Source organism: Mesorhizobium sp. LjNodule214, from assembly GCF_964252735.1.
GTDB lineage: Bacteria > Pseudomonadota > Alphaproteobacteria > Rhizobiales > Rhizobiaceae > Mesorhizobium.
Genome location: NZ_CAXUPE020000002.1, coordinates 2075091 through 2132761, shown reverse-complemented (window position 1 = coordinate 2132761; position 57671 = coordinate 2075091). Strand labels below are relative to the sequence as shown.

General features: G+C 58.8%; 52 protein-coding genes and 3 pseudogenes (1 of these 55 only partly in view). 18 read left to right on the top strand and 37 right to left on the bottom strand.

The window, feature by feature from the left end; all coding sequences use genetic code 11:
• Both ACSQ3Z_RS24050 and ACSQ3Z_RS24045 read right to left on the bottom strand, forming a co-directional pair.
• A protein-coding gene (locus tag ACSQ3Z_RS24050) for a family 16 glycosylhydrolase (protein WP_436173738.1) crosses the window boundary here: on the bottom strand, positions 1-1675 show its 5' portion. 374 nt of this gene lie to the left of the window's left edge; only the first 1675 of its 2049 coding nucleotides appear in the window; its start codon is at positions 1673-1675; the stop codon falls past the left edge of the window.
• A 159-nt stretch (positions 1676-1834) separates the two neighbouring features.
• The gene (locus ACSQ3Z_RS24045) at positions 1835-1987 is read right to left on the bottom strand and encodes a hypothetical protein (protein ID WP_436173737.1); all 153 of its coding nucleotides are present in this window, start codon (positions 1985-1987) and stop codon (positions 1835-1837) included.
• 339 nt (positions 1988-2326) lie between these two features.
• On the opposite strand from ACSQ3Z_RS24045, the gene ACSQ3Z_RS24040 reads away from it, so the two are divergent.
• Entirely contained in the window at positions 2327-2572 is a 246-nt protein-coding gene (locus ACSQ3Z_RS24040) for a hypothetical protein (RefSeq protein ID WP_436173736.1), read from the top strand.
• A 359-nt stretch (positions 2573-2931) separates the two neighbouring features.
• Here ACSQ3Z_RS24040 and ACSQ3Z_RS24035 read toward each other — a convergent pair whose 3' ends face one another.
• On the bottom strand, positions 2932-3072 hold the full coding sequence (locus ACSQ3Z_RS24035) for a hypothetical protein (RefSeq protein WP_436173735.1): 141 nt from the start codon (positions 3070-3072) through the stop codon (positions 2932-2934).
• Between the two features lie 415 nt (positions 3073-3487).
• Here ACSQ3Z_RS24035 and ACSQ3Z_RS24030 point away from each other — a divergent pair, with 415 nt between their 5' ends.
• Positions 3488-4363 (top strand): aldo/keto reductase, encoded by an 876-nt coding sequence (locus ACSQ3Z_RS24030; RefSeq protein WP_436173734.1) that lies wholly within the window; start codon positions 3488-3490, stop codon positions 4361-4363.
• A gap of 7 nt (positions 4364-4370) precedes the next feature.
• Positions 4371-4964 (top strand): NADPH-dependent FMN reductase, encoded by a 594-nt coding sequence (locus ACSQ3Z_RS24025; RefSeq protein WP_436173733.1) that lies wholly within the window; start codon positions 4371-4373, stop codon positions 4962-4964.
• A 13-nt stretch (positions 4965-4977) separates the two neighbouring features.
• Here the strand turns inward: ACSQ3Z_RS24025 and ACSQ3Z_RS24020 are convergent, their stop codons facing one another.
• Positions 4978-5280 carry a hypothetical protein gene (locus ACSQ3Z_RS24020; RefSeq protein ID WP_436173991.1) on the bottom strand — a complete coding sequence of 101 codons (303 nt, stop codon included), beginning with the start codon at positions 5278-5280 and terminating at the stop codon, positions 4978-4980.
• Here ACSQ3Z_RS24020 and ACSQ3Z_RS24015 point away from each other — a divergent pair.
• The 3 genes and pseudogenes from ACSQ3Z_RS24015 to ACSQ3Z_RS24005 all read left to right on the top strand — a co-directional run.
• Positions 5188-5569 (top strand): annotated as a pseudogene (locus ACSQ3Z_RS24015) (NAD(P)-dependent oxidoreductase); the annotation flags it as partial. The gene ACSQ3Z_RS24020 and the pseudogene ACSQ3Z_RS24015 overlap by 93 nt on opposite strands.
• Before the next feature lie 21 nt (positions 5570-5590).
• Positions 5591-6043 (top strand): NAD-binding protein, encoded by a 453-nt coding sequence (locus tag ACSQ3Z_RS24010; RefSeq protein WP_436173976.1) that lies wholly within the window; start codon positions 5591-5593, stop codon positions 6041-6043.
• 331 nt (positions 6044-6374) lie between these two features.
• A complete protein-coding gene (locus tag ACSQ3Z_RS24005; protein ID WP_436173732.1) occupies positions 6375-6917 on the top strand; it encodes a cytochrome b in 543 nt (180 codons plus the stop codon).
• Positions 6918-7121: 204 nt separating this feature from the next.
• On the opposite strand, the gene ACSQ3Z_RS24000 is transcribed toward ACSQ3Z_RS24005, so the two are convergent.
• A complete protein-coding gene (locus tag ACSQ3Z_RS24000; RefSeq protein ID WP_436173731.1) occupies positions 7122-7814 on the bottom strand; it encodes a hypothetical protein in 693 nt (230 codons plus the stop codon).
• A 425-nt stretch (positions 7815-8239) separates the two neighbouring features.
• Between ACSQ3Z_RS24000 and ACSQ3Z_RS23995 the strand changes: the two genes are divergently transcribed.
• The 3 genes from ACSQ3Z_RS23995 to ACSQ3Z_RS23985 are packed head-to-tail and all read left to right on the top strand — an operon-like array spanning position 8240 to position 11377.
• Positions 8240-9085, top strand: coding sequence for an ABC transporter permease (locus ACSQ3Z_RS23995; RefSeq protein WP_436173730.1), 846 nt, complete (start codon positions 8240-8242; stop codon positions 9083-9085).
• 3 nt (positions 9086-9088) lie between these two features.
• Complete coding sequence (locus ACSQ3Z_RS23990; RefSeq protein ID WP_436173729.1) at positions 9089-10321, top strand: ABC transporter ATP-binding protein; 1233 nt, start codon at positions 9089-9091, stop codon at positions 10319-10321.
• Between the two features lie 12 nt (positions 10322-10333).
• A complete protein-coding gene (locus ACSQ3Z_RS23985; protein ID WP_436173728.1) occupies positions 10334-11377 on the top strand; it encodes a polysaccharide pyruvyl transferase family protein in 1044 nt (347 codons plus the stop codon).
• Between the two features lie 42 nt (positions 11378-11419).
• Here ACSQ3Z_RS23985 and ACSQ3Z_RS23980 read toward each other — a convergent pair whose 3' ends face one another.
• From ACSQ3Z_RS23980 to ACSQ3Z_RS23930, 11 genes are all read right to left on the bottom strand, one after another.
• Complete coding sequence (locus ACSQ3Z_RS23980) at positions 11420-12385, bottom strand: glycosyltransferase family 2 protein (protein ID WP_436173727.1); 966 nt, start codon at positions 12383-12385, stop codon at positions 11420-11422.
• Positions 12382-13260, bottom strand: a complete 879-nt coding sequence (locus ACSQ3Z_RS23975; protein WP_436173726.1) for a glycosyltransferase family 2 protein — start codon at positions 13258-13260, stop codon at positions 12382-12384. The genes ACSQ3Z_RS23980 and ACSQ3Z_RS23975 overlap by 4 nt, the downstream gene beginning before the upstream one ends.
• A complete protein-coding gene (locus tag ACSQ3Z_RS23970) occupies positions 13253-14254 on the bottom strand; it encodes a polysaccharide deacetylase family protein (protein ID WP_436173725.1) in 1002 nt (333 codons plus the stop codon). Before ACSQ3Z_RS23970 ends, ACSQ3Z_RS23975 begins: the two co-directional genes overlap by 8 nt.
• Positions 14251-15813, bottom strand: a complete 1563-nt coding sequence (locus ACSQ3Z_RS23965; RefSeq protein WP_436173724.1) for a glycosyltransferase — start codon at positions 15811-15813, stop codon at positions 14251-14253. Before ACSQ3Z_RS23965 ends, ACSQ3Z_RS23970 begins: the two co-directional genes overlap by 4 nt.
• Entirely contained in the window at positions 15810-16907 is a 1098-nt protein-coding gene (locus ACSQ3Z_RS23960) for an NAD-dependent epimerase/dehydratase family protein (RefSeq protein ID WP_436173723.1), read from the bottom strand. The genes ACSQ3Z_RS23965 and ACSQ3Z_RS23960 overlap by 4 nt, the downstream gene beginning before the upstream one ends.
• Positions 16904-18004: a Gfo/Idh/MocA family protein gene (locus tag ACSQ3Z_RS23955; protein WP_436173722.1), complete on the bottom strand. Its 1101-nt coding sequence runs from the start codon at positions 18002-18004 to the stop codon at positions 16904-16906. Before ACSQ3Z_RS23955 ends, ACSQ3Z_RS23960 begins: the two co-directional genes overlap by 4 nt.
• Positions 17988-18980: a glycosyltransferase family 2 protein gene (locus ACSQ3Z_RS23950; protein ID WP_436173721.1), complete on the bottom strand. Its 993-nt coding sequence runs from the start codon at positions 18978-18980 to the stop codon at positions 17988-17990. The genes ACSQ3Z_RS23955 and ACSQ3Z_RS23950 overlap by 17 nt, the downstream gene beginning before the upstream one ends.
• A complete protein-coding gene (locus ACSQ3Z_RS23945; RefSeq protein WP_436173720.1) occupies positions 18977-19909 on the bottom strand; it encodes a glycosyltransferase family 2 protein in 933 nt (310 codons plus the stop codon). Before ACSQ3Z_RS23945 ends, ACSQ3Z_RS23950 begins: the two co-directional genes overlap by 4 nt.
• Before the next feature lie 49 nt (positions 19910-19958).
• Positions 19959-20930 (bottom strand): NAD-dependent epimerase/dehydratase family protein, encoded by a 972-nt coding sequence (locus tag ACSQ3Z_RS23940; protein WP_436173719.1) that lies wholly within the window; start codon positions 20928-20930, stop codon positions 19959-19961.
• 1 nt (position 20931) lies between these two features.
• Entirely contained in the window at positions 20932-22122 is a 1191-nt protein-coding gene (locus ACSQ3Z_RS23935) for a glycosyltransferase family 2 protein (protein WP_436173718.1), read from the bottom strand.
• 446 nt (positions 22123-22568) lie between these two features.
• Positions 22569-23867 carry a polysaccharide biosynthesis/export family protein gene (locus ACSQ3Z_RS23930; RefSeq protein WP_436173717.1) on the bottom strand — a complete coding sequence of 433 codons (1299 nt, stop codon included), beginning with the start codon at positions 23865-23867 and terminating at the stop codon, positions 22569-22571.
• Between the two features lie 588 nt (positions 23868-24455).
• Here ACSQ3Z_RS23930 and ACSQ3Z_RS23925 point away from each other — a divergent pair.
• Positions 24456-25568 carry a glycosyltransferase gene (locus tag ACSQ3Z_RS23925; protein WP_436173716.1) on the top strand — a complete coding sequence of 371 codons (1113 nt, stop codon included), beginning with the start codon at positions 24456-24458 and terminating at the stop codon, positions 25566-25568.
• A 324-nt stretch (positions 25569-25892) separates the two neighbouring features.
• On the opposite strand, the gene ACSQ3Z_RS23920 is transcribed toward ACSQ3Z_RS23925, so the two are convergent.
• From ACSQ3Z_RS23920 to ACSQ3Z_RS23875, 10 genes are all read right to left on the bottom strand, one after another.
• Positions 25893-27767 carry a Wzz/FepE/Etk N-terminal domain-containing protein gene (locus ACSQ3Z_RS23920; protein WP_436173715.1) on the bottom strand — a complete coding sequence of 625 codons (1875 nt, stop codon included), beginning with the start codon at positions 27765-27767 and terminating at the stop codon, positions 25893-25895.
• Positions 27768-28229: 462 nt separating this feature from the next.
• Complete coding sequence (locus ACSQ3Z_RS23915) at positions 28230-28529, bottom strand: exopolysaccharide production repressor protein (RefSeq protein WP_436173714.1); 300 nt, start codon at positions 28527-28529, stop codon at positions 28230-28232.
• Between the two features lie 127 nt (positions 28530-28656).
• The gene (locus ACSQ3Z_RS23910) at positions 28657-29601 is read right to left on the bottom strand and encodes a glycosyltransferase family 2 protein (protein ID WP_436173713.1); all 945 of its coding nucleotides are present in this window, start codon (positions 29599-29601) and stop codon (positions 28657-28659) included.
• A complete protein-coding gene (locus ACSQ3Z_RS23905) occupies positions 29598-30881 on the bottom strand; it encodes an O-antigen ligase family protein (protein ID WP_436173712.1) in 1284 nt (427 codons plus the stop codon). Before ACSQ3Z_RS23905 ends, ACSQ3Z_RS23910 begins: the two co-directional genes overlap by 4 nt.
• Positions 30882-31142: 261 nt before the next feature.
• Entirely contained in the window at positions 31143-33272 is a 2130-nt protein-coding gene (locus ACSQ3Z_RS23900) for a hypothetical protein (RefSeq protein ID WP_436173711.1), read from the bottom strand.
• 54 nt (positions 33273-33326) lie between these two features.
• Positions 33327-34823, bottom strand: a complete 1497-nt coding sequence (locus ACSQ3Z_RS23895) for a lipopolysaccharide biosynthesis protein (protein WP_436173710.1) — start codon at positions 34821-34823, stop codon at positions 33327-33329.
• Complete coding sequence (locus ACSQ3Z_RS23890; protein WP_436173709.1) at positions 34807-36021, bottom strand: glycosyltransferase; 1215 nt, start codon at positions 36019-36021, stop codon at positions 34807-34809. The genes ACSQ3Z_RS23895 and ACSQ3Z_RS23890 overlap by 17 nt, the downstream gene beginning before the upstream one ends.
• Before the next feature lie 35 nt (positions 36022-36056).
• Positions 36057-37199, bottom strand: coding sequence for a hypothetical protein (locus ACSQ3Z_RS23885; protein ID WP_436173708.1), 1143 nt, complete (start codon positions 37197-37199; stop codon positions 36057-36059).
• Positions 37196-38353 carry a glycosyltransferase gene (locus ACSQ3Z_RS23880; protein ID WP_436173975.1) on the bottom strand — a complete coding sequence of 386 codons (1158 nt, stop codon included), beginning with the start codon at positions 38351-38353 and terminating at the stop codon, positions 37196-37198. Before ACSQ3Z_RS23880 ends, ACSQ3Z_RS23885 begins: the two co-directional genes overlap by 4 nt.
• Before the next feature lie 142 nt (positions 38354-38495).
• Positions 38496-39848 (bottom strand): glycosyltransferase family 4 protein, encoded by a 1353-nt coding sequence (locus tag ACSQ3Z_RS23875; protein ID WP_436173707.1) that lies wholly within the window; start codon positions 39846-39848, stop codon positions 38496-38498.
• Positions 39849-40146: 298 nt separating this feature from the next.
• Between ACSQ3Z_RS23875 and ACSQ3Z_RS23870 the strand changes: the two genes are divergently transcribed.
• Together ACSQ3Z_RS23870 and ACSQ3Z_RS23865 are read left to right on the top strand one after the other, a co-directional pair.
• Positions 40147-41694 carry a GMC oxidoreductase gene (locus ACSQ3Z_RS23870; RefSeq protein ID WP_436173706.1) on the top strand — a complete coding sequence of 516 codons (1548 nt, stop codon included), beginning with the start codon at positions 40147-40149 and terminating at the stop codon, positions 41692-41694.
• Positions 41695-41708: 14 nt separating this feature from the next.
• Positions 41709-42875 (top strand): glycosyltransferase, encoded by a 1167-nt coding sequence (locus ACSQ3Z_RS23865; RefSeq protein WP_436173705.1) that lies wholly within the window; start codon positions 41709-41711, stop codon positions 42873-42875.
• Positions 42876-42889: 14 nt separating this feature from the next.
• Here ACSQ3Z_RS23865 and ACSQ3Z_RS23860 read toward each other — a convergent pair whose 3' ends face one another.
• Together ACSQ3Z_RS23860 and ACSQ3Z_RS23855 are read right to left on the bottom strand one after the other, a co-directional pair.
• Positions 42890-43639: a class I SAM-dependent methyltransferase gene (locus ACSQ3Z_RS23860; RefSeq protein WP_436173704.1), complete on the bottom strand. Its 750-nt coding sequence runs from the start codon at positions 43637-43639 to the stop codon at positions 42890-42892.
• A 157-nt stretch (positions 43640-43796) separates the two neighbouring features.
• Positions 43797-45248 (bottom strand): exopolysaccharide biosynthesis polyprenyl glycosylphosphotransferase, encoded by a 1452-nt coding sequence (locus tag ACSQ3Z_RS23855; protein ID WP_436173703.1) that lies wholly within the window; start codon positions 45246-45248, stop codon positions 43797-43799.
• 263 nt (positions 45249-45511) lie between these two features.
• On the opposite strand from ACSQ3Z_RS23855, the gene ACSQ3Z_RS23850 reads away from it, so the two are divergent.
• From ACSQ3Z_RS23850 to ACSQ3Z_RS23835, 4 genes are all read left to right on the top strand, one after another.
• Positions 45512-46312 (top strand): Crp/Fnr family transcriptional regulator, encoded by an 801-nt coding sequence (locus tag ACSQ3Z_RS23850; RefSeq protein WP_436173702.1) that lies wholly within the window; start codon positions 45512-45514, stop codon positions 46310-46312.
• Between the two features lie 1006 nt (positions 46313-47318).
• Positions 47319-47573, top strand: a complete 255-nt coding sequence (locus ACSQ3Z_RS23845) for a DUF982 domain-containing protein (RefSeq protein ID WP_436173701.1) — start codon at positions 47319-47321, stop codon at positions 47571-47573.
• Between the two features lie 537 nt (positions 47574-48110).
• Positions 48111-48398, top strand: a complete 288-nt coding sequence (locus ACSQ3Z_RS23840) for a hypothetical protein (RefSeq protein WP_436173700.1) — start codon at positions 48111-48113, stop codon at positions 48396-48398.
• A gap of 108 nt (positions 48399-48506) precedes the next feature.
• Positions 48507-48788 carry a hypothetical protein gene (locus tag ACSQ3Z_RS23835; RefSeq protein WP_436173699.1) on the top strand — a complete coding sequence of 94 codons (282 nt, stop codon included), beginning with the start codon at positions 48507-48509 and terminating at the stop codon, positions 48786-48788.
• A gap of 119 nt (positions 48789-48907) precedes the next feature.
• Here ACSQ3Z_RS23835 and ACSQ3Z_RS23830 read toward each other — a convergent pair whose 3' ends face one another.
• From ACSQ3Z_RS23830 to ACSQ3Z_RS23790, 9 genes and pseudogenes are all read right to left on the bottom strand, one after another.
• On the bottom strand, positions 48908-49867 hold the full coding sequence (locus ACSQ3Z_RS23830; RefSeq protein ID WP_436173698.1) for a LysR substrate-binding domain-containing protein: 960 nt from the start codon (positions 49865-49867) through the stop codon (positions 48908-48910).
• Positions 49868-50095: 228 nt separating this feature from the next.
• Positions 50096-50209: pseudogene (locus tag ACSQ3Z_RS23825) on the bottom strand (thiazole synthase); the annotation flags it as partial.
• 51 nt (positions 50210-50260) lie between these two features.
• Positions 50261-50836, bottom strand: a complete 576-nt coding sequence (locus ACSQ3Z_RS23820) for a dihydrofolate reductase family protein (RefSeq protein WP_436173697.1) — start codon at positions 50834-50836, stop codon at positions 50261-50263.
• Positions 50837-51046: 210 nt separating this feature from the next.
• The gene (locus ACSQ3Z_RS23815) at positions 51047-51580 is read right to left on the bottom strand and encodes an SRPBCC family protein (RefSeq protein WP_436173696.1); all 534 of its coding nucleotides are present in this window, start codon (positions 51578-51580) and stop codon (positions 51047-51049) included.
• On the bottom strand, positions 51577-51942 hold the full coding sequence (locus ACSQ3Z_RS23810) for an ArsR/SmtB family transcription factor (RefSeq protein WP_436173974.1): 366 nt from the start codon (positions 51940-51942) through the stop codon (positions 51577-51579). Before ACSQ3Z_RS23810 ends, ACSQ3Z_RS23815 begins: the two co-directional genes overlap by 4 nt.
• A 32-nt stretch (positions 51943-51974) precedes the next feature.
• A complete protein-coding gene (locus ACSQ3Z_RS23805) occupies positions 51975-52193 on the bottom strand; it encodes an enolase C-terminal domain-like protein (RefSeq protein ID WP_436173695.1) in 219 nt (72 codons plus the stop codon).
• Positions 52142-52309: a hypothetical protein gene (locus tag ACSQ3Z_RS23800; protein WP_436173973.1), complete on the bottom strand. Its 168-nt coding sequence runs from the start codon at positions 52307-52309 to the stop codon at positions 52142-52144. Before ACSQ3Z_RS23800 ends, ACSQ3Z_RS23805 begins: the two co-directional genes overlap by 52 nt.
• Positions 52310-52375: 66 nt before the next feature.
• Positions 52376-52978 (bottom strand): hypothetical protein, encoded by a 603-nt coding sequence (locus ACSQ3Z_RS23795; protein WP_436173694.1) that lies wholly within the window; start codon positions 52976-52978, stop codon positions 52376-52378.
• A gap of 601 nt (positions 52979-53579) precedes the next feature.
• Entirely contained in the window at positions 53580-55418 is a 1839-nt protein-coding gene (locus ACSQ3Z_RS23790) for a TPR end-of-group domain-containing protein (protein WP_436173693.1), read from the bottom strand.
• A gap of 659 nt (positions 55419-56077) precedes the next feature.
• Here ACSQ3Z_RS23790 and ACSQ3Z_RS23785 point away from each other — a divergent pair.
• Together ACSQ3Z_RS23785 and ACSQ3Z_RS23780 are read left to right on the top strand one after the other, a co-directional pair.
• Positions 56078-56568, top strand: a pseudogene (locus tag ACSQ3Z_RS23785) (IS110 family transposase); the annotation flags it as partial.
• Positions 56569-57315: 747 nt separating this feature from the next.
• A complete protein-coding gene (locus tag ACSQ3Z_RS23780) occupies positions 57316-57549 on the top strand; it encodes a diguanylate cyclase domain-containing protein (RefSeq protein ID WP_436173692.1) in 234 nt (77 codons plus the stop codon).
• Positions 57550-57671 lie beyond the last annotated feature (122 nt).

Genomic DNA, 57671 nt, shown 5'->3' with positions numbered 1-57671 from the left:
CCCGCCCAAGCACGGAATCATTGCCTCGGCCGCCGTCCAGTTTATTGTCGCTGTCGTTGCCGTCGAGCACGTTGTCGAGGGAATTTCCCGTGGCTCCGACGTTGGCGTTTCCGGTCAGACGCAGATTTTCTACCAGCCGGCCATCGGCCGCCAGTGAGTACGTGACCAAGCTGAAAATCTGGTCGAGGCCCGCTTCGTCGATGACGTTGTCCAGCACATTGTCCACATAATAGGTATCGTTGCCGGCACCGCCATTCAACAGGTCGGCCCCGGTCCCGCCATCGAGCCGGTCCGCGCCATCATAGCTATATAACCGGTTGTTCCCATTGTTCCCGGTCAGCTCGTTGTCGGAAGAATTGCCTTGGGCGTTGATGTTGGCGACGCCCATGAGAGTCATGTTTTCGACATGGCGGGGCAGTGAATAGGTGATCGAGCTGAATACCCGGTCGTTGCCCGCCGCGTCGGCCTCGACCACGCGGTCGAGCGCATTGTCAACACAGTAGGTATCGTTGCCTGCGCCGCCCTCCATCTTGTCGATTCCGACCCCGCCGTCGAGCCGATCGGCTCCGGCGCCGCCCTGCAGGGCGTCGTCGCCGGACGAGCCGGAGAGCAGGTTCCTGCCGGCGTTGCCGACCAGCGTGTTGTCGAGTTCGTTACCCATCGCGTCGATGTCGGCAACGCCGGTGAGCGTGAGCTGCTCTATTTGCTTGCCGGACAGCGAATACGACATCGGGCTGAAGACCAGATCGATTCCGGCGCCGCGAGCCTCAATGACTACGTCGAATGCGTCGTCGACGCGGTAGGTATCGTTCCCCAAGCCGCCGGACATTTTGTCAGCACCACCTCCGCCGTCCAGAACGTCATCAAAATTGCCGCCGTTGAGGATATCCGCCGCATCCGTCCCGGTCAGGTGCTGCTCCATCACGTCTGGCGCCGCATAGGCGCGCACGTAGTCGACGACCATGTTGTACGTGCCGGACGCCCGCTCGACCTCAAGGGGATTCATGGCAAGCGAGGCCACCATATAGAGCGGCGTGCGGAAGAACTCGCTCATTGGAAAGCGGTTCAGCTCCTTGCCGTCATAGTACACGGTGATCCAGTCCGTCGTTATCCTCGCGCCGTAGGTGTGAAACGCCCCGTCGAACATCGAACCGGCAAGGCCCGTATAGTTGCCTTTCGAAGCGTGGCCTTCCTCATTGCTCAAGTGCACCGCCTGGTGATGACCATCGGGATCGCCCCCATACGCTTCAACGATGTCGACCTCGACGCGGGGCACAGTCTGATCGGGCGACAGCATCCAGAAAGCTGGCCAGGCTCCCGCCCCGCCGTGAAAGGCGGCGCGCATCTCGAAGTACCCGTACTCTTGCGCGAAACCCTGGCCGGCGCTGTTGACCGTTTGCATCGTTCCCGACTGCCAGACGCCGTTCACCTGCTTCATGGTAATGGTCAGTTGCCCGTCAGAGACGGAGAATGGGTTCGTTGCTCCCACCGGCGACATGAACGTGGCGGCCCCATAGGGGGCGTGTACCGGCGCGAACCACTTGCCGGTGCCGTTGTTCGGCACGACATCCATCGTATTGAACTCGTCGGAAAAGGAGAGGTTGAAACCGGAGAGGTTCAGCTCCGATCCTTTGTACTGTCCGGTCCAATCGCCAGGAAGAGCAATCGCAGCCATTGATGGGGTCCTCGTTCTCGCAACATTTTCGCGTTTGACCCCCACCACGATCTAATCGTCCATTTGTTAACGGAAAGGTAATGGACACCGATCCCGCCGCAAACGGGGTCAGTACGGTTGTCCCCAACGCTTCACGAGAAATTTGGGATAAGTCGCAAATCAGTTGGCGTAGCCGGCATACGATACTGCGTATCCTCCGATACCGTGACGCCCGGGCTCGAACGTGGCCGCAACCAGCCGCTCCTTCTCAGCCCGCGACCAGCTCCGCCGGCGCTGCACCGAGGTGATCACTTCCACGCGCGCAATCGTCATAGGACTCCTCCAAGGATTATTCCCCGGACTTGCAATGTTCGTCCTAAGGCGACAAGGCGGCCTTCACCGTAGGCTTACGTTTGTAGGCCGGCGAAGGCGGCCTTGAGTCGGGGTTTCAAGAGGCTCACGGGCGTCTCGTCAGCGGGGTGGCGCCACGGGCGGCGCAGATAGCATGGCAGAACGTCCGTTTGCTCAGTCCGATTCGGACCTGCAATCTCGCTTCCGGAATGACCATCAGGGGTCAGTTTACGTCGATGCACGCAGGGCGCCTGAAGGTCCGCTTCTGAACCGACGTTTGCTGAAGAGGAGGGCACTTCACGCGAATTGCCGGCGTTGATCTTGACCCACGAGACCGCCTATTGCGCGCTCCACAGGGTTGTTCATCGAGCGGGCAGCAGCCGGCACGACCGAAAGAGAGCAGACCGAATTGAAGAGCAAGCATTGCTGGCCATCTGCTCTTATCCTGCGACCAGCCGAAGCGATCGCCGGGCCAAGGCCAAATACCTGTTGACTGTGGAGGCACGGGGCGAACTCGACCTGGAAGAGCACATGCAGGCCATCTTGCACTCCATGATGCCGGCCTGATCGGGCCTCATCAACGAAACGACGGCCAGCCAGATCATGTATTTGGGCAGCGAGCTTAGCGAGCGGCCAATTCGTCTAGTCGTAGATGATTTGGGACCGCCGGCCGTCAACATCGTCAGGCAAACGCGTTTCACCGTCTCGCCTTTCTCCAGCCTGCGGCGCCGCGGCGGCCAGCATACCAACGGTTAGAAAGAGAAACCCCAAGAGCAGGCGCGGTAGCCGGCGCGACCGCATTTGTCTGCCGGCGCGCTTTCGCCAGCGGTCAGCCTGATTGGCGCCTTGATGACGATGGACTTTGCCCACGCCCCTCTCTCTCCGAGGAGAGAATGCGTCCGTTGCGGGAGAGAGTCCAGATATCGTCAGCTAGGCTCGTTGATCAGCGGCGTAGTGCCTTCCGGTCGCCGATATTTCTTCACCAACACGACCGTGCCGGCGTCGACCGTGATGCGGCCCAGCGCCTGGACCGTGACCCGGCCAAGATCCTCGTCAACATGTACCACTTCGCCCTCGAGCCTGATCTTGTCGCCTGGTTTGGCTCTGGGATCGATGATCGAATATGGAGAATTGGTCGTCGGGATATGCAGGGCACGCGGTCCTCGATCCGCTTGCCCACCGTGGCGATGATCGCCACCTTGTCACCTATGTTGATCTCCCGCGCCATGGATAGGATTCTGGTGCAGTGCGTCTTGTAGTCAAGAGGATGCTAATATGCTGGCTCACGAGCTTACAGAGCGTCCCGGCCGCAGCTGGACGCTGGACGGACGGCGCCGGCGAGGTTCCGATCGAGCGCGGCTGGTGGCAAGCGAAGTTCCTTCACCTAAGCTGAAATGTGGGTTGGTTCGACGCCTGTATGAGCGTTGGGGATATCGGAAACGTCAATGGTGCATGAGGCTCCGGCCCGCCGATTGGCAGCCGATGCCGAGCGGCTACAAGGCCGACGCTGAGCGCCCTTTGCAGGAGTGGCAGGCAAACCAAGCAAGCCACAGGCAAGCGCCAGGACGCGCGAGGCGCTTCGCCGGTGTAGAACAGCAGCGGGCAGAAACGCGCGCTGGCGACGCTCCTTTGTCTCCGCGATCGAAACGGAACGCAAAGCGCCAAGTCGGCGCATCCGCAAGTATCCGCCGCGAGGTGGAAGTCTCGCTGAAGCGCCTTGGCGTTGAGCGCATCGATCTTTACCAGATGCACTGGCCGGCCGAGGACGGCGCGCCACTTGAAGAATACTGGCGGACGCTTCTCGACCTGAAGAAGGAGGGCAAGGTGCGCGCCGTTGGCCTTTCAAATCATAGTGCCGCGCAGTTGGAAACGGCAGAGGCCCTGGGCCATGTCGACACGCTGCAGCCGCCGTTTTCTGCAATCCGCCGCGATGTCGCCAAGGCCGAACTGCCCTGGTGCCACGCCCATCAGACCGGCGTCATTGTCTATAGTCCCATGCAATCCGGCCTCCTGACGGGCGGCTTCTCCGTCAAGCGTGCCCAGGCATTGCCCAAAGACGATTGGCGGTCCCGCAATGAGGAGTTCACCGGCGAAAAACTCACCCGCAACTTGGCGTTCGCCGACGCCTTGGTACCCATCGCCGACCGTCACAGCACGAGTGTCGCCGCGGTTGCAATAGCCTGGACGCTCGCCTGGCCGGGGGTAACGGGCGCGATCGTCGGTGCCCGCAGCCCGGCTCAGGTGGACGGCTGGCTCGACGCGACCAGCCTCGATTTGACGGGGCAGGATCTGGCCGGGATCGCTGCCGCCATCGAAGCGACCAGCGCCGGCTCAGGCCCGTTGCAGCCTGGGGAGTGATGCACCGGTGACGATAACGGCACATACACAGGCGCGGCTCCTCGGTTTGCCCGGGAGCCTGCGCCTAGGCTCTCACTCGCTTGCGGTTCTGCGAGGCCTCCAGCCGGAGCTGAGGCCGGCGGTTGACCTTCAAATCGGCGATCTGCGGCTGCCACTTTACGACGAGGATCAAGATGGACCGTCCACACCAGAGAACGTGCGGGTGTTCAGGCAAGCCGTTGCGGAAAGCGACGGCGTTGTGATTACGACGCCGGAGTACAATCACGGGATCCCAGGTGTCCTCAAGAACGCGCTTGATTGGGCGTCGAGGCCTCTCGGTCGGTCGGCGTTGACCGGCAAAGCTGTGCTCGTCATCTCTGTGTCGCCGGCCTTCACCGGCGGCGTTCGTGCCCAGGCACAGGCCAACGAGACGCTGCTCGCAATCCAGTCACGTCCAGTTCTCGGTCCGCAGGTCGTCATCGGCAACGTTGCCGACAAGATCAAGGATGGACGATTGACCGACGAGCCCAGCCTGCGTTTCGCCTTGTCAGCTATCGATCGCCTGATCGCCCTTTGCCCAGCTATTCGCAAGGCTGAGTATGCGCATCTGTCGTTGAGCTGAGGTCGAATTAATCTCAGCAAAGCACTGCCCGACGGGAACCGCGCAGTGGGGGAGCACATTCCAGCGGACCGCCCATCGCAATGCTTTTGGGCGCGGGAGCATCGGCCGGCCTTTCCGCGGCTTCTGGATCGGGCGGATCGGCACGGGTGAGAAACGCGCGTCTCGCGACGGCATCGATCGAAAGGAGACCATCATGGACGTCGGCTTCATCGGACTGGGGCACATGGGTGCCGCAATGGCCAACAATATTCTTGAGGCAGGGCATGACATGACCGTCTACAACCGGACGCCTGGCAAGGACGAGATCCTCGTCCACAACGGTGCACGTTTCCGCGGCCAAGCTTTCAGAAGCCTGTCGCGGCGAGGCTGTCATAACCATGCTCGCAGACGATCACGCCGTCGAAAGCGTGGTCTATGGCGAGGGGGGCTTGCTCGCGAACCTTCCGAAGGGAGCGACGCACATCTCCTGCAGCACAATCAGTGTCGCTCTGTCGGAGCGCCCCGCGGCCGATCATGCCGCGGTTGGAAAGCGCTTCGTCGCAGCACCGGTGTTCGGCCGGCCCGATGTGGCAGCGGCCGGTAAACTGTTCGTCGTCGCGGCCGGAGCGCCGGATGCCATCGCCGCCGTGCAACCGATTCTCGATGCGGTGGGCCAGAAGACCGTCGTCGTATCCGAGACACCGAAAGCCGCCAATCTGGTGAAGCTTAGCGGCAACTTCCTGATCGCTTCGGTGATCGAATCGCTCGGCGAAGCGATCGCGCTGGTCAGCAAGGGCGGCGTCGACAAGCAACTATATGTCGACATCCTGACCTCGACCCTGTTCACGGCCCCCGTCTACAAGACCTATGGCGCGCTGATCGCGAATGGCAAGTTTGAGCCTGCTGGCTTCGCGGCGCCGTTGGGTCAGAAGGATATCCGGCTGACGCTGGCCGCAGCCGAGGAGTTGCGCGTGCCGCTCCCGCTGGCGAGCCTCCTGCGTGACCGCTTCCTCACCCTGCTCGCCTCTAGCGGCGAAAAACTTGATTGGTCGGCCATCGGCCAGCTTGCCGCCAGGGATGCCGGCGCGGATTACCATTGACGGCCGGCATACCCTCGCAAGATGTGTAACATGGCTGCCCTGCCTCGAAGTGGCCTCGCTGGCGGCGCGTAACGGGCTTCGCGGACAGGCCGGGCTGCCACGGCCCGAAAACTCTGAAGAGACTGCCGACACCGGCGTCCAGGCGGGCGGCCGCGTGAAACTTTGCGCGGCGAAAATGATTTGCGCGACGCATCGTGGGCCCTCGGCCGAGCGAGTGAATGGCTGCTTGCTCGACCGTGGCTGGCCATTGAATTACGAAACCGTAATGTCAGAGCCGCATCTTCGCCCTAATGCAGATGGCAACTCGACCGGCTTAAATTAGGAGATGCCTATGACGACAGTTGGTTATTCCTCGATCCAGAAGGGTTTGCATTGGGCTTTGTTCGCGTTGGTCGTAGGCATATATCTGCTGACCTTCGGCGATGATCTATTTCAGCGTGGCGATCCAAACAGAGCCTTGGCATGGTGGCTTCACATCTCTTTGGGCCTGCTGCTGGCTGCTCTCGTCCTCTGGCGGGTAGCTTTACGGTTGGCAAGAGGCGCGCCGGCTCTCCCCATTTCTATGACAGGTTTGGAACGGACCGTGGCCAAGCTTGGTCATTTCGCCTTGTATGTCCTGCTTGTCGCAATTCCCGTGCTTGGCATCCTGCTGACTTGGTTCAGGGGCGATGCGCTCACCTTCTTCGGATTGTTTACGATCCCGGCACCGTTTGTGGCGGATCGCGGCATCGCGGGCAGTATCAGAGAACTTCATAGCCTTTGCGCCAACGCAATCTTGATCTTGGCGGGAGCGCACGCGGCAGCCGCACTCTGGCACCATTTCGTGGGGAGAGACGAGGTGTTGGAGCGGATGCTGCCCCGAAGGGAAGCGTAGTGCCCCACGCATGGCCGTTTCCGAGCTATGCGGCAACGTGCGCATTTCTGCGGCAATGAGGTCATTCGGCCATGCCGTCACCGCAGACTTCTCGTCGTGACCCGAGATGCCCTTGAGGCTCAGGCGATGATGACCGCTTTGGAGCCACAGCAGACATTTCGCATCGAGCAGAACCGCGATCACCTGAGGCGCTGGATCGCCTTGTCAATGCGAAGCGAGTGGGGCACACCCAGTAGCTTGAAGCAATCGCAGTCGAGAACCTGATCGCTTCCATGCCGCAATCAGGCAATGCTCGCCGTCAATGCGTGCAAATCGGCGGGTTTGGCTAGGGTTCATCGTGAGATATTCGCTCGGAGTCTGTGCCCCCGCACCTTGATCGCATTCACGGACTAGAGTCTCGCAAATAGATCCGCCTTGCTCCCAAGCCGATCGAGGTTCCAGATGCGGGCTATGCAGCGCGCATCTCGTCAGCGGTGGCGCCACCTCGAAATTCGGCAAGGCGTATAGCCTTGGCTTCCAATTCCTGTTTCGCAAGCGTGTTACCGGAATCGCTCTTGGGTTCGTCGACCCGGGCATTGAGTTTGCGGCTGTCACGGTCGTGATGCTTACCTTGCCGACCCATTGCTTCGGATAAAGGGGGGCGACCTCGGCATCGAGTTCCATGCGCACCTTCGAGCGGAAGCGCGCGACCCGGTCATCGGCAAGTACGTGGCGTTCGAACGCGTTGCGGTCGGCGACGCCATGGACGGCTATAAGCCCCAAGACCGCGCCCATGGAGAACTTCGCCTGGTGGACGGTTTGAGGTATGTCCACCGCGCCCCGGACATTGATGGCTCCCTGGTGGACATGGGTCACCACGACCGCGATATCGTCCGGGCCGAGCCCTTCGCGGCGCATGAGAAGCTGTAGCGCGTCAGCGGCCGGATGAGTGTGCCGGCAGGAGGCATGCCATTTGAAGGACGTCTCCTCGGTTGCCCAACGGTGCCGAGGCCATTCGTGAGGTGGGCCGGATCGGCGTCGCTGGACATACCGGCAGCCATGCCCCGTTTCCCTTCGAGGATATGAGCCTGCGCTCGACACCACGACAGGGTGAAGGCGCGCACCGCACGCGATCGGGCTGGGCATTTTGTCTCGGCAGTTTCGGCGCAGAGGTCTCCTCTTTCTGATCCTTCCGGAATCACCGGTGCCTGTTCTCACAGGTTCAGCTGGCGGAGGCCGAACCAATAGTCCAGGCGTTCGAGCGTTCCCGGAGAAAGTCCTGATTGCACTGCGCGGAAATGTAGGCCTCAATGGGCCGTCAAGGAAGCAGGGACGCCATCATAGTGTCGGTTCGGACAGATCCGCTACCTGCAACTGTTGAGACGGTGATCGATCCGTCCCGCAAGCGGCGGCTGATCGACCTTTCCGAGCTTTGGCGATATCGGGAAGTTGTGTTCTTCCTGGCCTGGCGCGATTTCAAGGTCAAATACCGCCAGACTTATTTGGGTGTGCTTTGGGCAATGTTGCAGCCGCTCGTTGCCATGTCGGTCTTCAGTGTCTTCTTTGGCCGGCTCGTAGGCATCTCATCAAACGGCGCGCCATACCCGCTGTTTGTCCTGTGTGGGCTCGTGCCATGGAATTTTTTTTCGCGAGCGGTTGGCAGCATGACCGGCAGTCTTGTCAGCAACCAGGAACTGGTGAAGCGCGTCTATTTTCCACGTCTGATCATTCCCATATCCGCTATGGCCGCGTGCCTGACCGATATGATCGTCGGCTTCGCTCTTTTGTTCGCCGCGCTGCTGGCATTCGGAAGCTGGCCGGCACCGCAGGTGCTCTTCCTGCCACTGTTCGTGCTCGTCATGGCAGCGTCGGCGACGGGGCTGGGAGTGGCGCTATCTGCGATCAATGTCCGCTTTCGCGATGTGGGATATCTTGTGCCGTTCAGCCTCCAGATCGTTCTGTTCATGACCCCGGTTGTCTATCCGGGCAATCTCGTGCCCCCCTTCTGGCGGCCGCTCTACAGCCTGAACCCTATGGTCGGGGTAGTCGAAGCCGTGCGCTGGAGCTTACTGGGCACGCCCGCCGATTGGGTCATGATCTCGATATCGACCCTCTCCTCACTGGCCCTTCTCGTTGCCGGACTGGCTATTTTCTCAAAGTCCGAACGCGCGTTTCCGGACCTGATCTGAGCAATGACCGACACAGTCATTCAAGCCACCAATCTCTCCAAGGCCTACAGACTGGGGGTGGCGAACAACAGCTTCCCTACCTTGCGGGACGCGCTGGCCAGCGGCGCAAGGCGAATAATTCACGGGGAGCCAGATTTGGGTCGGCGCAACAGTGGAGACGATCAATTCTGGGCCCTGAGGGACGTCTCCTTCGAGGTGCGCGCAGGCGAAGTCCTTGCCGTGATCGGACCCAACGGCGCGGGAAAGAGCACCATTCTCAAGATATTGGCGCAGATTGTGGAGCCGACTTCCGGTCGCGCGAGGATACGCGGACGGCTGGGAGCTTTGCTGGAGGTCGGCACGGGGTTCCATGCGGAACTCACCGGCCGTGAGAACATCTATCTCAACGGAGCGATACTCGGCATGCGGCGCGCCGAGATCAGATCCAAGCTCGATGAGATCGTCGATTTCTCCGGCGTCGAGCCGTTTCTCGACACGCCCGTCAAGCGTTACTCAAGCGGTATGTACTTGCGGCTCGCCTTTGCCGTGGCGGCGCATGTCGAGCCCGACATCCTTGTCGTAGACGAGGTGCTGGCGGTCGGCGATGCGGCATTCCAGAAGAAGTGCATCGGCAAGGTGGGGCAGATCGCGCAGACTGGCCGCACGGTCATCTTCGTCAGCCACCAGTTGTCCGTGGTCCAGAAACTCTGCAACCGGGCGATCCTTATCGGCGACGGCACGATCAAGGCAGACGGCCCCACTGCAAAAGTGATCGAAACTTACCTTCGGACGATCACGGACCAGGCCGCGGAGGATCTCGCCACTCGCGCGGTCCGCTCCGGTCGCGGGCGGGTTCGCTTGACGGCGATCGAGATCGAAGGCGATGCGAGCGTCCCGACCTCCGGCCAGCGCACTCGTTTTCGTTTTCGTGCCGCTGGCGACCAGTCGCTGGTCGATTGTTCTTTCACAATCTACGATGAGTTCGGTGATGCCGTGACCTCATTCGACTCTGCCGAGCATTCTGACAGCGAGCTCGTCGGCGACAGTTTTGTTTGCGAGTTCCAGCCGTTGCTGCTGCGTCCCGGCCGCTATCGCATCAATGCCGCGCTGACATCGCGGGAGGGTGCGCTCGAGGATCACGTCGAGGGTGCGGCGACCTTCGATGTGCAGCCGGGCGTCCTCGGCGGACGGCTGGTCAATGCAGAGCCAGGGTACGGCAGCATGACGATGCCTCACCGCTGGACCAGGGGAACGTAGGCTAGGATATCGATGAATATACTGGTGGCCGGCTGGTTCAGTTTCGCGCGCGGGCACGCCACGGCCGGTGACCTGTTGTCACGCGACGTTCTTTGCCGATGGCTCGACGAAAGATCCATTGCCTACGATCTGGCGACCGATCCGCCCTTTGCCGGCGGCTTGAACTGGCGACTGCTCGATCCTGGCGACTATTCCCACGTGATCTTCGTTTGCGGTCCGTTTGGCCGCGGCGAATTTGAAGCGGAATTCCTCGGGCATTTCGCGGGATGCCGGCTCATCGGGCTGAACTTGTCGATGGACCTCCCGTTGGACGAATGGAACCCGTTCGATCTGCTGATCGAGCGTGACAGTTCAGCCGGAACCAATCCGGATATGGTCTTCGCGGCGCGGCAGGATCTTCCTCCGGTCGTCGGCGTCTGCCTCGTCGAGGAGCATCCGGGAGCGGAAGTCGCGCTCGCCAACGCGGCGATCGCGAAACTGATCGAAGCCCGCGAGCTCGCCGTCGTTGGCATCGACACGCGGCTCGACGTCAATGAGGGGGGTCTGCGCACCCCCGGAGAAGTCGAAGCGCTGATCGCGCGAGTCGACGTCCTCATTACGACGCGCCTGCACGGCCTCGTCCTTGCCCTGAAGAACGGCGTGCCGGCGCTTGCAATCGATCCGGTGCCGGGCAGCGGCAAGATCGCCAAGCAATGCACCCGGGTTGGCTGGCCGAACGTGCTCACGCTGGACCAGATCGACGAGCAGCAACTAGCGCAGGCGCTGGATTTCGCCTTGAGTCCCGAGGCAAGGCGGTTGGCAGGAGAGTGCGCGTCGGGCGCCGAGAAACTCCTGTTTCAAACCCGCGAGCGGCTGTTGGACAGCTTGACCGGTGACGAGGTCGAGGCCTCGTTCGGCGCCCGTCAATTGCCCGAGCGAATGGAAGCGTTCAGGGCCGGCCTTCAGCCAGTCGGCGATTTGACAGCAGAACGGAACGTTGTGGAGACGCCGCCTGCGGCCAAGTCGTGGAGACGTAAGGTTGTCCGGGGAGTTTTCACTATGCTTCGTCGAGGATGAAAGAGCCTCGGGCGTATCGCTGACGCACTCACCGATTGATGGTCACGATCTGCTGACGCTCCCGGTCATCAACCTGTAAAGGCGAGCAAGTCTTCGCGCAAAGCGATGACGAAGCCGCGCGAGCTGCATTGCGGCTTTCAATGACAGCCGATCGGCCTTGTTTCGAACGGTCGGCTCGCTGGTGTAAGGCGATCGCGCGAGGCGAATTGCGCGATCGAGCTTCGGATCCTTTAGCCCGCTTTTGACAACGTATTCGGCGAGCCAGTCGAGAAAGGGTGCGCGGGCAGGGTGTTTCCCCATGTGGTCGTAGAGCCCTCGCTCTGTGGCCGACGCCGATGCCGAACCGGGATGCTGGCGGTAGCGTGCGAGCGTTACAGGAGTGACAAAGACGGGAAAGCGCAGGAATAGCTTCGCCCACAGAGTCTGGTCTTCATAGAGCTCGAAGCGCTCCTCGAAGCCGCCAACCGTGGCAATCGCCCTTCTGCGCAAGAGCACGGAGCAAGTGCACGGAACGTGGCCGTCCTGCATCAGCAGAAGCCGCCTCAGAAGCCGGGGAGGCTGATGCAAACGTCTGGCAAGTCCGTCTGTCGGTTCGATCCAGTCGGGGCGCGCGCTATCAGGATACCACCATCTGGTTGGCCCGAAGATCATTGCGGCATCTGGGTTGGCATCGGCTGCCGCCAGGACCGTCTCGAGCATATGCGGTTCGTACAGATCGTCTGCATCGAGGAAGGCAAGCAAATCGCCGCTGCCGGCCTCTATTCCGGCGTTTCTCGCTGCCGCGGCGCCACGCTTGGATCCGGGAGGCCTGCGCAGCACCTTAATTCGGGGATCGGTTGCCGCAACATCAGTGGCGATCTCGACACTGTCATCCGTCGAGCCATCGTCGACCAGCAAGAGCTCCCAATCCGTAACCGTCTGGGCTCGGACGCTGGCGATCGCTTCGCCCAGAGTTGCCTCCGCATTGAGGAACGGTGTTATGATCGTCACCTGCGGCAGGGAAGTCATCGTTGAAGCCGTCTCTTGATACTTCGCTTGTTCGCATTCCAGGTTTCGCGCGCGAGCACTTTCCAGATTGCGGAACGAATGCGCAAAGAGGCGCCTTGATCCGCCATCACGCCATTCAGCCACTTGAGAAACGCGATGCGCGCGGCCTCGTCAGCGCCTGCCCTGGCGGAGGCAACAGAGCAGCTTTCAGCGTGCTGGCGGTATTTTGCCCAGATGCGGCCGGATACGTAGACGGGCGCGAAGGCGAGCGCCTTGGCAAAGAATGTCTGATCCTCGAACATCAGGCGAAAGCTGTTCTCGAATCCCCCAAGCGTTGCAAACAAGCTTGAACGCATCAGGGCATTGCAAGTTGTCGGCGTCTGGACCTCGTTCTGCAGCAGCAGCTCCAGCAGCATGGGTGGCTCATAACGGGCGTCTGGTTCGACGCCGAGCGGGTAGTAGAAGTCCGCACGATCAGCAGCCTCGTCCCAGCTATGCCAGATCAAAGTGCGGCCATAGATCATGCCTAGCGCCGGATCGCTTTCCATGATGGAGACTTGTTCGGTAAGCTTTTCGGGCAGCCATGTATCGTCTGCGTCGAGAAACGCGACATAGGCGCCGCGCGCCTCCGCCAGCCCACGGTTGCGCGAGGCACTGATACCATGATTGCGGTTGTCATGATGAGACAATAGCCGAACCTTGCCGGGCAGGCGCTGCTCATAGCCGCGTATGATGGCGGACGACTGGTCAGTCGAGCCATCGTCGACAACCAGGAGTTCCCAGTCGACGAAGCTTTGACCTACAATGCTGTCAACAGCTTCTCTAAGATACCTCTCACCGTTGAACACGACGATGATTGCCGTCACACGCGGCTGTCCGGCTGAATTGTCAGCCATGGCATAGCACCATGCGCCGAAAGTCAGCTTCACCCCAATCGCCGACCGCAACACGCGGCAATCGGAAAGGGTCGACGCGAGGCCCCGCTTCACGCGGCAGGGTGGTTACCGCATAGTACATGCCGGCAGACTTCACGGCATTGGCGGTGCTGCCATCGAAATCTCCAAACGGGTATGCGAATCCCACCACCCGCCGTCCTGTGATCTCCTCGCATTTTTGGCGGCTGCCTGAAATCTCGCGTTCAAGATCGTCCCGATTCAATAGCGGCAAGGATGGGTGCGTACAGGTGTGGGCGCCGATCGAAACGCCATCGGTGTCGGCGAGCTGCCGCAACTCCGAATGCGTCATGGCGCGATCGCGCTCTCGGGGACTGGCGTCGGTTCCTGCCCATCTTGCCAGCCGCTCCAGCGCCTTCTCGCGTTCGTGTGCTCTCAACGGCTTCAGCAGTGCGTGCAAGTCGAAATGGAGCGTCGTGCGGTTGATCGCGTTATTGGAGTCCGCTTGCATCGCGTCCTCCCTCACGCGCCAGTCGTAGTTTCGGCCAGCGATCTCGATCTCCAGAGCATTGGGGAGAGCTGGCATTTCCAAAATGATGCGGGATAGAATATCCCACCAGAACACTGACGGGTCGGTGATCGCATGGGTGGCAACGAAGACAGTCGCAGGACAGTTCATACGCCGCATGGTCGGCACGGCGTTTTCGAGGACATCCGCGTAGCCGTCGTCAAAGGTGATTGCCACCGCATTTCTCGGTAGCCGTCCCTCGCGAAGCCTTTGCGCCAGCCATTGCAGGGGAACAATGTCACGCGCTTTCGTCAAGACTTCGATCTGGCGGGCGAAATTTTGCGGCGAAACCGTGAGTTCCCAAGGATCGATGAGCGGTGCTCCGACGCGGTGATACATCAGCACGATAGGTCGATTGAAGCCGGCAAGCTGGCGCCCGCGTCGCAGGAGTTTGCTGACAGTTTGACGCGCAGTCACGGCGTCGCTCATCGCCTGAAAGCCCGTGCCGCGACTATTACTGGACAGCAGGGGTCATTCACATCAAGCAATGCCGAATTCAGCTCATGCTCTGCCAGGCCGTAGAGGAAGCCGGTAGCAGAATACGCGCTTCCATAGTGACTGACTTCGACGTTCTTCGTCCCAAACCTGTCCGACAGAAGTCGCCTCAGGGCACCCGGAGTAATCGACCAGTACCAGCTCCCGCCCCATTCTCCCCTGTCAATCGGGCTCACCCAAGGCACTGTAATCAGAAGCACGCCTCCCGGCTTCAGGATCCGCCACAGGGTTGCGACCGCAGCGGGTAGATCGAAAACAAGGTGCAGGGTCTGGGTGAGCACGATACAATCGAAGGTCTCGGAGGGCAGATCCTCACTCTTCGCCAGGTCACCCACGAAGGTTGTCAACGGGTGGCCGTCATAGCGGTTCAGAACATCGCTTGTGGTAACTCGACTGCCTCCGAAACGCATCGTATAGGCGTTGTCGCCAATCTCCAGGACCCTTCCGGATATGTTCAACGAACAGGACGCGAGGAAGGTCTCGACATAGCGGCGGTCCACCGGCTTGCCGCGATCAAAACCGAACTCCGTGCTGAAGGGTGCGGTACGCTCGAGGTCACCGAACCAGGCGCTCGAGCGGTGCCGACTTGAACGGCGCCTGAAGCGGCGCCGCAGCATCACGGCGGTCTGCATCGGCGCTGCAAGCGAAACGGCGATTGTGCTGCTGAGTTGACTGGCGAGCGAAGAACGGGATCGCAGCGCTGTACCAAGCTGTGCCAGTTGCATGTCCGCATAATAGAGCTTCCATTCTTCGATGCCCTGACGGTGGGCGGCCGCCCAATCAGGATTGGTCTGTGCGATGTTCCGCTGCCGGCGAAGGACTTTCAGCGCCGCGCGCAACATCATCGGATTGCTCTTTGACATATTGCTTGCGTGCCGACGGTAATCTGCAAGGCATTCCGGAGAGCAGGCTACCTTGTTCGCCCGTGATAGGCGAAGGTAGACGTCGTAGTCCTCGCAAGCCCGCAGTGACCGGTCAAATCCGCCGGCGGCTTCCAATGTCCTGCGGCGATAGAGCACCGCCGCATGCATTCCAATCAGGTTGCCGGTCAGGAACCCCGCATACGGGTCCTCGCCCGCCGACCTCAGTGGCACAGTATTCCTGACTGCACCGGCCTCGTCAATGTCGCGGTAGGCACCGTAGACCAACGCGCAATCGGGATTGTGGTGAAACAAGGCAAGATTGGTGGCGAGCGCCACCGGGCGCAGCCTGTCGTCGGCATCCAGGAAGGCAATGAATTCGCCGCGCGCTGCCGTCATCCCGGTGTTGCGCGCAGCGGCCAAACCCTGGTTTTTTTGGCGGATGTAGTGGACGTCGTCATATCGACGAACAACACTTTCGGGATTGTCCGACGACCCATCGTCCACAATGATGATCTCATCGGGCTTTACGGTCTGGTTGCGGACACTGTCGATCGCTTCGGCAAGGAACCGCGCATGATTATAGGTCGTGATGACAACCGAAACGCTGGATGCAGCGGGGCCGGCGGTCATCTCTCACCCGCCCCGTTTCGGCAGGTCGGGTAGCCCGCAAAAGTCAACCAGCCGACCGATCGCCGGCATGCTTCCTCGAAGCTAACAGAAGGTTGGTATCCGAGCTCATGCTCGGCCTTGTGCCATGGAAGTTTCGTCTGGCACTGGTGCAAAAGCGCGCGCTCTTCCGATACCATGACCGTTGGGGCCATGGTCGCACCGGTCGCATTGCGTTCTGCCTTCCGCCACTCGGCATAGCCTGCCTTCAGTCCGCTGCGAATTGGCCTTGGCAGGCTTCGTATAAGCCGCCGATATCCTTCGCTTTCCTTCAGCCTTTGTTTCCAGCTCGGAACAAATGACAAGGGCGCCGAAGCCGAAATCGTGGCCAGGTCGAACCCCAGTGCCTCGGCGATCGGTCGGCAAAGATCTGCCCAACTGATCTCTTCCCGGTCTCCGATCAGATAGGTTCGGCCAGCCGCCTCGGGCACTTCGATGGCAAGCTTGATCGCGTGAATGACATTGTCGACATAGGCGCTGTTGCAGATACCGTGGCCGCCATCTACCAGGTAGGCGGAACCGTCAATGAGTTCGTCGGCAAAACCACCGGTCCAACTGGAGCGTGGGCCAAAGACAATTCCAGGCCGCAGCACCACGACCTGCACCGCGCCGTCGCGTGACAGTTGCCCGAGTCGGCGTTCGGCATGCACCTTCGCATTGTTGTACTCGATCGTCTGATCGTCATGCAGCGCGCTCGTTTCGTCCGTCCCGGGCGGGGGCGATTGGCCATGAACGGAAGCGCTGCTGAGATAGATCAGACGAAGCACGCCGGCAGCGGCGGCTGCACGATAGACGGGTTCGATAGCATCGACGATCGTGCGGGCATCGCCGGCAACTGCATGGACGACGTACTGACAGCCTGCAAAGGCCGCGGTAAGAGCCCGAAGATCACACGCATCCGCCATCATTGCGTCTATCGCAAAGCGAGACAGACTGGCCAAAGCATCCGGCCTGCGAACGATCGGCCTCACATTCGCCCAGCCGGAAAGGTGCAGCAACTCCACGGTGCGGCAACCTATGAAGCCGTTGGCGCCAAGCACTGCAACTGTGCCGGTCATTGTCTGGTTCCGGTGGAAGCAGCGATATGGAGAAATTCTTCCGGACCGAGCCAGGGCATGTCCATCAGTTTCCGTCTGGCATAGCATCCTTCGACCAGATCGAGCACATTGCGCCCAGCGCTGGCCGGCACGGAAAGGGGCCCCCCGTTCCGGACCGCATCCACCAAGCCCGAAATCTGATCGCAAAACGCCTCGACAAAATCGCGCGACCGGCCGTCGGCATTGGTGAAGGAAGCGAAGCCTTTCGTGCGACTTCTATTCAAGGCGACCTCCACAGTCTCGGTCTCATTGACTGTCCAGGAAATCGAACCAAGTTCGCCCTCAAGGCGATACAGATTCGGGCGAGCCCAATCCCGGCTCAACCTGACCGTCGCGTCGAAGCCGCCAAAACGCAGCCGGACAAGGCAGTTTGCCTCGACGCCGCCCATTGCGTCATCGGCGTAGTGGATTTCGTCGGGTTCTCCAAACCACCAGGTCAGGAGGTCAAGGCAATGCGTGCCGATATCCTGAAGCACGCCACCACCGGACTCCGCGAAACTGAAATAGCTCATCGAAGCCACGGGCCACTGGAAGGAGCCGCCCTCAAAACAACTGACGCTTCGCAGCCGTCCGATCAATCCGCTTTCCAGCATGGCCTTTATCGACCGCGTCGCAGGGAACTGCCTTCTGATGAGCCCTGTTGCCACATGAAGCTTGTTGGCTGCCGCTGCCGCAAGGGTACGATCCGCCTCGGAGCTGCTCGTGGCCATCGGCTTTTCGCACAGAACATGCATCCCGGCTTCCAACGCCCGTATCGACTGATCGGCGTGATATCGAGGTGGCGAAGCAATGATCGCAATATCGGCGTCCATAGCCAAAAGGCCCTCGAAACTGGCCGTAACCTTGGCTGACGGCAGTCGCGCCTGAACGAGTGCGGCCTGCTTCGCTTCCGGATCGAATATCCCCGCGACGGCAACTTGGCCTCTGCTGTGAAGGCGTGAAAGCGCTTCCGCATAGTAGAGCTTTGTGACGGCGCCACATCCGGCCAAAACGAGCCGGACCGGTTCATTTTTCCGGGGTCCTGCAGGCCGTTGCCCGGTTTCAACCAGGATGGACAATCCTGCCTCCCTGTCTTGCAACGAGCCGCAGCATACGCCCAATTGTCTTGAGTGAGGGATCGAAGCGGAACGCTTCGCTCATCTGCGCCAGGCATCCAGCCCAATCGCCGGCGCTAAACAGTCGCCGCGCAGTTTCGAGAGCGCTAAGCGCATAGGTCCGCCGGGCCGACGCCGCGACATCGTCCGCAAGCTCGGCTGGAAGATAGCTCTTGAAAATATCGATCGCCATTCGCGTGTAGGCCATGTCCTTGGCACTTCGGATATGGCGCCCTGTGTTCGATTGAGGGTGCATCCGATAGAGAGCAAGGGCCTGCGGCTCGTACCAGACAGGAAACCGAGAAGCGATGCGGACCCACATCTCCCAGTCTTCACTGCATTTCAGCCGCCGGTCGAACGCGCCGAGTTCTTCGTAGACCGCGCGCCGCACCACGATTGATGGCGTCATGATGTGCTGTTCCAGCGCCAGTCGAACCGCCGCATTCTCGAGCCGTCCGGGACTTGACTGCATTGCAGGCGGAATCGACAGCTCCTGTCCGTGGGCATCCATGAAGATCGCCCGGCAGAATGCCGCGCCCGTACTCGGGTCCGCATCGAAGCCTCGTCCGAGCAGTTCGTAGAAGCCGGGGCGGACCGCATCGTCGCCGTGCAGGAGATGCACGAGTTCGCCCTGGGCACGATCCAGGCAGGTATGGAAGTTGCCGATATGCCCTAGGTTCTGCGGCTGGTGGAAAAAGCCGACGCGGTTCCTGCCGACCTCATTCAAGACTCTTTGCGGATCATCTGAGGAACAGTCGTCAACCACTTCGATTTGCATCTGAGCCGGGCCGGGGTCCTGCGCCAGCACGCTTTCCAGCGTTGCGGCAAGAAAGCGGGCGCAGTTATAGGCGGGGATCATCACCGACCATTTCGGGCGAGCAGCCGCCGGTCGCAACGGCGAGATCGGATCGCGATACTCGAAGTCGCGGACCGTCGTCATCTCGGGAGCACCGAGGACTTCAGCAGGTGCAGCCCCAACCTGGCAATGTCGCGTTTAGGCACATCATGTCCGACACCACCGCCGCGAAGGCTCCGCAGGAAGCACAATCTGGCAGATGGCAAATCGCCTTCTACCAGATACCGCATCGACCATTCATAGAAGTAGCGGGAGCAGCCGCAACGCGCAGAATTTGCCCCTCGAGTGTCCAGAACCTGCGCCATGCGCCGGTAGAATGCTTCGATCGCATCCAGCTTGGGTCGATTTGGCAGTGCCGATATGAGTCCGCCCGGATGCAGACGGTAGACCCCTGCTACCTCGTCGACGAAGGCGAGATCTGCTGTCCTTGCGCAAAGCACATACAGCGGCCAGTCAGTGATCGGAAAGAAATCGGCATACCACGACGGCAGGTTTTGAACGCACGCGGTTCGCATCATGCCTGCGCAAGTTGCGAACGGGTTGCCTTCCCAGATATCCCTTTGCGTCACGATGGGCTTCTGGTCCGCCCGCGTCCACCGTGTCGAAGTGACCTCATCGCCATCCGCCACGACTGCATTATAGAATATTGCGGAGAGTTCCGGGTGCGCGTCGAGATGGGCCGCCTGATCTTTCAGCTTGGTCCTGGATGTCCACAGGTCGTCGCCATCGAGGATCGAGACGTAGCGCCCACGCGCCACCCGGAGTCCTCGCGCGACGACTTCGTTCGATCTCACATTGTTGCCGGAATAGATCGCCGACAGCCTTTCAGGATGGTTGGAAACATATCGCTCGACAATCTCCCGGGTACCGTCGGTCGAAAAGTCTTCACTGATCAATATCTCGACACCGAAATCGGCCTCTTGCATGAGAGCGCTGTCGATTGCGGCCGCCACGTAGCGTGCGTGATTGTAAGTGACAATAAGGACGGTCACGCGAACCGTTGATTCATTCACCTTCCGCTCCGCAATACATGCCGACCGCCTATCTCAGATCATGCCGGCTCTAGATCGCATGGGCTGCCCTCATTTCCGCAATTTCACCATTGCCCTCAAACCAGCGTAGGGTGCGCACGAGACCCTCTTCATAGGGCACCTTGCACGACCACCCCGGCAGGATTCTTCGGCACAGGGTCAGGTCAGGACGCCGGTTGGTCGGATCCTGCGGCGTCGGCTCATCATGAACAATTGTCGTTCCGGGAATGAGGCCCGCAACATATTGCGCGATCTCAATCACCGAAATTTCCCGGTCGTTTCCTACGTTGACTGCTCCCACATGATTGAAGTTCTCCAGCCAGAACAGCCGTTCGAGCCCATCGACAATATCGTCGACATAACCCCAGCTGCGGGTTTGGAGACCATCACCATGAACGACGATCGGCTTGCCGGACAACGCATTGGCGATAAAGTTGGAAACAGCCCGTCCATCATCGGCTCGGGTGCGCGGACCGTAGACGTTAAAGATCCTGGCAACCCGCACATCGACGCCACGAACCCGGTTGCTCTCGAAGAGGAGCGCCTCGGTGCAGCGCTTGCCTTCGTCGTAGGAAGAGCGCGGGCCCGTACAGTCCACTGCCCCCCGATACGTCTCGGGCAGCGGGTTGACCAACGGGTTTCCATAAACCTCCGAGGACGACGCAAAGCAGATTCGCCCACCCTTCTTGAGCAGCTTCAAGAGCCGCATGGCGCCAATCAGATTTGCTGAGATTGTACGCTCGGGCTCCCGCATGTAGACTGGCGGCGACGCGGGCGACGCAAGATGAAAAATCTCGTCGAATTGGAAATCGGATTTGAAATGCTCCACCTCGGAGCGGACCAGCACCAGGCGTTGATCTCGGATATGATCAATGTTTTCAGCCCTGCCGGTCCATAGGCTGTCGACCACAACCAGCATGTCCAAATCGTTTCTTTTGAGCAGCCGGTCGACCAGGTGCGACCCGATGAATCCTGCTCCTCCAGCCAGCAACAGCTTCTTCATCTCATGTCTCGAGGGGACGGAGTAGGCTGTCGGAATTCGTGTTCTCGTTGGGCATTGCAAGCGTCCCTTGTTCAGGAGGCCGGGTCAAATAGGCTCCGCTTGGTCCAAGCTTCTCGTCCATTACCGCAAGATTGCTGAGCCCCACGCGGTAGTTGGCATTCCCGGCGGAATCCGCAAAATCATGAATGGAGTAGCTCCAAAAATTTCCTCCGATCTCCGAGCCGCGGTCCTGGCTTTCCGGTTGGGGAAGCGCTCGCTTCACGTTGCGCAAGAAGATGGCCGCGAATGCTGCAACGAGTTTCGCGAACTGCACAGGTGATCGCCAGAGCATTTTGGCGCAGTGCCTGGCGACCGCAGCAAATCGGTGCGTCATTAGCCCAAGCTTGGCAATCTCGACATCGGTGAGGAAGATCGCATCCAGCAGGACAGGCTTCACCGCCTCCGTGCAGCGGGCAAGTACGCTCTCGAGCACCAACCGACGCGAGATGAGCATTCGCACGAAATCTGCCGACATATTCCCTGGCGTTCGGCGATATCCGACAAGATGTTCCTCAACGACGCCGAAACGGTATTTCGAGGCAATGCTCTGTTGGATGAAGAAGTCCTCGCAACCCTCTGCACCGCTCTCGCGCAGTCGCGAGGAGTAGCCACCCATTTCGAAGAGAACATCGCGCCGAAACATCGCCGAACTGCCGTTGCCGATGAAATTTTGTCCGAGATGCTGCATGAACACCCATCCATTCGGGTGCGTCCGCTTCGGCGTCGTGATCACCATATCATCGGCATCAATCGTCCGGTAAAGTGTATAGACAAGCCCTAGATCATTGCCAGCCGCAGCGAAAACTCGCAGTTGCTTGTCGAGCTTGGTCGGGTGCCAGAGGTCATCGGCGTCTACGGGCGCTATAAACGTGCCTTTGCTTGCCCGCATCCCCGCATTGCGCGCCGACGCGACGCCACCATTCTTCTGTTGGAGCAACTTGATGCGCCCGTCGCCATCAGACAGTCGTCTAACGATCGATGCTGTTCCGTCGGTCGAACCATCGTCAACGACTATTATTTCGATATTCCTATGCGTTTGGGCGAGCACGGACGCCAAGGTACGCTCGATGAATGGTTCCGCGTTGTAGGCAGGGATGATAACCGCCACGAGCGCGTGGGCAGAATGTTGTGAATTGCCCGCCAACTCCGCCATCCCTAGTCACGCCCGAACGAAGAGCACTGCGATCGCCCCCAGATTGGCCAGAAATGATTTTTGGACAATTCATCAATAAGACAATCAAGCAGCCCAGAGTTCGCAAAGACCTGACGAGAGTTTGACGGACAGAGTGTCATCTAAACCCTTCTCCGCTGGTATGCAGGCGTTCGCAAAAATCGCTGAATGTCTTTGGTTTTCAGCGTTCTTCGTCTGCTGCTATCCGCCGCAACGCTAGGCACAGAGTTGCTGGGATGGGTCGTTCACTGGACATATTAGCTGAAACTACTATTCGTGCCAAGGAGCTGAAACCGGGCGATATAGCGTATCCAGGCACGCGGCAATCACGTCGTTGCCCAGACCCTGAGCGGCCATCAGAACTCTCTTGGCCCGGATCACATCTCGATAGGACACCTCTGCGCCTCTCCAATACAAATATTGGCTGGCTAGTTCGCGACCGCCGCTCCTGTTGGGTCCTGCAGCGTAACTGTGATGGTGTCACCCGGAGCGAGCAGGGTATCTTCAGTCGCCCCGGTCGTCTCTGTCTGTCCGTCATTGGAACGGGTTACACCTATCGTAACCCGCCGGCTCCCCTCGGCCACAAGGTCGCTGCGCAACTGCCTCACATAGGCGATTTGTTTGGCCAACGAATCCATCTCGGCGCGCATTTGCGTCATCGCCGCGCTTTCGGTCTGCAAGGTAGCCAGCAGGTCAATTCGACTTTGATCGGCAAGCTTCTCGAGGTTTCGCTGCAAATCACCTTGGTCGCGTTCAAGTCGAGAGATCTCAGCGTTGGTTTGCAAAGCGCGGGTCGCTGACAAGAACACTGCGCGTTGAGCATCGTTGACTCTGGTGATCTGGATCAGACCTTTTTCGAAGAGCTTCTTGAGGCGAACAAGTTCCGCCGCATCCGCTGCCGCGCCCGCTTGATCCGCCTTCTGCTGCTCCTTCAGATAGCCCATCCGTTCGGCAGCTTTGGTCGTGGCCAACTTGATTGAAGCGCGCTCCTTCTCCTGATCCGCATAGAGAGCTTCAAGATGCTTCTGCTCCTGTTGCAAAGCTTCGTCGCGACGAGGTTCGAGGCTCGGGTCACGTTGTGCGTCCGCAACCTCAATCGCCTTGGCGCCGCTCAGCTGCGCCTTTATCCGAGCAACTTTGATTTCGCTTTCCTGATACTGGATGCGCAGAACGTCAAGGCGGCCGCCAAGGTCCGCCACAGTCAGATCAGGGTTTGCAACCTCACCGCGACCGAGCTTATAGCCGCCGCCAGCCGCCACAGCTTGTCGCACAGTCATCCCTGGTCTGAAGGGCTGAGTCCCAGGAGTGGCAATGTCCCCGTCGATATAGATGGGTCTGTATTCTTCAATATCAACAATAATCTGATCTGGATAGAAACTTGTCCAATTCTCAGTGCCATCAGCAGATCGTTGCGGAAGGGACTTCGGTTTTAGAGCCTCGATTACCTCTTTGCGAACATCCTCTATTGTCTTCTGGAGAACGTTTAGGGGGCCTAAGACCGGCAACACAATTATACCGCTCTGATCGATAACAGCTCGCTTTTGCATCTCGGGATAGCCTATGACAGCGAAGCCGATCACGTCGCCAGTCTGCAGACGGTACTCGTCGACATTGTGCTCCTCAGCCAGGGCAGAGCCATTCGACAGATTCGCGTATGCGAACAACAAAAATATACACGCGGACGCGGCGCAGCTGCCTGCCCACCACCGCGCCGATCTATTCGACATTTGTGCTCACCCAATTCAGCCCCTTGTCGCAACCCATTCAATGGATTGAGCAGTTACGGATCGAGCAGGATATCAGCTGCTCCAACCTGTCACGAAAATATCGAGTTCACTGTGCCCTCGGTCACAGCGCGTCTGTGCGATATGCCCTCACTTAATCCCAGGCAAAGCTCGGTACAAAAGTCGCCCAGGCGGAGGAGTTGGACGGGATCGGCGTGACGGACCGAAGAGCTAGCGTCGTTCCCGCAGGCCTATCGTTGAAGTTCAGGCGTCTAGGGGCAGGTGAGACGGACACCTATCCCCGGTCAGGCAGAATCATGGAGCTGGGCGGCGGCTGGCGACGCAGGCCTTCGAGTTGATTGTTTTCGGCCTGCGTCGCGCACCAATATTCATTTGGCAGGCAGGGGAGATAAACAAAGCCATACGATCGCGTCTGAAAGGTCAGAAACCGGCCAGGCGGCGGGGCTGAGAAATCTCCCAACCCGCACCGCCGGGCCCTCACCAGAAGCGGCGTAGAGTTCACACAAGACCGGACAGTTACTTGCGATAGTAGATACGAGGTGCAATATAACCGGAGCGCTTCATTATCACATGCGAATTCTTTATTTCATCTACGGATTTGATCCCGGTGGCGCCGAGCACGGGCTGCTTACCTTGTTGCGAGCAGGATTTTTCAGCGGCCACCAGCTGAAGATACTCGCCTGTTGCCGTGGTCGAGGTGGGGCTCTTGCCGATGAAATCGCGGCACAGATCGGAGAGCACAATTTTATCCTGACTTCGCAGAGTGAAGAGACTTCCTTGCGCAACTTCGTAGGGTCGTTCTTTGTAGTATTGCGCCTCATCTGGGAGTGGCGGCCGGATATGGTTGCGTTGTCGCTCAAACAGGCCAATCTCCTGGGACGGCTTGCTGCGATGTTTGCTCCACGGCTGCGCTGCGTTTCATTCGAACACACCGCCCGCTACCGCTACCGCTCCCGGCGCGCCGCAGGCGTTTATGGCCCTGTGCTCAAGGCGCTATCCTGGCGCGTCGACGAAATCTGGGCCGATTGCGAAAGTACGCTGCAGGAGACGCAAGCATACTTCCTGCCGCGCAGGCGCCGGTCGCATATCGTGCCTCTATTTTGCTCCGATGAGGCTTCCAGCCACAAGCGCGATTACGCGCTTCACACACCCTTGCGCCTTGCTGCTGCCGGGCGGCTTATCCCTTTGAAGAACTTTGACCGCCTGATCGAGGCCATCCGAATGCTCCAGGACCGCAGCGTTTCTGCAAGCCTCGATCTTTACGGCGACGGGCCGGAACGGCAGGCGCTTTCGCGCAAGGCGGATGAGCTCGGCATTGGAGATCGCGTGCATTTCCATGGCTATGTCGCGCGCTGGTTCGAGCTAGCCTGTGATCATGACGTGTTCATCAACCTGTCCGATACGGAAGGGTTCTGCATCGTCGTCGCCGAGGCGATGCTTGCCGGCCTTCCGGTGGTCGCGACCGACGTCGGCGGTATCCGGGATTACGGCAAGGATGGAGAGAATATGCTGAAGCTTGCCGTTCCCTCGGCGGAGATGGCGCTGACGCAAGCACTGGTGTTCGTGGGCGATAAAACGCTCCGCAAGAGGATCGGAATGCAGGCACGACAGAATATGCTGCAGGCCTATTCGCAGGGTGCTTTGCGTGTCCGCGCTACGGCGGTGTTGGGTGGCGGAATGTAAGGACCGGCAAAGGACTGGCGACCAAGATAGCTGGGCCGAACGTGAATTCTGACGGCTCCGCATCTCACCTGTCCGACATGGTTCTGGTCCTTCTCCCAGCCGATGCCAGCGCGCAGGCCACCGGCTGAAGGAAGCAACGATTGTATTGCCCGTCCTTGCCGACCAACATCGTCTCCACCACCGTCTTCTTGTTGTCGTAGAGGATGCGCGCAGACTCCGCCTAAATTTAGGGGGAACGCCGGTCTTGCGCGTCGAACACCGTTTCCTGTGTCTCGCACGGATAGGTCCGGACGAACATCATTAGTCGTCAAGCTTGCTCAACAACTAAGTCTGGTAATACTGACCATAACGCTCACTGTAAAATTCGGCACTGCCGAACTTTTGATACAGCTTGATTCTTTTGATATCGACCTTGTTGAGCAGAACGCCGATACATTTGTCCGCAAGGATCGGATTGTTGTCGAGGCATTCGCGCACGAATGTACGAGCGGTCACGCCCCATTCAACAACCAGAACAAGGCCGTCGAGGTGCTGGACGAAGGACCTCACGTCCGCGACTGGAGCCAACGGGGGCAAATCAACGACGACGTAATTGAACGTAGCGCCCGCCTTGAGCAGAAAGTCGCCCATTTTCTCGATAGGTTGCACGGTCTTTGCGAGCTTTTGTTGGCTCTGGTTCACGCCGGGCAGGAACCTCAATGGCAATGACTGATGGGCCAGCATATCTCTCGCATTGAAGTCTCCAGCCAACAAGTTGGCCAGGCCTCGTTCCCAGCCGTTGGCTAACATAGGGGACAAGCCCGGATTGTGGATGTCGGCATCGATCAACAGCGTCCTACAACGCTGCATGGCAAGAACCGTCGCAAAATTAGCCGCGACCAGCGACTTCCCTTCTCCCGGGAGGCACGAAACGATGCCGATCGCCTTGGTGCTCTTCCTCGGTAACTCGACATCAACAGCGACTTTCACCGTACGCATCGCTTCAGCGAATTCCGAGCGCGGATGCTGCTCTACCCAATTAAAAGCGCTGTTCCCCACCTCGATAAATGACCGATCTCCGGCCGCACGGTCATGCTTGTTCCGGCGAATTGGCTTCCCGTCCAGCAACGGGATCATTCCCAGCGTGTCGAGTCCGAGTTCATCGCGCACTTGACCCCTCGTGCGGAAAAAGCGCTCCCGGTACTCCCGAATTCCGCCCACACCGGCGCCAATCATGCCGCCGAGCACGGCGCAGATCGCCAACGTAACAATGCTGTTCGGAGAACTTGGTCTGCCGGGGTATGATGCTTCCGAGATAATCCGCGCCTCAGTCAACGCCATCGAAAGGTTCTGCAGGCTCGCTTGGTACTGCTGCAGGACCTGTTCATATTGCGACTTGAGGGAAGACGCTTCAAGTTCGAGCTGGCGCAAGGTAACCAGCGTTTCCTTGGTCAGCGTGGTGTCTGTTCGGAACCTGTGGACCGCGAGTTCGGCGTCGACCGATCGCTTCCGCACCGTCTCGAGTTCTTCCGCCAGGGCACTGCGAGCCCGGATGATCGACTCGTCTTTAGCTCCAACTTGGTCAGAGATATAGATTTCAGCATACTTACTGGCTATTTCTTGCGCCATTTCAGCGTTAGGCGACTGAAATTGGATTTGCAGAATATAAGAATCGCCTACGCGAGCTACCGTTAAATTTTCAGCCAGAATGCCAAATGCCTGCCATCGATCAGGCCCCCGCGCCGCACTCGGTTTCGCCGGCGCTCCTCTATCTTCGGAACTGCCAATGAATGACCGCACCACCGAAGCGACCGATCCTCTGAGACTGTTGAGCAACGAATACGGCGCTGACAAGAAGGAGCGATCGGTAGCAAGACCGAGGCTGTCAACGACCTTTAGCCCGATCCGGTCGGAACGCAACAATTCGACCTGACTCAGCATCATCGGGTCAAGCTGTGTGGAGCTTCCGCTCTCTGTTAACTTCGTCACGACGGATGGCTGGTTCTTGTCGATCAGGATTCTGGCCGTCGACTCGTACAAGGGCACCTCTGCGGCAAGGTACGCCAGCCCCAGCACAAGGCCTGCGAGCGCGCATGTAAGTACGAACCTCAACTGCCGTCGCGCTGCCGCCAGGAGTGTTTCGAGATCAATCGTTCCCGACAGAGGATCGCCGAATATGAAGGCAGCATCCGGGTGCCGATTTTCAACTTCGCGGAGCATAAGCCTTCAAACCCGTGGGATGAGACTGGCAGCGCATGGGAGAAACACCCTACCACACTATCTGACTAAATGTCCGCAAATTCAGTATCGGCGCCGGCGAGGCTCAGGGGCAGACCGCTCGGGGCGGGTATCAGCCCGCTCCTCGGCAAAGGCGCGAATTCCTAACCTCTGATTGCAATAAAACGAAATCTCACGCGGCCCATGCTCCGCTGCACGTCGTGCGATTCAAGGAAGAAATTGAGTCGTATTGCCAAATGGCAAAACATCTGAGCAAGAGATTCCGGGCCCAGGTTGAGCCTGTCCTGCGGGAAACAGGGATGTCGATTGGAATGCCTCGTCTTTCACAGGCGCGCGATAACGATCACCGTAAGAGGTCTGCGCGCATCTGGCGCCTCGCGGAACGCCTCTCCAGTGCTCGAATAAGACAGGCTGCAGTCACATTTTGCATCGTGGTGTGGGGTGTCATCCTGCTGATCGTCCTCCTCTAGGTGGAAAGTGGTCCGTCTTATTCACCAAGTGGCGCGGCCGTTGCTCCCTTTCGGGCTCATCGCGCGCGATGTGTGACTTCTGAATCACGGATTCTTTGGAGACCGAGCGCCACACGAGCAGCAGGACAGCAACAAAGTACCCAATCTGTATCAAGATCCCGCAAATTACCGTTTGGACAAACGTGCTCCAGAGCGAGCCGGTAAGCAAATATGTACTGATGGCGAATGCCAACAGGACTATGATAAGGCCGCGCAAAAAAAGCAAAAAGGACATCGCCGTCCCACTCGCAGCCGCTCGCGTGACGCGCTCCTTGGCTATCCAGCTCTCGGCGCGTTAACCATCATAACATATCCGAATGGGTCAGAGCGGTAAAATATTAGGAAATGCGAATAAACGCGCCCTACCGCATGACGCGGTAGAACAATAGCTTGGCTGCGCGGCGCACCTGCGGCTCCATGCCTGCAGGTAGGGTGCAGAGAAAGATGTAGATGTATACCCGCCAGGACAATGGATCGTGCAGTATCGCGCGAATGAGCAAGCGCGCTCCGCGTTTCTTTTCGCCTTGAGCCACGCAATCATTGCCGGCTTTTGCGTATAAACGGGCGTTGCGCCGCCGAGCGAGGTGCGCAAGCTCCGGCCGTCGGATGACCCATTCTCGCGTGAGGTGTTCAGCTACCGGCAGAAGCGCGTCGAGTCTGCGGGTAGTGTTTGAGCCATGACGCCGTTTATAGACGATTGCTCCGGCCACATGTTGAAATGTCCAGCGCTCGGCTACGCGCATGCAAAACTCTGTATCCTCTCCAACCCTGATTGTCTCGTTGAACAACCCGATATCTTCGACAATCTCCCGCCGCATGACGATACTGGAAGGAACAATCGGCCCATCCAGCAGAAAATAGGTCGGCAGCGTATCGCTTTGATCCGCGCGATAGCGGCCAACGGCCACGGGCACAGCATCGGAAAGATCTGGAGCGGAAAAGTCGACCAAATCACCATAGACAAGAGCTGCCTTGCAGCCATTGCCGAAGGCGGTCAATTGACGCTCAAGCTTGTCCTCAGCCCAGAAATCATCGCCGTCGAGAAATGCAATAAAATCACCGGTAGCATGTCTGATTGCAAGATTCCTCGCCGATGAAGGCCCGATACCCGCCGTTGTCAGGACATGGATGCGCGGCTCCCGATCGACCAACGACGCAATCACTTCGGTCGAGCCGTCCGTCGAGCCATCATTGACAATGATGATCTCTCTGATGGCGCTCGAAGCGGTCTGATTGATGACGCTTTCCACTGCCTGCACAATGAAGCGTTCCTCATTGTGGCATGTCAAAATGACCGAAACACTCATCTTGTGCTGCCTGGCAAGGCGCGGCCAAGAAATCGAGAATGACCAGTGCTCGTCGGGTGGGACCTCCGCGCCCTGTTCAATACCAGGCAAAGCCCGTGCCCCGTCAATTCCGGCAGGAGCGAGACAAGGATCAGTGTGACGAAAGCACGTGTGCCCGAGGCTTCCGTTCCAACGTAGAAAGCGCAGGGAACAAGGACTACGAGGGGCAGAAGCCGCGCCTGGGCTGCTCCGATCAATCCGTGAAAAAGTGCCGAGCCTAAAACACGGCTTAACCGAAACCATGCGGCCGCCCATATCAGAAGATAGAGGCTGAGCCCAATGATGCCATTCTCGGTGAATATGCGTTGAAATTCGCCATGGATCCCCAGCCGCAACTCGTCAGGAAGACTGCGGAACTCAGTATCGATGATATTTTTGAATTGGTTCGTGCCCACGCCCATTAGTGGATGTTCGGAGATGAGCCGTTTGGACAGAGTGAAGGCAAACGAGCGCTGGACGTTGCTCGGCGTATCTCCAGGGGCATATTTCCCCTTTGCGGCCAGGTATTCGTACTGCCCCATGCTCAGCGGATCGAGCATGGTCTGCAATTGCTTCTGGATATAGGCGTTGTCCATCGTGGTCGATAGCACAAAAAGACCCACGAAGCCGGCGGCGATCGCCGGCACCATCGCAGCGAGCCTTCCGCGTGTCAGAAGCGCAGCGGTCAGAAAGAGATAGATCAAAAAAGCCTTGCGCTCCCCAGATAGCACGAGCAGGGGGAGTAACCCTGCCCATGCAAACCAAAGGTTGCGCCGCTTGGCCCGGCTGGCGAAGAGCAGCAGCCCCGCGAGCGTAATTGGAAGGAAGGTGAACACGAGCCTTGGATCGAACAGATGTTTCCAACCGACCGGGTAGCCATGAGCCACATGCCAGGCGATCGTATAGGCGAGGATCAGCACCATGCCGAAAAGCAAGATGTTCACTGTCTGGTGCGTATCGAGCCGTCTGGCCTCCTGTGCGAGGACCAACGCAAAGGCGCCCACTGCGGACATCTGCAACAGCTCGCGCAGGCCGTTCTCTATGTCCACGCTAAAGGCCGAGACCATGTGCCAGCCCAAGAAGGGCAGGAGGAGTAGAAAACCGGCTGGAAAAACCAAACCTCGCCAACGCCCCGTCGTGAGGCCAATGATGAGCGACAGCAATGTGATCAGCTCGAACGGGCGCAGCAATACAAGACCCGTCTCGAGCCTGATTGGCAGGAAAAGGCTTAGTATCGCGAATGTGAGGAGATAACGCATCATAGCCCCACGCGGCGCGATATCCTTTTAACATGTTCTCTTTCCTGGAGACAGATTCTTGTTGGTATGCCGGCGGGCGGAGAAGACTTTGCGCCGGTTCATCGGTGTGTCGACGACGAAAGGGGCGGTGGGCCCACGACAGAGCAGCCCAGCGATGAAGGTCTGCGTCTTCCAATGTCCAACGGTGCCTCGAGCGTAGGCAGAGCTCATCAGGCAGTCGACGGAGAGTGATGGCGCATCGTTACGGTGCGCAGTCGATGCGGCCTAGGCGACGGTCTCGCTTTCCGGGGTCCAGGCTTCTGGCTGGTCGAGCACAGAGACTGCGCGAACATGGCAGCGAATTTTATGCCCCATATCCTGCGAGCCGAGCTCATAGCCTGTGCCGGCTTCGCCCACGATCGGAATGCCGTCACGATACCAGAGACACTCTATTTGCGACGCAACCACGTTCGGTACGACGGTCAGCGCTTGGCTTGGTGAAGCCCGGCCCGACAAGGTCGGCAATGCGCTGAAACCCGGCGGAACCCTAGCCAGATCCGTTTCCGTCTGCCGGACCCTTATATAGTCAATGACCATGTCATACGTCTGCGACGGGTCCGGTTGAGCATGCCCCTTGTTTTGATCGTAAGCGAAATCCACCATGATGTATTTTTTCGCTGCGAGTTCCGGGCTCGTCGGAACGCGCGCCACTTCCCAGCCATCGATCACGAAATAACTATAATCATCCTCGATCTGGGCGTACCAAGTATGAAATTCGCCATCGTATATGTCGACTGTCGCTGGAAAGCCATTTGATGGATCGACTTGATAACCGGCTATTTTCCGGTGCACGCCGGCTGTCGCGATCTCTGGATCTGCATAACCGAGTTTGGGTTTGTGAACGTGCTGGCTTATGTTGATGTAGGCGCCATTGAGACCATCATATTCCCAAAAGTCGGTCTCAAGACGATTGCGCGTCCTCCAGAACAGATGCTCTTTGCCATACGCCCAAAAAGCAGGAAAAAATCCGGGGCGGGGCGCTGCGATCTTTGGAAATCTGGCGCGGATCTCAAAGATTCCTTTTCCCCAACACCGCCCTTGGCCATTGTTGTTCACTGAAGAGAACGCACCTGTTCTCCAGCGGCCCTTATTTAAGAGCCGGAGCGCCAGCGTGTGGCTGGCGGCGTCGTGCACATATGAGGAAGGCGACGCCGAGATCCGCTGGGCATTGGCGTCAACGCCGACATTCGCCAGAGAGGTCGGCGCATACCAGATGCTGGCTTGGGCGCCTTTGGAATCATCGACAACCGTGTTGGAATCGAAATCATCAAAAAAAACCGTTGTGTAACCGCGGATCGGTGGCGCCGCCTCTCCACGATGAGCATATCGCTCATTGCCGATGGCTGCCCAGGACTCCCACGAGGCTGAGTCGAATGCGTAACGCCCCGGTTTGTTGTTCGCATCCACGGATGAAGGAGGGCGCTGGCGATAGGGATGATCGCTGGGCAGGTCGGATTGCCGGCCGACGCGCCACATGCCCCATCCCATCAGCATGTCGATCAGCGAGTCATCTAGTTCGCTTTGCCCTATGATGACGCAGTCGATCGCGACATCGGCCCCCATCGGATTGATCACATCGCCCATGAAGCTCTCGGATTTCACCCGGTTGGGTGCCAATGCATAAATCGTTTGGCCAGCCGTCTTGACCCCATTCACCACAACCTGCATCACGAATCCCCGGCGGTACCCGACCATGACATTCCAGCCGCCAAAATCCGTCGAGCATTTCCCTTCCTCGCTCTTGATCTTGCCATCATCGACCTGTGAAACGAATGTGCTTTTCGATGGCCTGAAGCAGACGCGCGGCTGGCGGTGCACCGAACCACCCTCGGCGCCATTGACGCACAAAACAGAAACGTTGTTCGCATCGGAGTTGGCTGCGGAATCGCACCGGGCGATCACGAGCCACCAGCGGTGAAGGTATGGGGCGTCGTTGTCGGCAGGCCAAGTCAATGCCTGTTTCGTGCCCTTCTTGAAGAGGACGCCGTCTTTCCCAAGCTTTGTCGGGCATAGAGAGGGCTCGGCTTGCACCGCAGCTACAGGCTTCACGCCGCTGGATTGCCACGAGGAGACCTCGCCTTCGGCCAAATCCTCCTGATACCAGGATTTCACGATCATCTCCGGGAACAGATCTGGATGCCAAAGTTGTCCCTTCTGCTGCGAGCCCTGGTCCGGACCGGCGGCGAAAGCATCCCGTCCTGGGCGACCGGATGCCGTCAGCAGAAGGGCGGCGCATGCGCCGCGCGCCAGATCCCGGCGGGAAATGCGGCTGGTCATCGTCGGCGTGCCGGCACGGGATTCCTCCGTGGACACCCGTTGCCAACCATTGCGCTTCTTCAAACTCCCTACATTCATGATTCATCCTCGGATGGACGGCCGTTGATGCGGCGAGAATGCAGCTACAATGAACTATGCAAATCTGACCCATTTCGCGTTCTTGGATGTCAGCGTTTGCAGGACTTCCGCACCATACTTCCCGAAGAGGAGCGACGCTCTCAGATAGAGAGTAGCGACAGATAATGTACCTATAACGAGAAGCCCGGTCGCGAGCACCAGATAGTCGGGCGATCCGGCAAGCAGCGTTTTGACCGCCGAGCCAATGGCGAAGACCACGGCGGCAAATGCCACAGGCGGTACATGAACGCGCGCGAAATCCAGAACTGACAATCCCGTCATCCGACAACTGACCACCGCATAAAGGAAGAAACTCGTCGCAATGGCGCCGGACACTGCAAAGGCGACCGCGTTCACGCCGTGGGGCGCTGAGAAGAATGCGGACGCAGCGACAAGGGCCATGTAAATGAATTGCATCAAGGCCGTCCGGTAACTGCGGCCTGTGGCAAGCGTGACGGCTCCGCACACTTTGTAACCGACGCGGAAATAAATTACTGCAGAGAATGCGACCATAGGAGCAACGGCGCCGATCCAGTTCTGGCCGAGGACCGTCAGGACAAGCTCTTTCGCAAAACAGCATAGAAACGCGCTAGTCGGCAGGGCAAGCGCCGCTGTCAAAGCATAACCCTTAAGCTGAGCGGTGCGGAGTCTCGCCTTGTCGTGGTGAACCTTTGACAGCAAGGGAACGACCACACTCTTGTTTAGATCGCCGAACAGATTTGCCGGCATTGCAATCAGATAAAATGCCCGGGAATAGATGCCCAGTTCCGAGGTGCCGATCAAGCGCGCGACAATAACATTGTCGATATATTTGGCGACGAAGCTCGATATACCTGCCAGCGAATAGCCCAGGCTCTGGCTGCGGATGTCGCGGTAGGACTGCATGTCGAAACGAGGACCCACGAGATAGTCCCTGGCAATGAAGAGATAGATGCCGGCCAAGATGAATGCCTCGGCCATGTGCGCGACCACCAAGGCCCAATAGCTGAGGCCAAAATAGGCAAGTGGAATGGCTAGGCCGACATTGGAAGCAATCCAGGCGACCAGCCTCGCTATGGAGGATATTTTGAATTTCAGATGCCGCGACAAAATGGCCTCGGCGGTCAGATTGAACGCGTTCGCGATCATCATCACCGCAAGGATGCGCGAAACGAGAACCAATTCCGGCACATGAAGAAAATCGGCAATCTGCTCTGCAAACACCCATTGAAGCAAGCCGAGGATAAGAGCGGTTGCCATCGACAAGGAAACTATGGTTCCGATATGGCGCTCTTCGATGTCCGCTCGCTGTACCAAGACCTGCGACATGCCAAGGTTGGCAATGTTACTGCCGATGGCCACGATGATCATCGCAGCGCCAACAATACCGTATTCTCGGGGGGAAAGCAGGCGCGCGAGAACGGCCGTGACCAGCACATTCAACAAGGTTCGAGCAAGCAATGTGGTACCCGCCCACGAGAGGCCCTTGGCTGCCCTTCGAGTCAGCTTCCTATGTTCAGCTATTTGGTCCAAGTTGACTTGACCCAGACTGTCCAATTGGTCGGCTACGTTTTAGTGCATGCAAGCGTGCTGCAATATCGTGAGTCATTTTTCTCGCCCACGCTTCGCGGGTGAATTCGCATTGCATTCGCCGTCTCGCGTTCTCGCCGAGCCGCGTCCGCAACTGTTTATTGTCGCGCAATTGAGTCAGCGCACGGGTCCAGTCCACAACGTCGTCCGGGGAGCAAAGGAGGGCAGTTTCGCCGGCAGTAAATATCTCTCGCAAAACCGGAAGATCGCTGCACAGGATGGCTTTTCCATGCGCCATGTATTCGAAGGCCTTCAAGGGCGACATCCAGTCAGCGAGGTTCGTCGTATTGTTGTCGACGCCTCGTACAACCCGCTGATAGGGCGCGAGCACCACATCGAATGCCGCCAGGAACGAGGAGATCCGGGCATGTGGCACATATCCGTGAAAGATAATATTTCTCTCGGATTCTGCCCGAGCCCGCCATTGGTCGATGTCATGCTGCGCCCCACCGACGATATGAAAGGTGGCCCAAGGGCAGGCTTGCGCAAGAGGAAGTATGACCTCCATTCCTTTTCCTGGATAGAGTTGCCCCGCATATCCGACATTGAAATCTCCGCCGAGCGGGATCGCGTCTTCCTCGGGCGCTGAAACGAGATCGCCACCGAGCGGCATGGACAGAATGCGACCTGATAGCTCGGGCCACCGGCTTTCAAAGTGTTTCCTCAACGCTTCGCTGATGACGACGAGCGAAAGGAGGTTTTTCGACTTCGCCAAGTTGTCGAAGCGCCTGATGACGGCCCGGTGCTCGGTATCAATCGAGCTATGCAGCTCCAGCACTGTCGGAACGCCGGCCGCAGCCGTAGCCCTGGCAATGGAGATCGACCGCGTGATCACGGCATCGCGCGCCGTCAGCCATGCAAGCAACGATACGGCACCGCCAAAGGCAAGCTTTCGGGCTGGAATATGATCGAATGGTATGTGCCACAAACCAAAACGCCGCTCTGGATCGTAGGCCTTCCTGATTTCGCCCCACTTGTTGGTACCGGGTCGATCAAGGGGAATTGCAAGGACGGTTCTGCAGCCGATTGCTTGAAACGCGCTGCATGCCTTCACGACCTGTACGGCGTTTGCCGCTTGGCTCGGAACAGGTACGGGATGCGCATAGACAAGCTTCAAATTACTCATTCCTTTGGCGCCCAATCACTGTTTCCGCGTTCACTTCATCAAGAACCGGTTCATTGAAACCGGCCTGCCGCCTGCAGCAGCAGTCGGCGTATTCCGCTGGCGCGTGCAAAATCGAGAGGCCATGAGAGAAATGGCAGCCGCCCGCGCACCAACGACGCCGCCCGTATGAGAACGCGTTCGAGACGGAAGGAGACTTGGCGCTGAACGGCCTGGTAGTGGAATTCGATCTCTCGCTTGTTTTTGAGCGAAAGTCCTGGATAAGGTTGCCAGGACGCTCTGGCCGCTTCGAGGTCGAACGCCGGAAAGGGCGGCAGAGTAAATTCGGTTCGCAGACGCTCCATCGACGGTTCCAGCATCGAAAGGAGCTCGGCCCTTTTATCGGGTGAGAGATATTCGTGATTGTTGTTGGGGCTTGCTATTCTCTTGTCTACTGCCGCAAAGATCCTACGTTCCAATTTGCGCTCGGAATATCGAATATGTTCATTTCTACACCGCTTGTATTCCAGGAGATCTCGGCTTAGCCGCTCATTGGCACGAAGATGCGGTTTTGTGAAAGAGGAGATATCCTCAATTCCGAGAACATGCCGCACGAAATCATTGATCAGATTCGGCAGAGCCGCTTCGTAAGCGCGCACCGAGCAAGCGGTGCTCCCAAAGACATCGCGCCAGATCGATAGGTAACGATGATAGTCCAGCATGTCATAAGCTATGCCGAGAAAGTCGCCAACATCGCCGCTAAACAGAGCGCCCTTCTTTACATTTTGATTGTAAAGGGACTCAAGATAACAATCTGGCCTTCGCACGTAGCAAATTATGTGGCATTCCACGTGGGCAGGAATAGCGGCGTGCAGCCGTTCAATGAGATTGCGTTCCTTCTCAAGGACCTCCGCGCTCGTGTTCTGGGCGTGGAAGCATTCCAGATATCGCACCATAGCATAAAGATTTTCGGAGCTTGCGATGATTGTGTCAGCTCCGTTTTGCTCTCCCTTTCTCAAATTCTCAAGAATGAAATTCCGGAGCCTCTCTTGCCCATCTACCAAAGGTGCGTTCACAAGACTATTGCAATGGAACTCGTGTGCTGGCGACGCGTAGTACATTCCATGCTCGCCCAATCCTTTTCCGTTTGCGCAAAGGAATTGCTGTAGCGCTGTGCTTCCCGTCTTATGCGTGCCGATATGGAGGATGAGCCTCATGTTACTTTTGCCGGCACGTGAGCTGACGCATGGCGATCTTTCTGCACGAGCGTCGCGATGAGACTCATTTGCCGTGTTGCGACGCTTTCCATGCTGAATCGCGCAGCGACAGTTCGTATGGCGCGGCGCGCCATCGCATCGCGCTCGGCTTCCGATAGGCCAAGCGCGCGAAGCAGGAGCCCGCCATACTCCACATGCGAGCCAGCCAAAAAACCACTGCGTTCATGCTCCACAATATCGGACGCACCGCTGACATCGGTGATGATCGGGACCACACCGCAACTCATAGCCTCGAGCAGGGCGTTTGACATGCCTTCCGACACCGAGGTGGAAAGATAGAAGTCAGCCTTCCACAGGAATGGAAAGACATCTTCGACCGCGCCGGCGAATTTGACCCTGCCGGAAAGGCCCAACCGCACCGTCTGTTCCTCGAGCGCGGCGCGACACTGGCCATCGCCTAAGACGGTGAGTTGCGCCTTCGCCTCGGCGGGAAGAGCCGCGAACGCATCGATCATGTGCTCGAGGCATTTCTCCGGCTCGATGCGGCCAAGGCAAATGAAGCGCCGGGTGCCATCTGTGCTCGGCTGGCGGCGCGGCTTGTGGGGCAGATCAATCCCATTTGGAATCATGTGAATGCGATCCGCCTCGATGCCATGTCTCTCCAGGTCACCTGCGATTTGGCGGCTATTGGCGATGAAGGCCGTGACGTGCCGCTTGATCACGGACGACGCCCAGCGACCGACAAATTTCTTTTCGCGCACAACGTCGAGATCGAAACACCGTCCGCCGCGGCCCATTTTTGCGAGAACGGGCTTGCCCAGGAGGGCCCCTGCCAACACCGCCGGAACGGCGTGAAGTCGGGCATGGATGATATGTACGACATCGAATTCGTCGCGACGGCGCAGCATCCAGATCACAAGCTGGACGCACCACGACAGGAACGACAGCATATGCCGCCCGCCCAAATTCGGCGCGGCATGCAAGCGAAGGCGCTCGATGGGCACTCCGTCGATGGCGGACCGTTTCGGCGTCGAGTGTGACAATCTGGGTGCCAAAATGGTTACGGAGACGCCCCTTTCGATCAGCGCCCGAGCAAATCGCCGCGTCTGTTGCTCGGCGCCGCCATATGACTCTGGAAAATAGGTGGAGAGCACGAGCAAGATGCGTATGCTGTGAAGGGCTTCGACTCGCGGGGTAATCATTGGATAAGCAGAGGCAACGTCTGTTACATTCATATCAATCCACCGGATTTACCGCCAACAAATCCGGCAATCTGCCCGATCTCTGTGGGGCACTTCATCGCGGAAGCGCCAGATTTCGAACAGGAGGCCTGGTCGACGCTCCCTTGCTCTCCAGATGCTGGTTAAGAGCCTGGCGGTAAATGGCGTCGATCCGCTTGCCCATTCGCTTGGCGTCCCAGTTCGAAAGATCCGTCGCTGCGGCACCTCGGGCGAGGCAAGCCAGTCTTTCGCGATCCTCCAAAAGGGCGGCTGTGGCGTCGGCCATGGCGCCCAAGTCGTCCGGGGGTGTGATCACGCTATTGGTGCCAGGACGGAGCACTTCGCGAAGACCTGGCAGATCGCAAGCGACGCAAGGCTTGCCGCCGGCGAGATATTGCATGAGCACGCGGGGCAATCCCTCCCGTATGGAACAGAGCAGGCAGAGATCCGCGAGTGCGATCAGCCGCTCGGGGTCGTCGCGATAACCGGCAAAGACCACTCGGCGTTGGAGCCCCAGCCGGTTGACTTGCGATTCGGCGATCGAGCGAAGCGGCCCATCGCCTGCGAGCACAAGTACCGTGTCGGGTAAGCGGGCGGCGATTTTCTTGAAAACCTCTAGAAATTCCGCGTGTCGCTTGCGTGGCTCGAATGCCGCGATCATCAAGAGCACAGGCGGGCGCGGCGCGTCCGGTGTCAAGCGCAACAACTCACGCCAATCGGCAGGCGGACTGGCGTTGCGAAAGCGATCGAGATCGAATCCGGAATAGACGACATGATGTTTGTCAGCATGTCCCACTCCCGCGCTCATGCATAAGTCACGGATGCCCTCGCTCACACTGATGAATGCACTGGTGACTGGCGCCGCCAGTTTTTCCAAAGCGAGATAGGTGAGCCGCTCGGCGACGCCGACATTGACAAAAGGCACGATATGCACGCCATGAATGACCACTGGAACCCTCGCCGCCCATGCCGCGAAACGGCCGAGAATGCCTGCCTTGCTGGTATGCGTATGTACGATGTCGGCATTCAAGGCGCGGAATCTCCGGGTAAGCGCCAACAATGCCCTCACGTCGGAGGCAGGCGAAATGGACCGGGTCAAGTCGGGGACACCAATGAGTTCCACCCGCGGGTCTACTTTAGCTAAAATTTCTGGGTGAACCGCCTCGCCGTGCAGCAGGAAAACATCATGTCCTCGTTGCGCGGCCCAATTGCAGGAATAGACGGTATTCTCATCAGCACCGCCATTGATGAGACGAGTAATGACATGAGCGATACGCAGTCGATGCGCCGCTCCAATTTTGCCTTCCGCATCCCGTGATTTCAAATCGCCGCTACCGGGCTCAATCCAACCGATGGTGGTGCTGCCCCCCCGGGCGTGTTTTTGGTTTCCTGACCTCCCGATAGCGGTGCTACTGCGTTGGAGCGACATGTCACGTCCTCGGGTAAGTGCATGCCGTATGGAGACAAACCCTGACTCCTGGCGCACCTCGTCTCTCTTGGGTCGCACCTCCCCTATCCATAAGGACAGGTTCCAAACGGCTTTCAGTTGGTCAGATTTGATTTATGTTTTAGGCGTCCCAGAGACGTGTCGCTGTTACCCCGGGCACAGCCGAGTGCCTATTCGTCGTATAGTTATGCGCGAATACTTTTCTCCTTTGCCGCGCTTGTGTGACGTCGGACCGGACTCGTTCGAAGAGGCAGTCAAGGCAACGGGATGTGCCTCGCATATGAATTCGCTTTTGGATGTGACGACAACCGAGTTGACGTGCCAGGCCTGCGTCATTGGTTCCGGACCCGCCGGAGCGCTCGTTGCCCTCCCCCTCGCCGAAGGGGGGATGGATGTGATCCTGGTGGAGGCGGGAAACCGGGATCCGACACCACTTTCATCTGCGCCCCTGGCGCAACTCGACGTCGACGGTGCGGTTGATCTGTCTTACGCCCAGGCTTTGCAGCTCGGTGGATCTTCAAATCTTTGGGCCGGTCGCGTGGCGAGAATGGACGAGGCAGATTTCGTGGAAAGGCCGGACATTGGCTCACCGGCTTGGCCATTTCCGCTGTCCGAACTTTCTCCATACTACGAGCGTGCGTTGGACATCTTGGGTATGCCCAGTTCCGAACACTACAACGAATTGCCACGCATGCCCTGTAGCTGGAAGACGTTCGCGGCGAGCGATCGGGTTGACATAAAATATCTCATGTGGTCGCGACCAGCCTTCAAAGTCGCCGAGCTCGTGACAAAGTCCGACGGAAATCTCGCCAATCTACGGGTTCTGACTGACGCTCCCGTGTTCGACGTCACACCAAATGGAGATCGGCGGGCCATCGAAAGCGTCACCGTCGGTCGTCGGCAAAACCACAAAACGATCAAAGCTCAGGTGTTTGTTCTCGCCGCCGGTGGGCTCGAAACCACTCGGCTCTTGCTGGGCTATGCGCGCCGTCACTGGAGGGACGAAGAGGGGGCAATCGGTCGATATTTCTCGACGCATCCCAAGGCGGACTTGGCCGTCCTACGGGCTAAACAACCGGTTAGTGCGGAGCATCCGTTGTTTCGAGAAGCTACGAGCAACGGGGTGCAGGTACGAGCGGGTATCGGGCTCTCCACGGCTACGCAAATCTCCATCGGCACATTGAACCATTGCGCGCGTCTCTACCCCATTGCCGAATACAAGGCCGAAAAGGTCTTCGAGTCTATCAAGAGCGCGGCATTCCGAGGCGCGCCGATCGTGAATCGAAGCGCCAGGTTACGACGTCTTCTGATTGCCTCGGGCAAGATGGCGTTTGACCGCCTAGGACAGGCTGCACGATTGCAGGCCAAAGCACATGCCTTCGTGGTCCGATTGAACTTGGATCAGCATTCGAACGCCGAGAACAGGCTGACCCTTTCCGAGGACTGCGATCGGGAAGGGCGCCAGCTGCTCAACCTGAGATGGCGATATGATCTAGCGGATCGCAGGTCGGCTATGACCTTTCTCGACATGTTGGATCGCTTCCTTCGTGCACATGATGTTGGCCACCTCGATTACTCTTACCTTCGCGATTCGGATTCCTGGCCCCTCACAGCTGTTCACTCGCATTTCCTGGGTACTACGAGAATGAGCAACGATCCCCGCCAAGGAGTCGTCGACCAGAACTGCCGTGTCCACCGGTTGCACAATTTGTTTGTCGCCGGACCTTCCGTCTTTCCGCGATACGGCAATGCCAATCCGTTCCTGACGATCGCCGCTCTATCCCTTCGATTGAGCGATCATTTGAGCCGTGTGCTGGGCCGAGAGTGAGATCCGTGCGGATAATGTACTTAACCGCGACGGCTATGCCAGGACCGCAGGCGCATACCGTCAATATCGCTAAGATGTGCAGCGCGTTCTCCGCTTCAGGTGCGGATGTGACCCTCATTGTCTCAGGTCGATTCCGTCGGCGCCTGCAAGGTGAATTGGCAGAACACTACGGGCTGGAGCACGGTTTCAGGGTGTGGACCATAGGGCTTCGGCAGCCCAACTCCCGTTGGGTTATCATGTTTGGAGTTATGCTGGCGCGTATCCTTCGCATTGACCTCGTGTATACGAGAGAGCCGCGCTTCGCGCTGTGGCTTGCGCGTGCCGGATTTCCCGCCGCGCTGGAATTGCATCACGACCATCTTTCATTTGGGCCGAAGTCCAAGGCCGCATTTGCGGCGCTGACGCAAAATCCACGCCTAAGGGGTTTGGTCGCCATTTCTCAAGCAATTGCCGACGCGGTACTCAAGGATTTTCCCTCTCTCGATTCCAAGATCATTGTGGCTGCTGACGGCGCCGACGCAATGATATCTCCTCCCAAACCGATCGAGGCGCCGTCACGTTCACAGCTCTCGGTCGGATATGTCGGACACCTTTACCCCGGCAAGGGCATGGAGATTATCGCCGATTTGGCACCTCTATGTCCGTGGGCCCATTTCGACATTGTGGGTGGGCGCCGGGAAGATGTTCAATATTGGAAGGAGCGGACAGCGACACTCCCCAATCTGACTTTGCATGGACCCCTGCCTCACGCTGCTGTTCCGGCCAAGCTTGCTCATTTCGATGTCGTCCTGGCGCCGTACAAGCGTTCCGTAATTGTGTCCAACGGCCGCATGGATGTGGCGTCATGGATGTCTCCGCTGAAAATATTCGAGTACATGGCCTCGGAGAAAGCGATCATCGCTTCGGATTTGCCTGTCTTGCGCGAAATCCTGACCGACGGCGTTACCGCATTGCTCTGCGATCCTGATGATGTCAGATCCTGGGCGGCAGCGCTCGAGCGCCTTGCTCAGGATCTCGCAGAACGACGACGCCTGGGGCGCTCCGCGCGCGAACTCCTGCTATCGGGCTATACTTGGAAACAGCGTGCAGAGAAGATCCTAATCGCCCTGGGCATGGTGGCGGCGCAGGTACCAATGGATTGCAATTGCGCGCAAGAGATTAGGCATACTGCGCACACGTGAATTGCCCAAGGAAGTCACTTCACCACCACCGCCTGCAGGTTTGACGGCAACATGGAGTCGATTCGGCTTCGCTCATCCAGGAATTGACGCGTCTCGTACTGTCTCACCACAAAGACGTCCAAGACCCTGATGGTATGAAACAATAGCTCGATAAAAGGCCGGGCGAGCGGGAAAATGTCACATTGCAAGTGAATGCGCTGGATCAGAATTCCGATCGTTTCAAAGGGCTGACTCGAGCCGCGGAGCATATCGAACCGCGTCCAATCCTTGAACAGCAGCTTGAAGCCATAGGGGGTGAAATGGAAGAAGTTGTCCGGGCATTCATGGAATGAAAACACCGCGCTCGCGGAAATGACAAGACGACCGCCAGGCTCGAGAATGCGCCACATATCCGCGACGATGCGTTCGGGATCGGGTATGTGCTCGAGAAGGCCCGTGCAGACGATGACTGGATAGCTTTCCGAAGCGATCTTGCTCAAATCCCGGTAGTACAAATCGACATGCATGTCCGCCGGTTTGTCGGGCCGCTTCGTGACGGTGAATGCGTTGGGGAAATGGGGCTTGTAGTCGACGTCTTCGGAATGGATCACCAGCGTCCGCTCAGCGGTCGCAAATTCGCGACACAATCGGTCCAGATTCTTGGTCGACAATTTCCTTTTGGTGAACGTGAAGCGATAGAGACGTCTGCGGACTCGTTTCCATAAAGTCGGCGACTGCGCAGCAGCATTCTGAACCCCGGCTATATGCTCGACGTCGGACACCATCAGCTCTCCGTTGCCGCACAGTGCTATGAAACATACACGAAAGAGAGTGCCATGTGGACGGTCCGCAAAGGGCTGGCTCTGGTGTGGGCGCACATAGGCCAGGCGAGCGGCGGCCAATCGCATCGAACCATGGAGAGCCCTGAGAAGATGCTATACATCAATAGACATCACGATCCGAAAGCAACAGCAAAGCGGTTGTCCAAATTATCTTAAGATCGAGCCGCACGCTCCAGGACTTTATGTACCAGAGATCATGCTCAACGCGTTTTTCCATCCGCCACAGCTCCTTCGTCTCCCCTCGGAAGCCGTTGATCTGAGCCCAGCCTGTCAAACCGGGTTTTACACGATGGCGATAAGCATAGCTTTCAATAACCTTACTATAGGTATCGTCATGAGCGACGGCGTGGGGTCGCGGCCCTACCAGAGACATTTCTCCCCGAAGCACGTTGAACAATTGCGGCAGCTCGTCGATGTTTGACCGGCGCAATATACGGCCAAGTCGGGTAACTCGCCTATCATTACGCTGAGCCTGGCGAATTTCCTTACCGTTCTCCTGCACGGTCATCGATCGGAACTTGTAAATATTGAATGGGTTACCACAAAATCCCCGCCGCGTCTGCTGGAACAGCACTGGGCGACCGTTCTCGATCGCTATGGCACATGCGACTACCGCCATCAACGGAAACAGGAACAGCAGTAGCAGGGATGCAAGAACAATGTCGAACAACCGCTTCAGCAAGCGTTCGGCAGGTCTCAAAGGCGCGCGCTGGACTTCGAAGGCTCGCTGCCAGCCGGTATGCAGGGGACATCCGGCCAGAATCTTATCTGTGTAGGCATCGGCGAAAAGATAGATCGGCAGCGGGAGGCGGCACATTTCCTCCAGGATGCGTTCGATCAACTTACGCTGGTCCCACGGGCAAAACAGATAAACTGCCTCATATGGACCAAAACGGAAAGCAGCCTGCGCAGCTGCGACGCCGGCATGCACCGATTGTGCTGCGATCGTGCCATCGCGGTTCTCGATGTTCGAAACACCGCAAACCGCGATGCCCTGTTGCCCGAGCTTGCTGATTATCCCTTTTTCCATTCCAGGAACGCCAGCGTAAAACAGATAGGCTGTGCGCAAGACGAGCTTCTCAGCGGCCAGAAGCCGTTTCAGCACACGCGCCAGAGCCACGTGCCCAGGCAGCAGGATTGGGAATCCGACAGCAAACGCCAGAGTCAAAGAGCCGCGCGAGAAAGTCGACGTGGTCTTCGTGAGAAAGGCGAGCCAGAGAATTGCAAAGAAAGCGAACAACCACCCGGTGAAGAGTGTTTTGATCACACGGTGATCGTCCAGGATGCCACTGACCGTATAGGCGCCTCTGGCAGCCATGAATGCGACGAGCAATAGGCCGGCGGTAACGCTGAGATAAATCGTCCCCCAAATATCTGACGGGCTCACCCCGAGGTGCCTATGATAGACCTCATTTGAGGCAAGGAGTATCGTCTCTGCAAGCAGGAAATCAGCAGTTGCAAGAAATATGCAAACTGCTCCCACAGGAAGCCGTAGCGGTTCGATGCTCCGCTTTAAGAACGCACTCGACGCTTGGGTTGGTGCATGCCGCATGGAGACAAGCCCCCGGATCCTGTTGTGTCTCTCAACGGCTTCCAGTCGGTCAAATTTGATTTAAACTCTCTCAGACACATGTCGCTGTTACCCCGGGCACAGAGGGGGGGACTATTTTGGTGGTATCCTAATATGCTAATGTGCTAATATTTTCTGGCTTAGTGCGTTTGCGCGAGAACGGCCCGGAGTCGGACTCGTTCCAGGTAGTCAAGGCAATGCTTTAGGGGACCGGGGCGCTTTACCCTACCAAGGGGGCGAGAGCCATGGCATTGAGTAGCGCTGAGGTTCGGGTCGGACAGCTCGATAAAATACGCTTATTTCGGCTATTTGGGCAAGATGTTCTTAATGAACTGGCGAAAGTGGCCATCCTACGAAAGGTTCCTAAGAATAAGATTCTTACTCACGTTGGTGACATACCAAGTTATATTTACTACATAATTCAAGGAAAAATTCGGCTTAGTGCTCCACTTTCGGACGGTCGAGAATTTATCTTTTCCGATCTCGGTCCCGGTGACACGTTCGACCTGACTAGATTGTTCATCACGCGACGCAGTAGCATGAACGCTGCTTCAGTTGTGGACAGCGACTTGATGCAGATCGAAGTAGCTTTCATGGCTAGGGTCTTCGACAAACACCCCGATCTCGCACTAAAGGTGATCCCGTATTTGTGCGAAGCAACGCACGACGCGCAAGAGCGAGTGATCCACAGCGCGGCCAGTGCCCTATCCACTCGATTGGCGAGCACGCTCTTGCGATTGACAGGGAGGCCGCACAGCATGGCTACCGTGGATAGAGCTCGGAGCATTCACATTTCGCAGACCGACCTCGCGGCCATGGTCCCGGCTTCTCGAGCGAAAGTGAATCGTTGCCTGAGAGAATGGGAGCGGCGGCATCTGACCCAATACGACCACGGCTCGCTGACGATCCTCAATCGGGCCGCGTTAGAGTCTGTTGCTCTTGGCGAAATCGCCTTTGATCGTTCGATGATGCGTATCCCACCTGCTCGGGGCATCTCCATGGCATGCTCCCGGGAGATGCGCATTGCAACCACAGCCAGGCGCTAGATCTGGTGAAGCCGGGGCATAGGTTCGGCCCCGATGCGCTGACGGGCGGCGGTGACACCTTCACATTGTGTACGAAACTAACCAAAATCGAGCGACGCGGAACGAAATTTCCAGCTTATCGTTTAATGCCTTGGCCGGAGACTTTTAATGCCCCCCCCTGTTCCGGCCCTATCTGTACGGCTCGCTGCTAGCCAGGCAGCGAGCCGTTTCGCGCTTGAGCACTGCCGTCAGCTGCGCTAGTCCACTTTGTCCCTCAGCAGCGTCCTGCGCGTAGGCGCCCAGTACTTCTCGACCAGCCTGACCACGCCGATATTGACCATCACCAGCGGACCCAGAGTGATCGTCCCGTCTCGTCGTCGATGCGTTGACTGTCCGGTAAGCTCCATCTGTTGGCCGCGCTTTACCTTTGAAGAATCGCGGATTGAGTGCAGGAAGTTGTGGCTCGGGATGGCTACGCTGACGTGATGGTCATCTACCCGCCTGCGCACGGTCGCGGCCACCGCACAGCAACCGTGTCGAAGCCATGGTGGCGGCGCTTTTGTCGGAAGAGGGAGCAGTCGGGCTCGTCCAGGAAGCGGCGGCGCGCGATTTCGTCGCGGACGCCTTCGCCACCTCAAATTCATAAAGCCGGAGTCGCAGTTGATGCAGACGAAGGCCTTGGAACCGCTCGAGGGGGCGCAAAGAATAGACTATGTCCAGTAATATCGCCAGGCGATCCATTTTCAGCAAAGACACATTGGTCGGCCGGCTCCGGCGTGGACGGAAGGCGGAAGGCGGAAGGCTACGATGCGCCGGACGCGGACTGACATTGACTATGTGTGCGGAACGCGGCGCTCGGCGACCCTGACGGAACTCATTGGCAGATGGCTCATACGCAACAAATCCTGCAAGCGGAGCTGCAGTTGTGGCGAGCCGTCGCGAGAAGCGTCGGGCAAGCGGGCAGTCTGCGCCCACCTCGGCTCAGAAATTTCTACCCAACGTTCCCCTGTTCCATTAGACTTTACTAATGTCTATCCTCTCCTTCACCCCGAAGGTCCCGGTGAAGACCAATGCCGGTTATCGACTTCTGGTCAGCAACGTACAAGCTGCGTCCCAGGAACTCCTGACATGGACCGAGCGAGGCCCGCACTGGAACCGAGCGGCACGCGTTTGCACCGCCGCCCTGGCCGGCAAAGCGACACCGCAAGAGGCCAGGAGGTGCTTCCGGATTGCTGCTATAGAGAATGGTCGCCTCCTTCCTCGCATTGAAGACGAAAACTGAATACCTGTGCCGCCTCGGCCACCTTCGTCGGTCGCCGGTTTTCCTGGCACTATGATTTACTACGGCGTTGGCAGTGCGGACGAACGACTGCAAAACAAGGGCCAGCGGCCGGCGGCGCCAAGCACGCTGGGCCTTGACCGACCGAATTGCGAGGCCAGCCGGCTCCTAAGATGATGTGCTGTCGGCAGCCCGCTTTGCAAGCGGGACCATGGTCCGGTCTCTGCGGACAATGGACCTAGCATCGGGGAGTCCAAGTTTGGTGAGCACCGGAGCGGCCCAGCTGTCGGGTCTGGGGTCGGCCGCCGGGCCTAACGGGCAAACAGGGTGTCTGGCCGCTGGCGACATCGCCTTTGCGCGCCTGCCTGGGGGAGCGACATAGCCCTAAATTTTGGGGAAAACTGCACCGCTGGGGTTTTATTGAGGGATTGCTAATATTACTACTGACGCTTAGCCGGCTTTGCCACCCATGCCGGTAAGGCCCGACGGTCACGCAGTTCTACCCCAACAGACTGTCGGGCCGCTGCGAGCGCGCGATCGGTGTGCGGCGCCGACTCGCTGAAGTCGGCCGCCAAAATCGTGCAGAATCCGCTGGGCCTGGACAGTCTTGACGCTTATGATCTCCTGCTTCGCGTGCTGCCTGATGTCCACACCTTCACAACGCAAGCCCCTGTCCTCGATGCCGAGAAGGTACAGCTTGGGGTCGTTACCCATGGCTACGCATCACATGGCGCGCTGGTGGAGTTTCGTGGTCAGACGGCCCATACCGGACCGACGCCAATGGACAAGCGGCACAATGCCCTGTTGGCAGCCGCCAGACTGCTGTAGCCGTGGACGAATGCCGGAACCGGCGGCAAGGCGACCGCGCTGCATATCCCGTCGCTTGGCCTCCTGATCGCCGGTGACGCGATTTACAACGAAACGCATCCGTTCCTTGTGGAGTCCGATCGGGCTGGCCGGCAGGCTTGGCTCGCAGCCATCGACCGGCTCGCCGCGATCAATCCGCAAGCAGTCGTCGTGGGTCATGGCCCGCTCGACCCGGATTGCAGCCCCCGCCACATCGACGCGACGCGCCGATACATCCGCGATCTCGATCGGGTGGACCGCGAGACCGCAACGGCTCGCGATCTCTACGACCGGATGCTCGCCCTCTATCCCAACCGGATCAACCCGGGATCGCTCTGGGGCAGCGCCTTGGCCGCGAAAATTGCAACTTGAGAGGAGCCTCACCTATGAACGCCACCCAGTATCGCGCCTATGGCGGTTTCGTAGATTGCCGTGTAGCCAAGTCCAGACTGGACAGCGGACCTTCGAATTGTGATGAGACGCTGTTGGGGTCATTCAAAGGGCCTCTGCGCCCTTCGGCGTACACTTCCCTCGCTCCCATCGCCAGCTTGGCCTGGGTTTTTCGATACGCCAGCGATCAGTTCGTCCACTCGTGAAAGGAATAGCCTCAGGGTCGGGGATGTGTTCGCCTTGCTGTAGCCGATCACCAGATCGATGGTTGGCGCTTCACCCTCCAGCGGACGGCTGACGACGGACCACGGCAGCAGATTCTTCGCGTAAGCGGGCATGAGCGCCAACCCACGGGTGGACGCAACGAGCGACATGGCCATCGCCATGTTGTCCACGCCATGATGCAGTGTGATGTCGAGCCCACAGCGGCGCAGATAGTCCTCGGTCACGGCTCGCAGCACCGTGGCCTTGTTCGAACCGCCGATGAATATCTCACCGACCAATTCCCGCGGGTGAATTGCTTCGCGGCTGGTGAGGCGATGGTCACTCGGCATCAGGACGATCAGCGGCTCGTGGTCCACGACTTCGAAACAGAGATCGAAGGTCGGCTCGGCGCGCAAAAAAGCCACGTCGAGCCGGCCGTGCACGAGCGCTTCGGCGAGCTCCGGAGAATAGTCTCTCGTGATGGTGACCTGGATGTTCTTCAACTCGTCGCGCAGCACATGCATGGCCCGCGGCAGCCAGTTCATCTCGTGACCGGTCTGGAAGCCGATGGCAAACGTCTTTCGGGCGGGTTGGGCAGCTCTTCGCGCCGCTTCCACCGCAGCATCGGCCTGCGCCAGCGTCAGCCGGGCATGGTCGAGAAAGGCCTTGCCGGCAGGGGTCAATTCGATGCCGTGCACGCTGCGACTCAGCAACTGGACGCCAACCTCGTATTCGAGATCGCGGATCTGGCTGCTGAGTGAAGGCTGCGCCGTGTGCAGCCTCTTCTTGGCCGCAACCGTCAGGTTGCCCTCCTCGGCGACGGCCACGAAATAACGAAGATGTCTCAGTTCCATCATCGTCCCATGCCTTGGAGGCATGGAGACCAACCTACAAAGTCTTTTTCCACGGCACCAGCGGAACCTACCTCAAACCTGCAGAAACGATCTGCCACTGACCCCCCAGGGCTTCCGCCGAGCGCGGAAGTCATATGTCGAAGGACTGGAACCATGAGCACTCAAGTTGTTTTGATCACCGGTGGACTGAGCGGCATAGGGCGGGCCGCCGCCGTCGCCTTTGCCAGGAAGGGCAACGACAAGATCGTCGGTAGTGTAAGGGAAGGCCTCGAAGCTTCCGAGGCAAGGATCCTTGCCTCCGAAGACATCGGGCTGCAACGTATCGTGATTGCCGATCACTTCGAGTGGCCCAATAGGCCGGAGAAATGCTGGTTTGGTTCAGGGACGGGTGAGCGCTCAGCCGATTTTGTAGATCAAACTGAGCCGCCCGCCCGGCACCTGCTCGACCTTCGTGAGTTCCAGGTCGCGGCGCTGCGCGGTGGTCGAAAACAGCGCCTTGCCCTCGCCGGCGATCAGCGGATAGACGACGAGGCGCAACTCATCCACCAGCCCGGCCTCAGTCAGGCTGTCGACGATGGTTGAGCCGCCCATCAGGTAGATGTCCTTGCCGGGCTGACGCTTGAGCGCCGCGACGTCGTCGTTCGAGCGCAGGAACTTGGTCATCGGCCAGTTGGCGGAATTCAGTGTGTTCGACAGCACATAGTGCGGTGTCTTGGCGGCAAAGCGCGCCCAGGGCAGTTCCTCCCGCGCGGCGAGCTTGCCGGTCATCGGCAGCGGCTGGTCGGGCGCATCCTGGATCGCGGTCCAGTATTGCTCGTAGCCCGGATACATGCGGCCGCCGAGCACACAGGCATCGACCTGATCCATCAGCCCATAATCCTCCGACCAGGCATGCACCCAGTCGGCGATGCCCGTCGGTCCCTCCGACTTGCCGTCGACGGAAATCTTCATGGCGGCGATCAATTTACGCATAGCATTCTCCTTGGCGCTCAAGGCGCGATTGTCCGGCCGCACGGCCGGCGGTTGAAATCTTCAGGACTGGAATTGGGAAGCCGCCGGCAAAGCAGCGGTTATCAAGCGAGCACGCGCTCGCTTTCAGTCATCGGTCAGGCAGTCTTATCGGTCAGTCTTGTGGTCGTTCCGGTTCGTCTCCTTCCTGTTCGTCTGATCGCGTCCTTCGGTTCAGGCCGGCAGGCGCCGGTCGTAGTCCTGCCTCAGTCTCGCCCAGCCGTCCCAGAACGGTTCGGGCTGCTCGCCGCGTAAGCGGGCGGCGAGAATGTCGAGATGGATGTGCCAGCCGGGGGCGATATTGAGCATCATCGAACGGTCGCCCAACCGGCGATGGATAATGGTGAGCAGCACGTCATTGCCTTGCGGGGTCAGCTCGAAGGTGACGCCGCCGGTGCTGCCCCAGGTGATGACGAGGCGGTGCGGGGGGTCGATCTCGATAATCTCACCCGGCATGCTGTGCACGGCTGGGAATCCCGGCGGGCGCTCGCCGGCCGGCTCGGTCAGTTCGTCATTGCGCCAGGTGAACTCGAAGGCGGCGCCGGCCGAAGTGCCCATCGGGCCGGCCGCCAGCCACTGGCGGCGCAATTCGCTGTCGGCGATGTAGTTCCAGATGCGGCCGGCCGGGCCGGGCAGCAGCCGTTCGACGGTCAAGGTGGCAGGCTCGGTGAGCGTGCCATAGGCGTTCGCGGCGGGTCGGTCGTTCATTTGTCGTCTCCCTTCTTTTCCATCGATTTGCGTGCGTCGTCCTCGCGCAGCAATCGTTCCAATATGTCGAGCCGACCCGTCCAGAAGCGCGAGTAGGATCCAAGCCACTCATGCGCGCTGGCCAGCGGCCCGGCTTCGAGGTGGCAAATATGCGTGCGCCCTATCACCTCGCGGCGGATCAGTCCGGCATTTTCCAGCACCTTGATGTGCTTGGAAGCCGCTGCCAGCGACATCGCGAACGGTTCGGCCAGCTGGCTCACCGTGCGCCCGCCACCGGCGAGTTCGCGCAGCATCTGCCGGCGGGTCGCATCGCCAAGGGCATGAAAGACCTGATCCATCTCGTATGTGAGTAATTCAACCATGTGGTTGAATATGCATGCACAGCTTTCGATTGTCAACCGTTTGGTTGAATATTATTTTGGGGCGCTGAAACGATGAGCCGGTATTCGCTGGGCTTGTCGGTCCAGCCCGAGATTTTTGCCGCCGGCCAGACATGGCTTGTGCCGAGCGGCGTCGACACAAGGTGGGGCGCGAATGGCACATAATACATCCCGGCGAGATTCACGATCTTGCGGCTTTCCACGAGACCGCCGCATTTGGGTACGTCGGGCATGATGACGTCGGCACCATACAGATCTGGGACTTGGTCCGCATGCGGATCTGCGTCAGGGCCTCAACATTTTCTGCCGGAATAGGGTCTTCCAGCCACAAAAGGTTGAACCGCTCCATCTCCCCCGCAATGCGACTGGCACTGAGCACGTCGTAGCGCGCATGAGGTCGATACAAGGATCGACCTCAGGGCCGATCGCCTCGCGCACCGCCGCCACGCGTTCCACCATGAAGCGCAGTTCCGCGCCGTTGATGGTGTGGTTTACCGCGTCGAACTTTGCCGGATGACGCAAATCGTCGATGTCGAAATTTAGCCGTAAGCCCTCTTCCATCATGCGGCGCGCGCCGCACATCTTGCGGCGAACCGGTTTCCTCATCGCCGTCGCCGTAATCGGCATAGAGCCTGATGCGGTCGCCGAACTTGCCGCCGAACATGCGATAGAGCGGCTGGCCAGCAGCCTTCGGCGCTACCTCCCACAGCGCCATCTCGAGCCCGGTCAGGGCAATGAGAAAGGCGCCGGCCTGGGCGCGGGAGAACACATTGTCGCGCCGGATCTTGTCCCAGCAATATTCGACGTTGCGTGGATCCTGACCGCTAAGCTCCGACTTCAGTTCCGAGATCAGCCCGACGATCGCGGCCGCGCCCGCATCGGGGCTCGCCGCGCCGTAACCGGAGATGCCGGCGTCCAGCTGCCAAGGCGACGACCGTCGAGGTGCTAGGCAGCCACGCTGTTTACGACTCCGATTGGAGGCGGTTGCCAGCCTCCTCGAGCAGACGACGGCGGGCAAGAAGTGAACCCGCCCCTGGCGGCGCCCGGGCCCTGTTCTCCCACGTCTATCTGAACGTATCGTCCGCCGGACCAGTCTGATCATGCGCGGAACCATACGGAACGATACGGGAAGATTTCTGATTTTGGCCCACGAAAAACTCAAACAAATCAATGATCTGAATACGTCCTCCGGGCCCACCAACAATTTAAGCATTTGATTTTATTGTATTTTCTAGCCACTTTGGACTCGAACCCCTTGAGGTCTTTGTAGAAAGCCCATGGGGCGCTGGTGGTAAGGCTTCTTCTATACCCGCCTCGAGAGCCTGAATGGCTCAACAGGCCTTTTGACGTGACGGGAGCCGAATCTCCCAGGAAGGCGCGGGGAGACATCGCAGCGGGTCAAAAGGTGTCGGGCGTAATCAGTCGGTGAAGATTGCCCAGAAGCCGGGCAGCATGCGGCTTGCGTCGCTCCACGGCGCGGCGTCACCGACCGACGCGACGCGGCCTTTCGGAATCGGAAGTCATGACCCAAGCCGTCTCGCAGTCCCGAGCGGGAAATGGCTCTAAGCTCCGGAAGGCCGTCCTTCGGTTCCGCTTCCTGATTGGCCTTCTGCCTTCGCCTAACTGACCTCCAGGCGCTCGATCAGCGCCCGATAGCGCGGATGATCGCGCAGAGGATTCATATCCACGTCCTGCGCCATCCAGTGAACTTGCTGCAATCCAAGCTGCAGCACGCAGTGCTCCAGAGTGTCGATCGCCTTTTCGACGGCGCCGATCGCCGCCAGGAAACACGCGACATTGTAGTGGCTGTTATAGTCCTCCGGGTCGATGGTGATCGCGCGCTCGGCCCACTGGAGGGCACGTTCGCCCAGGCCGAGATTGTGGAGGATGTAACAACCATAGGCATAGGCTGCCCCATCGTCCGGATAGAGCTGCATGGCTTTCTCGATGCGGGTAAGCAACTCCCCTGAAAGCCTGTCGGCTTCCTCCTCGTCGCCCAGTGTCTTGCGGCAATCCCAGAGCATGCACATCGCACCATAGCTGTTGCGATCAACCTTCGCCGCCTTCTCATAGGCGGCCGCGGCCTCTGCAAACTTGCGCTCCATGCGCAGCACGTCGCCCAAGGTCCTGTGCGCCTCGTAGAGATCGGGATCGAGCGCGATTGCTCGTCGGCAGGCGGCGCCTGCGAGCTCGATTTGCTCCTTCTGGAAATGCGCCATCGCGTGGGCCACGTGAGCTTCCGCCAGCGTCGAGCCCAAGGCCAGCGCGCGCTGCGCCTCGGCGCTCAAGGTGACAAGGTTTGCGCTGGGATCTCCGGATCTCAGCAACATGCCTTCAGCTAGCGCCAGCCCGGCCCGCGCCAGCGCGTATTCGGGATCGATCTCGAGCGCCCGCTGGTAGAGGCGTCGGGCGGAAAGGTGATTGCGACGGCCCAGGCGCAAGAAATGCTGCCGTCCCATGAGGTAATATTGATAGGCTTCGACGTTCTCGGTCGTGCGCTTGCCGATGGCAGCATACTCTGCCGGCATCAGCCGGATCTTCAGGGCATCGACGATGGCCCGCGCGATCTCGTCTTGGAGCGCAAATATGTCGTTGAGATCACGGTCGTAGCGCTCGGCCCACACATGATGCCCACTCATCCCGTCGATCAGCTGCGCGGTGATGCGAACGCGACTACCCGCCTTGCGTACGCTCCCTTCCAGCACATGCGAGACGCGCAATTGCCGCGCCGCTTCGCTGACGTCCATCGACTTGCCTTTGAGGGCAAAGGTCGTGTTGCGCGCGGTGACTGCCAGCGCCCCGACCTTGCTGAGGTCCGTAATGATGTCCTCGGTGATGCCGTCAGAGAAGTATTCCTGCTCTGGGTCACCGCTCATGTTGGTGAAAGGCAGCACGGCGATCGATGGTCGGTTGCGGAACGGAAGCGCATCCTTGGCCGACGGCACGGACGAGCTGGTGGGGGATTGCTCAATGGACATGACACGGTAAGCGCGTACCGGCTCCGCAATGTTGTGAACCCGTTGCTCGCCGATATCCGTATAGACGTATTCGAGTTTGCCTTTTACTTGATCGTAAATGGCGCGCCCGATGCAAACGCCGCCAGGCTCCGCGAGCTTTTCAAGCCTTGCCGCGATGTTCACACCGTCTCCGTATATCGTGTCGTCTTCGACGATCACGTCGCCGAGGTTTACGCCCATACGGAACGCCATACGCCGGTTTTCGGGGAGCCCGGCGTTCTCGCCGCCCAGCTCGCGCTGCAGCTCGATCGCACACTGCACGGCGTTAACCGCGCTCCCAAACTCGATCAGCAGGCTGTCCCCGGCCGAGCCGACGATGCGTCCGTGGAACCGGGCGATTTTGGGCTCGAACACCTCAGCTCGGAGCCGCCTCAGCCGTCCCAGCGTTCCCGACTCGTCGGCCGCCATCAGCCGCGAGTAACCTGCCACGTCGGCAGCCAAGATCGCCGCTAGCCTGCGTTGCTCTTCTCGCAAGGGACCGACCTCCCGCCAGTTGGAACAATCTTAGCCTAAGAAACGGCGTGAGCGAGCCCTTGTTCGGATGCCTGGAATCCGAATTGGCGTTAAGGAAGCATATCGTAGCGAAATTCGACTGCGCGGCAGGTCGCAGAACCATACGGAACGATGGGGAAGATTTCTGATTCAAGCCCACGAAATAATCAATTAAATCAACAACTTGAGCACAGCCTCCGTGCCGACCAATTTTTTAAAGATCAGTGGCTTGTGCTAGATTCATCGAGTCTTAATCGAGCTTTGTCGAGTAAATCGCTGTCTTTTGGGCGAGTGGTTTTGGGCACGCTGGTCAATTTTCTCCTTCTCGTGATGAGACCTGATAGACCTAGCTCAACAGTATCGGCTTCGAAAGTCGTTTGAGCGATATGCTCGGTAGTCGGCGGCAATGGCGTGCAATTGAGCGGAACTTAACCCGAGGTGGGCGCTTGTTTCGTATCGCGCCGTCGGCAGCTTTGCGCCGCATGTCGGCCGTAGAGATCTGCTTTGCAGCATCCTGAAAGCAGATGAGGTGGATGGCTCCCGCTCCCGGCATCACAGTGCCACCGTGGGTTTGCTGTCAGGCAACCCGAGCCAAGGAGCCATCCGCCATGCAGATTGCCACCGTGGGCCTTGATCTGGCCAAGCGCATTTTTCAAGTTCACGCCGTCGACGCGTCTGGAGACGTTGTTGTGCGCAAGGCACTGCGCCGATCCCAAGTTCTGCCGTTCTTCACCAAGTTGCCGCCCTGCCTGATCGGCATGGAGGCGTGCGGCACATCGCATCATTGGGCTCGAGAATTGACGGAGATCGGCCATGAAGTCCGCCTGATGCCACCGTCCTACGTGAAGCCCTATGTGAAGCGCGGAAAGAATGATGCGGTGGACGCGGAAGCGATTTGCGAAGCGGTAACACGCCCGACCATGCGTTTCGTCGTGATGAAGTCAGCCGAGCAGCAAGCGGCCCTGTCGCTTCACCGCACCCGTAATCTTCTGGTCAAGCAGCGCACGCAACTGGTGAATATGATCCGCGGCCATTGGCCGAGTTCGGCATCGATATTCCCGAAGGTTTGGAGCGGGCGCTTAAGCTGGCGCGCCAGTTGCGGAACTTCAATTTCCAGTGAGGCAGATGTTGCCTGGGCGGGGGTTTACATTTTCCACCCATTGATTTCAAATTTCCCTGCCCACGTTCTCGGGCATGCCCCGTTAGTCGGGCTCAACATAAGAGCATGCTGTGCCAGCTCTCTAACGGTCGGATCAATTTCCGACCAGGGGAAAGGCATGTGCATTCAAACTTTGCGGCGAGCTGCCGCGTTAAAACAAAACTACTGCTGCTGGTATTGCGGTTTTCCAATGTGGGAACGCAACCGCGAAGAGTTTGCCAGAAAGCACAACATATCGGTTGGAGATGCGGAACGGTTTCGGTGTACAGCCGAACATCTTATCGCCCGCCGCGACGGGGGCACGGATATCGCGAGCAACATCGTCGCTGCCTGTTCTGTAATAGAACGCGGCATAGGATGCCTTCGGCTCTCACTCACAAACACTACCGACACCGGGTCTCTCGCGCGGTTAGAAAGAAGAAGTGGCACCCGTCTTCTGTCCATGCGGCGCTGGGTGGTGTTTGCCGATGACGCTGCTACCTGTCGTCCTCCAAAGCCTAACCAAAGGATTCTTGCGTTCCAATATCCAAGCTGGCCAGAGCCTCCGCCTGGAGGCGGGCGCCGGCGCCGGCTCGTAGCGAGGAAAGCCACCGTTCCGGCAAGACGCCCCAGCCCGAATGGAAGGTATTCTGACGCGGTGAATTTATCGCAAGGATGGACAGAAGCCGCGACGAAGGCGAATGCGACATGCTTCTCCTGATCGATCCAGATCACTTCTCCTCGATCAATGACGAGCACAGACATTCCAAGGGTGACGAGGCTCTGGTTCGGATCGCGAAGGCGCTCGTCTATACGACCCGCCCAGGGGACTCAATTGGCCGCCTTGGTGGTGGGGAAGAGTTTGGGGTCTTGCTGCGCGACGTGCGCAAAGAGCAAACGGCTGCCCACCACTCACGGTGCCCTGGGCGAGCAATTTCCTGATAGTAGGGCAGAAACCTCCGCTCCGCCGGCGTGGTAATTTCGTCCTCGACGGTGAAGCAGATGGCGGGTTTCCTCCTGCTCGGCACAAGCCTGAATTCACGGGCGATTGCCAAATCGGGCGG

Excerpts from the sequence above, each read along its gene's own strand:
- ACSQ3Z_RS23935 (WP_436173718.1), bottom strand. The coding sequence starts at position 22,122 with ATGGCGGAGTTGGCGGGCAATTCACAACATTCTGCCCACGCGCTCGTG.
- ACSQ3Z_RS23820 (WP_436173697.1), bottom strand. The coding sequence starts at position 50,836 with ATGCGTAAATTGATCGCCGCCATGAAGATTTCCGTCGACGGCAAGTCG.
- ACSQ3Z_RS24030 (WP_436173734.1), top strand. The coding sequence starts at position 3,488 with ATGCCGAGCGGCTACAAGGCCGACGCTGAGCGCCCTTTGCAGGAGTGG.
- ACSQ3Z_RS24000 (WP_436173731.1), bottom strand. The coding sequence starts at position 7,814 with ATGCGCCGCGAAGGGCTCGGCCCGGACGATATCGCGGTCGTGGTGACC.
- ACSQ3Z_RS23865 (WP_436173705.1), top strand. The coding sequence starts at position 41,709 with ATGTACTTAACCGCGACGGCTATGCCAGGACCGCAGGCGCATACCGTC.
- ACSQ3Z_RS23805 (WP_436173695.1), bottom strand. The coding sequence starts at position 52,193 with ATGCCCGACGTACCCAAATGCGGCGGTCTCGTGGAAAGCCGCAAGATC.
- ACSQ3Z_RS23920 (WP_436173715.1), bottom strand. The coding sequence starts at position 27,767 with ATGCTCCGCGAAGTTGAAAATCGGCACCCGGATGCTGCCTTCATATTC.
- ACSQ3Z_RS23900 (WP_436173711.1), bottom strand. The coding sequence starts at position 33,272 with ATGAATGTAGGGAGTTTGAAGAAGCGCAATGGTTGGCAACGGGTGTCC.
- ACSQ3Z_RS23905 (WP_436173712.1), bottom strand. The coding sequence starts at position 30,881 with ATGATGCGTTATCTCCTCACATTCGCGATACTAAGCCTTTTCCTGCCA.
- ACSQ3Z_RS23875 (WP_436173707.1), bottom strand. The coding sequence starts at position 39,848 with ATGTCGCTCCAACGCAGTAGCACCGCTATCGGGAGGTCAGGAAACCAA.
- ACSQ3Z_RS23985 (WP_436173728.1), top strand. The coding sequence starts at position 10,334 with ATGAATATACTGGTGGCCGGCTGGTTCAGTTTCGCGCGCGGGCACGCC.
- ACSQ3Z_RS23815 (WP_436173696.1), bottom strand. The coding sequence starts at position 51,580 with ATGAACGACCGACCCGCCGCGAACGCCTATGGCACGCTCACCGAGCCT.
- ACSQ3Z_RS23885 (WP_436173708.1), bottom strand. The coding sequence starts at position 37,199 with ATGAGGCTCATCCTCCATATCGGCACGCATAAGACGGGAAGCACAGCG.
- ACSQ3Z_RS23940 (WP_436173719.1), bottom strand. The coding sequence starts at position 20,930 with ATGAAGAAGCTGTTGCTGGCTGGAGGAGCAGGATTCATCGGGTCGCAC.
- ACSQ3Z_RS23850 (WP_436173702.1), top strand. The coding sequence starts at position 45,512 with ATGGCATTGAGTAGCGCTGAGGTTCGGGTCGGACAGCTCGATAAAATA.
- ACSQ3Z_RS23975 (WP_436173726.1), bottom strand. The coding sequence starts at position 13,260 with ATGGCTGACAATTCAGCCGGACAGCCGCGTGTGACGGCAATCATCGTC.
- ACSQ3Z_RS23930 (WP_436173717.1), bottom strand. The coding sequence starts at position 23,867 with ATGTCGAATAGATCGGCGCGGTGGTGGGCAGGCAGCTGCGCCGCGTCC.
- ACSQ3Z_RS24005 (WP_436173732.1), top strand. The coding sequence starts at position 6,375 with ATGACGACAGTTGGTTATTCCTCGATCCAGAAGGGTTTGCATTGGGCT.
- ACSQ3Z_RS23990 (WP_436173729.1), top strand. The coding sequence starts at position 9,089 with ATGACCGACACAGTCATTCAAGCCACCAATCTCTCCAAGGCCTACAGA.
- ACSQ3Z_RS23800 (WP_436173973.1), bottom strand. The coding sequence starts at position 52,309 with ATGGAGCGGTTCAACCTTTTGTGGCTGGAAGACCCTATTCCGGCAGAA.
- ACSQ3Z_RS23845 (WP_436173701.1), top strand. The coding sequence starts at position 47,319 with ATGTCTATCCTCTCCTTCACCCCGAAGGTCCCGGTGAAGACCAATGCC.
- ACSQ3Z_RS24045 (WP_436173737.1), bottom strand. The coding sequence starts at position 1,987 with ATGACGATTGCGCGCGTGGAAGTGATCACCTCGGTGCAGCGCCGGCGG.
- ACSQ3Z_RS23810 (WP_436173974.1), bottom strand. The coding sequence starts at position 51,942 with ATGGTTGAATTACTCACATACGAGATGGATCAGGTCTTTCATGCCCTT.
- ACSQ3Z_RS23910 (WP_436173713.1), bottom strand. The coding sequence starts at position 29,601 with ATGAGTGTTTCGGTCATTTTGACATGCCACAATGAGGAACGCTTCATT.
- ACSQ3Z_RS23830 (WP_436173698.1), bottom strand. The coding sequence starts at position 49,867 with ATGATGGAACTGAGACATCTTCGTTATTTCGTGGCCGTCGCCGAGGAG.
- ACSQ3Z_RS23855 (WP_436173703.1), bottom strand. The coding sequence starts at position 45,248 with ATGCGGCATGCACCAACCCAAGCGTCGAGTGCGTTCTTAAAGCGGAGC.
- ACSQ3Z_RS23960 (WP_436173723.1), bottom strand. The coding sequence starts at position 16,907 with ATGACCGGCACAGTTGCAGTGCTTGGCGCCAACGGCTTCATAGGTTGC.
- ACSQ3Z_RS23950 (WP_436173721.1), bottom strand. The coding sequence starts at position 18,980 with ATGACGACGGTCCGCGACTTCGAGTATCGCGATCCGATCTCGCCGTTG.
- ACSQ3Z_RS23870 (WP_436173706.1), top strand. The coding sequence starts at position 40,147 with ATGAATTCGCTTTTGGATGTGACGACAACCGAGTTGACGTGCCAGGCC.
- ACSQ3Z_RS23925 (WP_436173716.1), top strand. The coding sequence starts at position 24,456 with ATGCGAATTCTTTATTTCATCTACGGATTTGATCCCGGTGGCGCCGAG.
- ACSQ3Z_RS23970 (WP_436173725.1), bottom strand. The coding sequence starts at position 14,254 with ATGAGCGACGCCGTGACTGCGCGTCAAACTGTCAGCAAACTCCTGCGA.
- ACSQ3Z_RS23780 (WP_436173692.1), top strand. The coding sequence starts at position 57,316 with ATGCTTCTCCTGATCGATCCAGATCACTTCTCCTCGATCAATGACGAG.
- ACSQ3Z_RS23980 (WP_436173727.1), bottom strand. The coding sequence starts at position 12,385 with ATGACTTCCCTGCCGCAGGTGACGATCATAACACCGTTCCTCAATGCG.
- ACSQ3Z_RS23965 (WP_436173724.1), bottom strand. The coding sequence starts at position 15,813 with ATGACCGCCGGCCCCGCTGCATCCAGCGTTTCGGTTGTCATCACGACC.
- ACSQ3Z_RS23915 (WP_436173714.1), bottom strand. The coding sequence starts at position 28,529 with ATGTCCTTTTTGCTTTTTTTGCGCGGCCTTATCATAGTCCTGTTGGCA.
- ACSQ3Z_RS23860 (WP_436173704.1), bottom strand. The coding sequence starts at position 43,639 with ATGGTGTCCGACGTCGAGCATATAGCCGGGGTTCAGAATGCTGCTGCG.